Source organism: Arsukibacterium sp. UBA3155, assembly GCA_002364615.1.
Taxonomy (GTDB): domain Bacteria; phylum Pseudomonadota; class Gammaproteobacteria; order Enterobacterales; family Alteromonadaceae; genus Alishewanella.
In genome coordinates, this window is record DEYP01000029.1 from 57672 (window position 1) to 111835 (window position 54164).

A 54164-nucleotide genomic window follows, 5' to 3' on the forward strand; every position below is an offset into this window, starting at 1 on the left:
TGACATCAGACTTGATAACATATTTCTCGGCTAACGGATTAAAAGTACTTGGTTTGTCTATTTGCTGCACGATTAAATCAACGGGAATTCTGGGCTTCAGTAGATCTTCAAATATTGCAGTGTTTGTAACACTAGCATCAAGCCAGGTATCAACGAGCTTTGGTTCTTTCGGTAGCATTAACGGTGAGGCTTTAGTGTGAATATTTAACAGTTTTGGGTGTGGGGGTAGTGTTATCACCGAGAATGACAACGCAAGCTCGCCGGTATCCTTGTTAAGCCACTCCCGGCACAGGCCACCCAATAACATGCCACCATCCTTCGCCACCATATCGTGATAGTGAACAGGCTTGCCGTTTACATACTCAGTTTCACCAAACCCTTTCACGGGTATTACGCAGCGGCTATGTCTGTATGCATGATAACCAGCTGAGCCTTTCATATTTAACTTGTCATAGCGGGTATTAAACGAGGTGTACCTGGATGGTTTAAAGCCGGTCTCTGTCGGCTGCAGCAGTAACCACCAGGTGGCATTATCCATCCTTCGCATACCCTCTTTCTGCCAAACAATACTGACTTGGTTAGTGGCCCGGATGAAACGGCTGAAAATCTGGCGCTCAGGGAACAGCTGGATCTGTAGCCCTTCGCACAGTTCTATAACGCCGGGATCATCGATAACGTTTAGTCTGCCGCACATACGGTTTTATCCAATTGTTGGTAATTTTTGTCGGTTTTAGCTTAGCTTATTTTTGCCAGGAGACATTGGGCAACGATTAAGTGCCGATTGGACCGTTAAGAAATTTTTAAAAAGCGGAGATGGCTTTAGACCGCATAAGACCTGCTAAGACCGAAAACCATTGCTAATGCTTGATATTGAAGGGTTTTTCAGGGTTTTCAGGCCGTATAAGACCGTGTTGAACTGTCTTATGGCTGCCCCAGCAGGAACCGACAATCCGCTATTTTAGCGGCCTGCGCGGGTTGATCATTCAGCTGTAGTATCATCTGTAGTATCAAAATATTTTGCTGCCCGATCACGACTGCAGTGCTGTCATATTTTTGGCGGCTGGCTGGCGCTTCCTGATCCACTCGTTGATCTGGTCTTCTGACCAGGCAACAGAACGGGGACCCAGTTTAAATGCTGCCGGTGCTTCGCCGCTTTTCACCATAGCATACCAGGTGGTTTTACTCACAGGTACTTTCTTTAATACTTCAGGTAGCTTTAATAACTGCATAATTTCCTCCTGTTACCGGCCTTGGTTCTGCCGGCCTGCTGGCTGGCGCTGGTTGTTCTGTGCTGGCTGCTGGTACCCGCCTTGCTGTGGTTTCTGATATCCACCGTTCTGTTGCTGCTGGCCAGCTGGTTGCTGTTGCAGGCCATCAAGCATTTGCAGTTCGTTGGCCACTATCTCAGTGGTGAAGCGCTCGATGCCGTCTTTGTCCTGCCACTTGCGGGTTTTAAGCTTACCCTCGATATAAACCTTGCTGCCTTTGCGCAAGTAGTCGGCGGCTATTTCTGCCAGGCGTTGGTATATAACAACACGGTGCCACTCGGTTTGCTCTTTTTTCTGATTGGTGGCTTTGTCTGTCCAGCTTTCACTGGTGGCAATAGTCATGTTGGCCACTGCGCCACCCTGGGGCATGTAACGCACTTCAGGATCCGCGCCCAGGTTGCCAATTAAAATTACTTTGTTGATGCCTCTGCTCATTGTGTTCGCCTTAAAAACTTATCAGTTAACTGATTTAACCCTAGCCCAGTCGAGTTCTTTTATCTTTTCGACTGTCTCGGCTACGTCATTCATTGCATTAAAAGCCCGGTTGAAATTACTCTGGCTAACACCGTTGATTGCTGACGCAACGGAGTCTGCCAGGCCGGTAACCAGATGATCTTTAAGCGCAGCTTTAATATTGTCGCTGCGTATATCAGTTCGGCTTAGCAGCAGTTCAAAACGCTGCTGGCACTGGCTGCCCTGGCTGATATATTTCATGCTGCAGCTCCTGCTTTGTATTCAACTTTAATTTTGCCAAGCTTGCCGAACACCTCTGCGAACCTAGCCACGTTCGGGCCGAAATAGGTGATAACGCTGCCTTTTGTTGAGCCCTGAACCTTTTTCCCATCACGGCCAATATAGTGAACCCGTGTTCTTGGGAAGCACTGTGGGTAATCCAGTAGCGGTGAAAACCAGATTTCAGACGAGTTGCAGAACGTTATGATCACCGCCTCGGTTACCCGGCCAGCCAGGTACTCGGTCAGCAGTTTGTTTATCCAGTCTGCATTGCCTGGTATATCTTCGGTAATGCAGTGGCCGCGGCGTTTACAGGTAAGCTTTTTGCACTTCGCTTTACAGGCGGTTTCGCCACGGTGGAATGGGTGATTCATCCATACACGGCCATGCCATTTTTTCTGCAGCCCGTCTGTGTCTTTGGTGAATATCTGTTTAGCGCCGATCCACTGATTAGCAAAATCGCAACTGGCAGGATCAAGGTCAATGCCGCCCATAACTTCAATGCCAGCATCTGTCCATTCGGGTGGGGTGTAGTATTCAAAACCGCTTTCAGCGCTGGTTTGATTAACTAAGTTGGCGTTATTTTTCATTAAGTGGCCTCACATGCTTTCGCAATAAGTTGAAACAACTTCAGCGATGCGCTTGGCGGCTTCTATCTGGCCTGCGGTTCCTGATGTCATATTGCCTTTTTCGTCTACCAGATTGCCCAGCCACATTTCGTCTGACTTAAGCCAGTTGATGTTTTTAAGTGCGTTGGCGTATTTGATAACTGAATACTTGCAGCCGTATTTGTCTCTTAGCTGGCGGTAAACACGGGCCAATGTCATAAGGCCAGCAGCGGTAAACGCTACGCTGTTTTCTGGCCCTACCTCTTGTTGCAACCTTACCTGCCATTTCCACGCTACCGCTTCGGATATGCAGTTCCACCACTTGCTGATATCTGTAACCAGCATTGGATCCGGTTCCTGTTTAGGGCCGATACCCAACACTATGCGGCTGGCCTGCACGACATGCCGATAAGAAAAAAGCTTGTCAGTGTTTTTACCTATGATGTTTTTTTCGTAGTCGATCTGGTTTTCCCATGCGCTTACCTTGGCAATTTCTGCTTTGATGGCATTTACCGTGTTATCACGTTTGTTATAAGTCATGTTCAGGCTGGCACTTACTGCCTTAGCGTTGCTGTTAATATCGCTAAACGCCTGTTGTCTGTCGGCAAGGCTCATATTTACAAACAGCTGAATGGTGACTTGCTGGCTTTTAAGCCCTCGCATTTGGCGAATTGCTTCTAAAATGCCGCTAGCTCGGTGCTGCCCGTCGAACAACTTTATGGTGGCATCCATGGACAGGTTAAGTTCGCCAACAGATGCGCCCTTACTGGCCGGTATAAACTCTAAGGTTTCATCCTCAATAACGCCGGTTAGGGCTGGCAGTACAAAGCTTTCTTCGTTTTCACAAATGTACTTGCTAATGGCATTGGCGCGCTTGGTGTCTACCTGGCGCTGGCTTCTGTCCATTACGTTGCCGGTGTCGATGGCCATTAACCGCGACAACATGCCAAACGGCACACAAGCGGTATAAAAGGTTCGGTTGCCCTGGGTTCCTGCAGCTGCAGGAAAGAAAAATCGCATATCGCTCATTATTCTGCCCCCAGCGTGTAATCTTTGGTGCTGCTGTATTCCATCCAGCGCTTACTAACCTTGGCGCGGCCCTTTTTGTCTTTGGTTTGCACCGGGGCTTTAATCATTACCTGCAGCTGGCTGGCGCCTTTCTCAGCAGCCATGGCTATAAACTGCTGGCACACGCTGGGCTGGCTAAACTCGCCTGATAAAATGACTGGCTTCATTTGCTGCATGTACTTTTCAGTAGCAGCGTTCAGGGCTTCATCGTATTCAGCCTGGGTAAGCTGGCGTAGTTCCTTGCCCTTACCGGTGGTTTTTTTGGTTAGCTTTATTGCTTTGGCCCGGGCCTTTTCGTAACTAATTCCGAATACTGCAAACATGGTTAAGCCCTCCGGTTCTGGTGCAGGCAAATAACAGCCAGATCAGCTGCCAGCTGGTCCAGCACGTTTACCAACTGTGGCGCATGGGGTTTGATGATTAGTGAAATGCCAGATAAGGCGCGTTGCTTATCTGCTATGTCGTCGATAACGGGGTATTGATCTGGCTGCAGCAGGCCAGCTAACGACTCCAATTCAGCATTGATATCAAAAGCTGAGCTATATTCAGCAAGAGGTTCAGCAGCTATATCCAGCTCGATAACTTCTTCATCCGGATTCGGTAAAGCAGTGGGCTGCTGCATTGCTTCTAATTGCTGCTGGGTATCAGTTGCTGCAGCTTCATTTTCACTGTCGGTAGCTTCGCAAGACTTTTCCCAATGGGTATTTAACTGCTGATCATAATTAGACAGGCTTTGTTCTTCGCTGGCCAGTGCACGTAAGCTGTTGTTAGTCTCTGGCTCATTGGCAGGAGTGTCTATAAATGAAATCTTATTGTTAAATGTCTTGTACATGCCGTTGCTTTGCCGCCACAGTAATTTTTGTTCTAATGCTTGTGCCAGAAAGTCGCGAACAACCGCTTCGGTAACAGCTAGATGGTGTCGCATAGCTTTAATGCTGCGCGCTTCGTCTTTGCAAAACACCATAAGCTTTTTGATTTGGCTGCACAGTTCGCCCGGGGCGGCCATTTTTAATGCTGCGTTAGTAGTTGCAGGCATGGTTAGCACTCCTCTTCGTTAATTGATAAAACCAGCTTCAGGCCAGCTGGGCTGAATTGATAGCGGCCCTCGTGGTGCTGCAGCAGTCCAAGCTGGCGCAGTTCGTTAGCCAGGGCAGTGCCTTTGTCTTTAGCTGCTACGCCGTATATTTCAAACTGCATTGGGTGCATCAAGGTGCAGCCGTCGCGGTTAAAGGCGCGGTGCCATTCGTACACCACAGCCAATCCCGCTTTTTGTGCCGGGCTTAGGGTTTCGTAGCGGCTTACCAGCTCGTAACCTTCGCGGCGGTTTTTAACCACCAGCGGTATGGCTGATGCCTGGCGTATTTGTGCGGCCTGGGTAAGTGTATTGGCGATCATCGTGTAGCCTCCTGCTGGTGCTGTAGGTAGTTAATGCGGCCTGCTACAGCACGCTGCAGGTATTCGTGAACGCTGGTTGCACCGCCGTGGCTGATCATCATGGCAATGTCTTGCTCGGTGATGCTTTCTGCCAAGCGTTGCAGTTCGTTAATGGCGATATCGGTATTCATGGGCGGCACCAGGTAAACGCAGCAACAAACAACAGGGTGGTGACGATGGCCAGAGCCCAGATAAAGCGGTTGCTGCTGGTGGCTGCAGTGCGCTGGTTGATGTAGTCGAATAGTGGTTTCATGACGTTTGCCTACGTTGCTTCGTAGGCAAAGAGTAGTTTAACCTACATTTAGTGTCAACATTATTTGGTAGGTTTACCTACAAAATATTTCGAGGCAATAAAAAACCCGCCGTAGCGGGTCTAACGAAAAATTTCAAAGATAACAAATTAATTATGGAGCACCTAAAAATATTGAAATATGTAGAATAAAGAAGCGCAAATAACTAAACCAAAGGCTAGGCCTTTCAGTTCGTCTATATGTTTTGCAATCCAAAGCTTTAGGTTAGAGTTGAAAAATATTTTCTGGTATTCTTGTTCTATTTCATCGCAGTAGTTCAGAATTTCAGAAGTTAATTGCTGGCAATATTGGTTATCTCTATTAATTATTTTGGATACATCTGCGGTTCTTAAAACCAAATCTACTTTACCAGCATCAACTAATTGTGATTTGGCAAGATTGTTCATCGCCTTTATTCTGAAAAATGCTTTTGTAGCGTAGTGCACTAAGTGGGATTCAATATGAATATCAGTTAAGTTTTCTTTCTCCGCTAAATCTAAAATCTTCTTAACTGCATCCTCTAAAACAGCGATGCAAGAATCTTTAACCCTGGCAATGTCAGCTCTTTTAAGTGCACGATTACTTAGATAGAGTACATAAATCCAACCTATAATAGTGATTAAGTAGCCAAACTGAAACTCCAATTAATTTTGGTTCCCAGCTTGTTCAGCAGCTGCAATTCTTTGCTTAATTAAAATTTCTACACTTTTGACTAAAGTGTGGTTGTAGCGAAGATGACTTTCTATTTCTTTAGGTGTAAAGCCACTTTCTCTAATAAGCCCCCCGAAAGCCTCATCCAGAAACGAAGGTCCATATCGATTGTATCCATCTAAATTAACTAGTAGTACTTCTTCGTTATCAATGGCCTCACGTAAACGAGGGGCCAATATCTTCTCTCTAAATGCTTGCCCATTATAATCGCCATCAGAAGGGTACCTTCCGTACGGGAACGGACCGAACTCTTTAACCAGTAATATTGATTTACTCATACAAGATTTATATTCCACTGAACGAGAGTTCCACTTATTGGCATTGGTAAATCCACTAAATCCTGTTCTGCACCTTGAGATTTAACATATAGTCCGGAGTTGCTGAAAATCCATAACTTACCGTCAACATTTTCCTCAACCAATCGTTTAATGCTCTTACTACCTTGCCCATGTTTAGATTTGGATGTGCGCGTAGAATCTGGAATCATTGACAAATTAATTGCTTCAGAATCAGACAATAAGCGTTTAGTACCACCAACGACACTGCTTAAAGCAGCAGCTCTTCCACTAGATCTTAACATTTTCACATACATACTATAGGCATTTGGATAATTACTTCTAAATCTACTAGAAAAAAAACCTCTTTGAACAATTGTCATAGGGATGCCAACGCCTTTGTCATATATAGCCAAGTAAAGCTGCTTATCAATAACCTGGCAGAGGATCCACCACTTCTTTTTACCAGAGTCATCAGCTGGGTAAGCATGTAGACCGACATTGTTAACTGCCTCTTGAATGGCAACACTTATTGTCCATTCCTTTTCAGGCTCCATATTTCCCTCATAAACACTCTGAATCAAATAGTCTACTATTGAGTCAACGTATTGATTGCTGCACCCGGTGATGACTGGCAAGGGCAACTTAGTCTTAAAATTATAGGTAATGTCACTCTTATTTGTCATTAATTTCTGTAAATAACTAACACGGAGTGTACTATTCACCTCAGGATTCATTTTAGATAAAGAAAACCTGATTTTGATGCTAGTTTGCTGCAATAAATCTTCAATTAGGGCATAAAGAGTGATTATCGCTGCAGCTTCTATTCTAGTAGTTTGTTCAAAACTTATAAGGATTTTGTGTTCATCTTGAGCTTGGGATAGCTTTTCGAAAAAAATCAGTGTGTCAAGAAAGGTCGAATTATCTTTGCCGTGAGCACTGTAAAGGCATATTTTTACAGGTGCTTCGATAATTTTATACCCTAGTACAGCCTTGGAAACACTTATAAAGCGATTATATGTTTTGCCTCGCCGTGCTAATCGTCTTTTAAATCTATCTTTTGCTACCTTGACATATATTTGGGGTTCAAGCTGTTTTTTCAAGCTGCCAATTCCTTTTGTAGTAATACTACCTTAACACCGAATACCAAAATACTCGGCCAAGCACTTTAATGGCGCTGGCTTGCTCTGTCTGGTAATCCTCGTCAGGGTACTCATCGGTATTAAAGCTGCGTATCCTAATGCCATTACCTGGCAAGCGGTAAAGGCGCTTAACCTTTAATAGGCCATCGTGGTCTATGGCGTACATATCGCCGTCTTTAATTTTTGTATTGCCAGTGTCTATGCCGACCGTTGCCTGATCCGGCAATACCGGTTCCATGCTATTACCATTGACTGTTACGCAGGCAGCTAAGTCTGGCTGAATGTTGTAACGGCGTAGGGTTGATTTGGCGAACCGCAGCTTAAAGCCGCTGTCTTGCAACTGTACTGCTGAACCAGTTCCTGCTGACAATTCAATTTCCTTATAAAAAGGCAGCTCTACTTCATCATCGTTAAGTGGGGTTTTGCTATCCCATAGATCAAAGCTGCCAACTGCATAACTGGGTAAGCTTTCAGACACACTGGAATTTTCCGGTTTCACTTCTCCAGTAAGTATCCATTCCGGTGTTACGCGCAGTAGCTCAGCCAGTGCTATCAGGTTCGCCCCTTTTGGTGAGGTGCCATTTTTGCCAATAGTTTCCCAGTTGCTTACAGACACGCGGTTAATGCCGCAGTAATCAGCAACCTTGTCTTGTGTGAGCTTTAGCTCTTTACGCCGCTTTCGGATGCGGCCTGCCATTGTTTCGTTCATGTAGGTAAGCCTACATGTAGTGGTTATTTTTGTCATTGCAGTTTTTGTTGACAAACCTACGTAGTTTAACCTACGCTTATGCGCATTATTTATTGCTAACTCCATGCCAGAGGGCTCCATGAAAAAAGTTGATGTGATCAACCACTTTGGTGGTGTTGTTGAAACAGCCAAAGCGCTTGGTATTAAAAGCCAGTCAGTTTCAGGTTGGCCAGGCGATGTGCCAGAGCTTCGCGCATTCCAAATTGAGAAGATCACAAACGGAAAGCTGAAAGCCAATTTTAAACCTGTGACTGATCTACAAGCCTCTTAATCAAAAATAAAGGATAACAGTCCCATGAGCAATAACACGTTAAAGCAAAATACCATTCCACAGTGCCCGCAGGATGCGGCTTACGTGCTGGGCAAACGGCATAACGTTAGCGACTTAGCCCGCAAGCTGGGTGTTAGCCCTAATGTGCTGGGCAATAAGCTGAACCCTGATCAGGAGTTTCACAAACTTACCCTTGGTGAAGCTGTGGCCATTACCGAACTGGCAAACGACAACGGCATTTTAGACGCCTGGGCCCATTTGCGCGGCGGGGTATTTGTAAAGCTGCCAGAGGCGGTGTGCTGCGACGAAGAACTAAGCGACCAGTTAATGAAGGTAAGCGAGGAACTGGGCAGCGCCATGGCTGAAATACGCGCCGCCCGTGAAGACGGGGTAATTGACCCATTAGAGTTTGATCGGATCCGCGCCCGGATAATGAACACGGTTACTGAATCTCTGGCGCTTAAAACGTTGGTACATGGTCAGGTTCGTGACTTACCTCGGCATACCACAACCGTTATCAGTAAGGCCTGAGCATGATTGAGCTTACTTACACCCAAGCCGGCTTACTGGCACTGGTTTGGGCGTTCTTTTTATCTGGGCGCTATACCGGCAGCCGCCGGCTGCAGCAGGGCTTTACCATGCGAGTGGTTAATACCATTACCAAAACCATCGTTATTTTCTTTTGTTGCTACTTCCCGTTTATAGCGTTGGCAGCCTTGTGCTGGTTTAACGGGTTTATTGATTTGATTTAATACGGCCGCTTCTGCGGCTGCAGTTTATTGGATTGGGGTTCTTTGGGATGTAACGCGAGAAGCGCCCGAAAGGGTATTGGGCTCGGTCAGTGTGATGTCGTGAACACCAATGCCAATGCGCTGCAGTAAAGCGCAGAAATGCAGCATGGGTGGCTGCAATGTGTCCCGGCCACTGGGTTAAGTGGCATGTATTCGCTTGCTGATTGTCTTTCGGAGTGCTGGGGGGAGCGCAACAGTCAGCAGCCGAATGCAGTGAAGCCTGTAGCCAGGCAGTGTGATAAGCGTGAAAGCGTGTCGTACCGGTTAAGGTGCGTTGGCCGGCATAAAGCTAGCCGGATGTTGAACTCTCAGCAGACGTGTAAGCGCACACCCGACGGGGCAGCCGGAGTTAGCGAACCGGCCGCTGCAGACTTATTAAAAAAGAAAAGCCCGCTGGTTCAGAGCGGGCCGGTCATTAACTTAAGAAAGGTAAGCCAATGACAGCCACAAATTTAATTGATTTTAACGCTAAGCGCAATGGGGGTAACCAGGTGATAGCTGATACTGATGATGGTTACACCAGAACGGCCAACGCCATTCAGGACCAATTGTGCAAAGCCGACCTTACCGGCGCCCAGTTCCGGGTGCTTAGTGCCATTATTCGTATTACATACGGTTACAACCAAAAAACCAACCGCATTACCAATACCTATTTGGCAGAGCTTACTGGTGTGTCTGAAAAGGGCGTTAGGTTATGCCTGGCTGAATTGCATAGCCGTAACATGATCACGCTGGAGAAAGCCGGCCTGATGAAACTGGTTGGCGTAAATAAGGTGATCAGCGAGTGGGTGGTTACCACCGGTAAAAGTGAAAAACAAAGCGCTAAAGGTAAGGCAAGCCGGAACAACAGTTCCGTACAAAGACGGAACAACGGTTCCTTTAAGGCGGTACAACAGTTACCACAAGACGGAAAAACAGTTCCGTACTCAGGGAACAGTAGTTCCAGCACTAAAGACAACCTTAAAGACAACTTACTAAAGACAACTAATAAAGATCTTGTGTCGCCGCCTGCGGCAGACGACCCAGACTTAAAACCTGATGCGGCCATTCAAAAGGGCAAAAATTGGGGTACAGCGGAAGACTTAGACACTGCCAACCAAATGGCGGCCATTCTGCAAACCACTCTGGGTGAACACTACCGGCCCCCGGCACTGGCAACATGGGCTAACGACATTCGGCTGATGCGAACGCAAGACAGGCGGGCAGCCAAGCACATTATCACCCTGTTTGCATTGGCCAGCACGGATAACTTCTGGAAAACGAACATTCAGAGCCCGGCAGCACTGCGCAAAAACTGGGGCCGCCTGGCTGTGATGCATTCTGAACGGAAAAGCGGCTTTGGCAATGGCCAGAGCGGAATAACCATTGGCGAAAACGGCCAACCCATGACCCAGCAAGACTGGGGTAAAAAGGGCCGTGAATTGGCGGTGAAAGTATGAATAAGCCTGTTTTGTTAACCGTACCCCGCAGCATGATGGCCAAAGTGCAGGCCCATGCTAAACGTAGCGCGTTTAAGCCAGAAGATTACCAGGCATTTCACGAACGTGAAGCTCAGGCCGATTACCAGCGGCAGCAAGCGCAGATTGCAGCAGAACGCCACCAGCGTGACGTTAAAAAACTGCTGGACCGCAGTGGTGTGCAGGATATTTACCTTTCAGCCACGCTGGAAAGCTACCAGATTTACCGGCCAGAACAGCAAGCGGCAATTACCAGCTGCCGTAAGTTTCTTCAGGGCTTTGGCCAGCATGGTGCTGTAAAAAACATGATTTTTTGCGGCAGCACCGGTACCGGCAAGAACCACATGGCCAGTGCTATATGCAACGCGCTTAACGCCAGCGGTAAAAGTGCCGTGGTTGCCACTGCGTTTGAAATACAAATGAAAGCCCGCGCGGGCCGGCGCCACGACAACCCCTTTACCGAAGAAAAGGTAATTGCCAGCTTTTCCGGTGTCGATTTGTTGGTGCTGGATGAAATAGAGCTTGGTAGCACGCAGGACCACGACGGCAAGATAGTTAACGCGATTATTGATCAGCGGGTAACTGCCGGCAAAAGCACAATTCTGCTAACCAATATGAGTTTTGAGGAAGCGGCCGGCTTTCTGGGTGAGCGGATAGCCGATCGGCTAGTAGGTAATTTCTACCTGGTGGAGTGTTTCTGGCCAAGTTACCGCACTAACAAACCGGTGGTGGCATGAGCTTGCCCGATTACAACCTTTGCAACCAGAGCAAGGAAGCTCAGGAACAGGCGGCTGACGATACGCTGGCCTGTTACTGGCTGCACTTAAAAGCCGCTGGCAAGTTAAAGCGGCACGAAATTAAAAAGCGCCTGGATGGAATGGCAGATGCACAGCGGGAACGGATGCGAGCTGCGCTTAACCGTAATTTACCTAAGTTTAAGGAAAGTAAGCATGCCGCTTAACAGTGAAGCCCAGTTTCATATTCAGGAAGCGATTAACCATTTACGCCAGGCTGGTGGCATTGTTCTGAAGCTGGCGCCGGCTGATCCTCAGTCAGTGTTCAGGCCCAGCGAGCTGGCCGGCAATGAATTACTGTTAATTGCGGATCACTTGAACAATGTTCGTGTAGTGGCAGCTAAGCAGGAAGTGCAGTAATTATGCAGAGTATGTCGCTGGTGATATCTGATGCAGCAATAAGCCGTAGCGCAGCGGATCCGGCTATTGGTGAACTGCGCGACCAGCGGCACCCTTTGTTATTGCGGTTTCACAAAGGCCGGGATAAAGCCACCTGGTACATGGTGCGCTATGAGCACAGCCAGAAGAAGTTGCACCGGTTAGGTTACTGGCCAGTGCTGAAAACCAAGGATGCTCAGAGCATGTTGCCGGAAATGATAAAGCAGCTGGTAACTGGTGCTGATGTGCAGAACAGTCAGTTCGCGACAGTGGGCCAGCTGCTGCAGTGGTATACCGGCCGGATTGACCGGGAAACGGTTAAAAGTACCAGCCGGCGGAATGGGGTTAAAAGCGCTATTGAAAAGCACTTATTGCCCCGGCTGGGTGGTGTGATGATCCGCGATTTATCTAAGCTAGTTATCGATGAACGGTTAATGCTGCCACTGCAGAACGCTGAGCTTAAACCCTCTACCATTCGCCAGTACTTTGCTGTGCTGAAACGGGCCTTTAAAAGCGCCAATGAGCTGGGGCTGGTGTCAGTTAACCCGATGGCCGCCATGCGCTTTGGTGATCACATACAACGACGCATTGAACCAAAGGCAGGTAAGTTGCTGGTGAGTGATACCGGGCGAACCATGGCGCTTATTATGGGCCTGCCGCAACCGGTTAAAACCCTGCTGCTATTTATGTTGATGTTTGCCACCCGCATTGGTGAAACCCGCAAGCTTAAGTGGGCCCACTTTGATTTTGAAGCCAGCCAGATAACCATACCGGCCGCCATTACCAAGACCAGCGCTAACCATATTCTGCCCATTACTGAACAGGCCTGCGCCATGCTGCAGGAACTAAGCCCGTTATGTGGGGGTGAATACCTGTTCAGCAGTGGCAAGACTGAGCTAAGCCACAACGAAGCACAGAAGCGGGTGAGGGCAGCAGCGGGTGGTAAGTTCAGCGCCCACGACTTACGCAAACTGGCCAGAAGTGCGTGGGCAAATATGGGTATTGATTACTGGGTATCAGAGCGCCTGCTTAACCATAAGCAAAAGGGCCTAGATGCCGTGTATATAAAAGCTGATGCACTGGACGTAAAACACGCAGCCCTTAGCCAGTACCATGAATGGCTATTTGACGCATTTCAGCGCGTGCACAATGCAGGCATTGAGAAAAGCGACAATGACGGCAAAGCGACATAAATAAAGGCTTGTACGGCTGTTTAGATTTTTACTATACGGAACATTTTAATAGGGGTGTTTAGTGTTAATTATTGGCATTGATCCGGACCTGACCGCCAGCGGTGTTGCTGTGATAACACTGGATAAGTGCATTGTTGAAATGCAACGGGTTAAGTTCTGCCAGCTGGTCGACTATATACAGCTGCAAGCCATGAAAGTGGACGGCCGGATCCTGATTAAAATGGAAGACCCAAATACTATTAAGCCGACATTCCCCAGGGCGATACACAAAGCCATGAACCGCCAGGCAGTAAACAACAGGATCAGCCAGAACGTGGGTCAAGTTAAAGCCGTGGCCACATTAATATTGGAAGTGCTTAAAGCAACTGGTTACAACGTTACACCATGCCGGCCATTAGTGGGTGGCCATAAATCCAGATGTAAAATGGATTATCGTTACTTTAATCAGCTAACTGGCTGGGACAAGCGCAGTAATGAAGATTGTCGGGATGCGGCACTTATAGCTTTGTTTGGTGGTTGAATGACTATACAGCAGCAGCCTGAAGTAATGACCGGCGGTTTTATCCTCAGAGCCAACCGCAAGCGCATTGGTTTTACGCAGGAGCAGGTTGCTGAAATGATGGATATGTCATTAAGAACATACCAAGGCTGGGAGCGCGACCGGTCGGATCCTTCGTTTGGTGATGTTATGGCTATCTGTGAGTGTGTTTTTAAAATTGATGTGTTGGATGCAATAGTAGTTGCCCAGGAGGCGAAAGATGAACATTAAAGAGTTGCACAAGCAGCTTATAAGCTGGGGTAAGTTCTGGGCTGCTAAAGAATCATTGCAGGGTTATGCTAGTACCAGTGTTACCGAACGCTGCTGCCAGGTGCTTAGAACAGGTATATGGGCCAGCTCTGATAAGCACTTGTTCAATCACCAGGCTGATAACTTATACGTGCCAGACTGGATTGCTTGTATCGACCACTGCCTTAATGAACTGCCGCCATCCCACCGCCGGGTGATTAACCGCCGATATATAAAACAGGTTAAGTTAAACAGTACCGAGCGCATCGCGCTTTGGCATGCACAAGCTGGTATTTTAGCTATATACTGAAAAAAAATAAAAAAGGTATATAACTGAGTGGAAGATAAAAAGTTTGCAACTTTAAAAGTTATAAAAGCAAGGCGGAGACTGCTTTTGAGAGGCCCTGTGCACATTTTCTTGGTGGTTTTCATATGCTGGTTAACTATATTTTCATTTAATTACTTCGAAAAATGCTGGGTAAAAACTGATTATTTTTGTCCAACAATTGAAGGTGGCAACCATATATTTAAATGGGTCATTGCTATTACGCAGTTTTTTGGTATCGGCCTACTGCTATGGGATTTAGATTCGAGAATGCAGACTCTTACTGGGGCAAAATTAAAAACATACTTTTTTGATAAATTGAAAGGTTGGTATTACCTTTGGTTTATACGGAACCACAATGTGGGGGCGCACTCAGAGATGCCAATGTTGGTAAGTGGCGTGGCTGCTACTTCGTATGAGGAGCAGAAAGCTACAATAGAAGCACAGCTTGCCTATCTACAAAAGAGAATATCTGAAACTGATTCAAGGCTTGCTTTAGAGAGCCAAGAGAGAAAGAAACTAGAAGGTAAACTAAAATCTGATATTAATAAGGTATATAAGGCTATAGATGAATCTAAAGATAAGGTGATGGAGACTGTAACTAAGGTTCATGTTGGCGGTTATACAAGGCAATTGTGGTCAATTTTTTTTATTGCCTACTCTGCTCTGTTAAGTGTTTACGTTTAAATATTATAAATTAATTTTAAACCCGCCATTTTTGGCGTGTTTTATGGCGTTGAAATAAGCTATTTTTCTCTAAGCTTGCAAGAGCTGTAACTTCCCTCGGTTACGCAAATCACATACAGAACCCCAGTCCTCAGCTGGGGTTTGCTTTTTTGAGGTTGCACCAGCCTTGACAGTTTCACTATATGAATTACATTTTAAATAAATGTTTCAAATAGGTGTCAGCATGGTAGCAGCATCAGAAGCAGAGTTATTGAATGAACTCAGGGAATGGAAAGCTCACGGCAATTCATTGAGCAAGTTATTAGTAGTAAAGCCGGTATCAGATGGCATCCAGTTGGCTGTACCGAGGTACAACAACGGCCAGCACATTGCATGCTGGCCAACAATGCCAAGTTACGCAGCTGCATATGCTGCATACGGTGAAATGCTTGATAAGGTATTGGGCTGCTGAAAGCTCATTCCAGCAAAAATTAAGTCGCCGGTTTCTTTTCTATTTCACAGTACCACTGATATTATATGTATATTTATACAGTATTGGTGGTGAATGCCCTGCATCAGACGGCGCTACAATTACGGCATTATTTATCTGCGGCCAGAGCCTATACGCAGTAAGTCTTTGGCTGGTCAAACATTAGATGTGGTGACGAGAGGCAATGACTTTAAGCGAATCGCTTTTCACGGGTTCATCGATATTGGCAAGGTTCCAGCGTGTACGCCCAGAGTTAAACTGATAAACATATCCGGCTTTAATGCCTCAGCCAGTGAAATGGGCGACTGGGTGGATTACGGAATGAATGCCGTAATGCTCGGGGCCTACTTCAACGCTGGGGTGTGGCTGGTTCTGGATCATGGCTTGCCAGTGGCTTGGTGTGATGCGGTTCGTATATTGCCAAAGTAATTAAACTGAATTTTTAAACAAACCCGGTTCGCCGGGTTTTTTATTGGGAAAATGAAATGGACTGGTCCAACTATCCGAACTTCAGCAAGGCTGAGTTTGATTGCAAGCACACTGGCAAGTGTGAAATGGAGCCAGCATTCATGGATCGACTACAGACCCTGCGCATTGCTTTTGGTAAGCCAATGCAGATAAGCAGCGGTTACCGCGCACCACAACACCCTATTGAAGCCGCTAAGGCTAAGCCTGGACCACACAGTACCGGCCGCGCCTGCGATGTGGTTGTTCGTGGATCTGATGCATTAAAGCTGGTCGAGTTAGCAATTAAGCACGGCTTTACCGGTATAGGCGTTAACCAGAAAGGTAACGCACGATTCATCCACCTGGACGACTTGAGCAGCATCGATGGCCGGCCAACTATCTGGAGTTACTAAAATGCCAGCATTTCTATTAAAGGTTGTTAAAGGCCTGGCCATTCACTTTGCTACTAAGTATGCAGCAGAGCTGTTGGTTAAGGCTGCCATCGAGGCGATGGAGAAAGCAGCTAAACGCACCAGCACTGTTATTGATGATGAGATAGTCGCTAAGGTTAAGGCTGATCGCGACACCATTATCAGTATCGTACGTGGTAAAGGTTAGCAGATGCCTGATCAGCATATGAATCCGGAAGTGCCTACTAAGTGGGGCCCAGACAAACGCAGCTGGCATCTGGATAAAACAATAAGCGTTGGCCACCTGGTTAGTACTCTGATCATTGCTGTGTCTGTGTTCGGCTGGGCAGTGACGCTAGATAAGCGAGTGGAACAAAATGCGCTGGCTATCATTTACTTAAAAGAGCAGCAGCATGCTGAGCAGAAGCGCGTTGAGCAGCTGCGCAGTGAGATTAAGCAAGACCTGCGTGATATCAATCATAAGCTGGACAGGCTGATTGAAAGCCAGGCTAAGCGCTGATGCCACGTACCAGCAAGCCATGCCGTAAGTGCAAGACTGTGCTCACCCGTGATGCATCTGGTTACTGCGAAGCATGCAAGCCTGCAGATGATAGCAATTGGTCAGGCTGGCAGCGTCAGCGCGGCAACCGACACGAGCGTGGATATGGTAGTAAGTGGCAGGTTTTACGTGCAGAAATTCTGGAACGTGATGAGCATCTGTGTCAGATCTGCATCAATAGCGGCGTGTTCACCAGAGCCACTCACGTTGACCACATTAAGCCAAAGGCACAAGGAGGCACCGACGATAGGGCGAACCTGCAAGGTCTCTGCAAACCGTGTCACGATGCCAAGACGGCCACAGAACGGACAGGGGGGGCGGGGTAAATCTCTACAGCCTGGCCCAGCTGTACCGCCCCTTAAGTCAGATTTTTACACCCGCGAAATTAAAAGTTTAACCCGGCGGGGTGGTTGAGGTTTTATGTCAGGTACACAAATCGTTGCCGGCCGGGGGCGCAAGCCAAAGCCTACGGCTCGTAAACGTGCTGCTGGTAACCCTGGCAAACGCAAACTGAATGATCAGGAGCCCGACTTTTCAATTATCCATTCGGTAGAGACGCCAGAGTGGCTATCTGAAAATGCTCGGGTCATGTTTAAGCTGGTAACCGATGAACTATGCCGCGAGCAGGTTCTGACCGCTACCGACTTACACAACGTTGAAGCGTTCTGCACCAGTTATTCAAACTGGCGGTTGGCTCAGTCTGAAATTGACCAGAACGGGATCACGGTTGAAGGGGCCATGGGTGGGTTGATCAAGAACCCTGCAGTAACCGTGGCCAATGAGTCACTGCGCCAGCTGGTCACTTTCGGGTCCTTGCTTGGTCTGGACCCATCCAGCCGCAGCCGGTTAATTGGCGCTGCCAAAAAGCCAGCTGGTAACCAGTTCTCAGAGTTTTAAATGGCTAAGGTAGAGCGGTACCCGCACGTTAACCGGGCCAGTAAGTATGCCCGTGATGTAGTGGCCGGCCGAATACCAGCCTGCAAGTATGTGCGCCTGGCATGCGAACGCTACCTGGTAGACCTTGAACAGCAGTCGAAAAAGGTATTTAAGTACCGTTTCGATAAAGACAAAGCCGAAAGGTCTTGCCGCTTTATCGAAAAGCTACCCCATACCAAAGGGGAATGGGCATTCCGGGGCGAGCGGTTAAAGCTGGAGCCGTGGCAAAGCTTTATTATTGCCAATGCTTTTGGCTGGGTTCGTAAGAAGGGCGGCAAGCGCCGGTTCCGTGAAGTGTACACCGAGGTACCACGTAAAAATGGTAAGTCGGCAGTCAGCTCCGGCGTGGCCGTTTACACCTTTGCTGCAGACGGTGAATTCGGCGCCGAAGTTTATTCAGGTGCCACCACTGAGAAACAAGCCTGGGAAGTTTTCAGGCCGGCAAAGCTTATGTGCTCCAGAACGCCGGATCTACTGGCGCACTTCGGCATTGAAGTTAATGCCAGCACTATCAGCAAACCGTCTGATGCTGCGCGTCTAGAGCCAGTAATTGGTAAACCCGGTGACGGCGCCAGCCCCAGCTGCGCCATCATCGATGAATACCACGAACACGACACCAGCGACTTATACGACACCATGCTAACCGGTATGGGCGCCCGGGCTCAGCCCTTACTGTGGATAATTACCACAGCTGGCGCCAACATCGAAGGGCCGTGTTACGACAAGCGCCGCGGTGTTATTGAAATGCTTGAGGGCATCACGCCTGATGACGAGCTATTCGGCATTATTTACACAGTCGACGCTGAAGACGATTGGACAGATCCGGCAGTACTGCGCAAGGCAAACCCGAATATGGGTGTGTCGGTGCACGAAGATTACCTGCTAAGTCAGCAGCAGCGGGCCATTAAAAACGCCCGGTTTACCAATACGTTCAAAACGAAGCATTTGAACATCTGGGTAAGTGCTAAAACCGCATTCTTTAACCTGGAATCGTGGAAAGCCTGCGAAGACAAAACGATGGAAGTCTCAGCTTTCGCCGGGCAGGAATGCATTATTGCCAACGACTTAGCCACAAAGCTCGACTTAACGGCCATGGTTCCGTTGTTCTGGCGAGACATATGCGGCAAGCGGCATTACTACTGCATAGGTAGCAAGTTCTTTATTCCATACGACACCGTTTATAACAGCGATGATCAGAAGCTGGCGCAGCGGTACCAGAAGTGGGCGAACACCGGCAGCATCATCGTTACCGACGGTGCCGAAATAAACTTTAAAGACGTGATGGAAGAAATACTTAACTTCCACCGTGAAGCCCCTGTGCGTGAGGTCCCACTGGATCCGCACGGTGCAACTGCACTGGCGCACGACTTAGAGGGCGAGGGTCTGCTGCCGGTAAACATACCGCAGAACTACACCCACATGAGCGAACCCATGAAAGAACTGGAAGCCGCAATACAAAGCGGCCGGTTCCACCATGACGGCCACCCGATACTTACCTGGTGTATTGGTAACGTGGTTGCTCAGGTAACGCCAGACGAAAAAATGATGCGCCCTGTTAAAGAGAAACGGGGCTCAGTAAACAAAATAGACGGCGCAGTCGCGCTGATCATGGCAATTTCACGAGCAATGGCGAATGAACCGCCAGAGCCTGAACCAAACATACGGACACTTTGATGGGTTTATTTAAACGATTCTTCGGCACTAAAAATACCGACATCATAGATAGCCCTGAAAAATTACTGGCCCTATTTTCATCATTTGGTATGTCTGCAGCCGGTATCAGCATTACCCCGGCTAATGCTATGCAAATTGCGTCGGTGTTTTCGTGCGTTCGGATCCTGGCTGAATCAGTCGGCATGCTGCCGCTTAACCTGATGAAACAGGACGGCCGCCAAAAAGTAAAAGATTCAAAGAACGATTTGTACTGGTTAATGCAGAACGGGCCAAACGACTACATGACTGCTCAGGAGTTTAAAGAGCTGATCATGGTCCACCTTGGCTTACGTGGTAACCACTACTCATACATTAACCGCTCATCCACAGGCAAAGTTTTAGAGCTTCTACCACTGGCACCGCACTGTGTAGAGCCAAAATTAAAAGACGACTGGACTGTTGAGTATAAAGTTACCTTTGCAAAAGGTGATCAACGCACACTGGATGCCAATGACATACTGCATATAAGGCTTTTTACCCTTGATGGCCTGAATGGTTTAAGCCCAATCAGTTATGGCCGGCACACAATGGGCCTGGCTAAAGCAACAGAAACTCATGGTAGCAAACTGTTTGCCAATGCTGCGCGGCCTTCTGGCGGTTTTAAAACAGAAAAAACGTTAACTGACCCGCAATTCAATCGTCTTAAAGACCAATTTAACGAGTACAGCGGCGAGAACGCCCTTAAAAATCTTATACTGGAAGGTGGCTTAGAGTGGTTTCAAACCACCATGAGCAGTGAAGATGCCCAGTTTCTGGAAACCAGAAAGTACCAGCGATCTGAAATATTCGGGTTGTTCCGGGTGCCGCCTCACATGGCAGCGGATCTGGAAAAAGCCACATTCAGCAACATTGAACACCAAAGCCTCGACTTTGTTCAGCACAGCCTGATGCCTTACTTAACCCGCATCGAGCAGCGCTGCGATAAGGACCTGCTGAAGTCAGATAAAACCCGTTACTTCAAATTCAACGCCAACGCCCTGCTGCGCGGCGCCATGAAAGATCGTGCAGAGTTCTACGGCAAGCTGGTTAACCTGGGCGCGCTTAGTCCAAATGACGTGCGTGAATACGAAGACATGAATCCGCGGGAAGATGGCGACATTTACCTAACACCAAGCAACATGCTTATTGATGGCAAGCTGCCGGAGAAACCACAATGAAATACAAACACGGCATACAAACCCGTAGTCGTTTAGACATGCCGCTAACTATTAAAGCGGTAAGTGAAACAGGCGAGTTTGAAGGGTACGGCAGCGTTTTCGGTGTTAAAGACACCTACGGCGATATCGTAACGCCAGGCGCATTTGCTGAAAGCCTCAAAGTTTGGGGCAGCAAAAAACGCTTACCCGCCATGCTGTGGCAGCACCGTATGGATGAACCTATCGGTATTTTTACTGATATGTACGAAGACGAAACAGGCTTGTTCGTTAAAGGCCGGTTATTAGTCGAAGACGACCCGATGGCCCGCCGAGCGCACGCCCACATGAAAGCCGGTTCCATTTCAGGCATGAGCATTGGTTACATTCTCAAAGATTGGGAATACGACAAAACCAAAGAAGCCTACATCCTAAAACATATTGAACTGTGGGAAGTGTCATTGGTGACATTCCCCGCAAATGACGAGGCCCGCGTGGCTGAAGTCAAATCAGCGTTAAGTTCTGGTGACGTTCCCGCTCCAAGCCTTGTTGAGCGGTGCCTGCGCGATGCCGGTTTTTCCAGAACTCAGGCCAAAACCATTGTTGGTGGCGGTTACAAGGCCCTGCGCGATGCAGGAGATACAAACAAGCTCGACTCATTAAATTCCCTGCTAAACGTATTCGGAGATTAACCATGCATAAGCAACATTTTCAACCTGGCATGATGATGCCAGCTTCTTCAGCATTCCATCATAAAGATGGCGGTGCCGATCCAGTAAAAGAAGTAGCCGACAAACTGGCTGCCAAATTCACCGAGTTTAAAGACACCAACGAAAAGCGCTTAAATGCCGTTGAGTCTGAAAAGGCCGCACTGGCCGGTAAGCTCGATACCTTAACCGAACAAATCACCGCACTGGAAGGTTTAAAAGCCACCATCGAAGCAATGGAAAAGAAAGCTAACCGGCCTGGTACAACTACTGGTACACCGGAAGCGGCTGAACACAAGGAAGCGTTCAATAAATTCCTGCGCAAAGGTCAGGATCAAGGCTTAGGTGCACTGCAAGCCAAGGCGCTTAATATCACTGATGATCCAGATGGCGGCTATGCCGTGCCAGAAGAATTGGACCGCAACATCATCAGTTTACTGCGTAACGCTACGCCAATGCGCCAACTGGCCAATGTTATTGCCATGGGGGGTGCAGAGTATAAAAAACTGGTAAGCGTTGGTGGCGCAGCGTCGGGTTGGGTAGGTGAGCAAGTCGCTCGTCCGGCAACCGGCACGCCAACGTTGGCGCAGGTAACCCCGTTTATGGGTGAGCTTTACGCTAACCCGCAATCCACTCAAACCATGCTGGATGATGCATTCTTTAATGCAGAAGCCTGGCTGTCTGATGAAGTGGCAACTGAGTTTGCAGAAAAAGAAAACTTAGCGTTTACCAGCGGTGACGGTACCTTAAAGCCTAAAGGCTTACTGGCTTATGCAACTGCTGCAACAATTGATGGCACCCGGCCATTCGGTACCTTCCAGCATATTGAATCAGCAGGTATTGGCGCTATTAGCGGTGATGATATCGTTAAGTTTGCTACTTACCTGAAAACCGGTTACCTGATGGGCAGCCGCTGGCAGTTCAGCCGTACCACATTAGCTGCACTGATGATCCTGAAAGACGGTGACGGCAATTACCTGTGGCGTCCGGGCCTGTCTGAGGGTGTTAGTTCAGTATTAGCGGGTTTTGGTTACACCATTAACGACGATATGCCAGCCATCGCCGCCGGTGCTAACTCAATCGCCTTTGGTGATCACAAGCGGGCTTATACCATTATCGACCGCATGGGCACCCGCGTTCTGCGCGACCCGTTCACCAATAAACCGTTTGTTGGCTTCTACACCACCAAACGTGTTGGCGGTATGGCGGTAGATACTCAGGCCGTGAAGTTCCTGAAAATCAGAACTTCATAATTAACCCTTAGTTTCCCTGGCAACAACTTAACCCCGGTTCGCCGGGGTTATTTTTTGGAGAAAATACCATGGCAAAAGCCAACCAAAGCGCTGCAGCTGCCAAAGCGGCCACCGCGCCAACCGCCGATAAAGCGGATGTTAATACTGGCGACACTGCGGATCAAACTGAAAAGCTTGACCCTAAAACAGCCATCACCATCTTAAAATCGTTCTCTGCCAGCGAAAACGGCTGCACGGTAGACGATTACGCGCCTGGACTTTGTGCCGGATTGCCGCCAGTAGCCAGCAAATTTGCCATTGCGATCGAGGCAGTAAGCGAAGAAGACGCGGCCAAACTGTTAAAGGCGTTGGAAGCTGAACCAAAGCAGGAAACCGCTGAATAATGCTTACCCTGATCAGCATAAAGCGCCAACTTCGGCTGGAAGATGAAGATCTCGACGACAATCAACAGGGCTATTTGTTAGAACTGGAAGCGGCCGCCGTCGATATGCTGGAACAGCACCTTAACCGCAAACTTTATGCCGATCAGCAAGCTATTGACGATGATCCTGCAGCAACAGTAACCGCCCTGGTTATCCCGCCATCAGTAAAACGGGCAGGGCTAATGCTGGTATCAGATATGTACGAAAACCGTGGCGTAACCAGCATATTGTCGCTGAACGACAACCCGGTGTTTAAAGCAGCGCTCAATCCATACCGGATATACCCCAATGGCTATTGAGGCAGGCAAACTGCGCCACCGCTGCGAGTTATACAGCGTAAACCGCGATAACCGCGACGCATCTGGCCAAAAAGTACCGGCATACGTGTTGGTTCGCCCGTTCTGGGCCGAAATATTAACCGCAAAGCAGGTGCAGCAGCGCATAGCCAACGGCATGGAATACCCCAATGCCACCACATTTCATTGCCGGTACATGCCCGGCACTGACGTAACGCCTGATATGGCCGTGCTGTGCAAGGGCAAATATTACGATATAGAGCAGGTAGAAAACCCCAAGGGTCTTAACGTAGAGCTGTATTTCATGGCAGAGCAAAAAACCAATGAGCGATAACAAAGCTGAATTTGCAATAGTGCAAATACTTAATACTAACTCCACGCTCAACAATGAGGTTCAAGGCAGAATTACGCCACTGGTTCGGGATGAAGGAGGTTTGCTCCCAGCTATCGTTTATACCGGTTCAGAGCCCATATTTCAGCGTTACCTGGATGGTAGTTTTATGGATATCGCAAATGTTGATATGGGCTTTGAAGTTTGGGCAACAAGTTACGTACAGGCAAAGCGCTTGGCTAGTAATGTAATTGGTGCACTAAACAACTTTACTGGCAGCATAGCTGGTGTTTCTGTGCTTACCATCGATTGTGATCCGGGTGATGAATCAGGCGCATGGGATGGCAACGAAATAGTTATCGAACTCAACGCAACCATAACAGCAAAAGGTTTATAGGCATGTCTGGTCCACTATTCAAAATTACCGGGTTAAATGATGCCCTTAAACGAATGGCGAACACCAGCCCTAAACAACAAGGCAAGGCCTACCGGTCAGCCGCTCGCAGTTCAATGCTGCCAGTTCGCAACGCTGTTCGTAATGGCGCCCGTCGGGTCGACAACCCGGCAACTAACCGCAGCATTGCCGCAAACGTTGCAGTGCGAAGCATGCCTCGTCGTAAGTTGCGCAGCGCTGGCGGCAGGGTTGGTGACATTGGTATCAGCGTTGGTATTTTAGGCGGTGCCCGCCAATATGCTGAAACTAAAGAAAATCGCCGAAAAGGCCGGGCCGGTCAAACCTATAAAACGGGTGGCAGTAGAACTAACCCGGGTGGTGATACCTGGTACTGGCGCCTGATTGAGTTTGGCCGCTCCGCATTTAAAACCGGGACCAATTCAGTAACCGGCAAACGCGTAAACCTATTTAATCCGGTTACCGGCAGCAACTTTGGCTTTAGGGTTAAAGGCGTTCCTGCCAAGGCCTTTATGCAACCCGCTTTACCAAAAAACATAAACTCGGTCATGGATCGTTTGGCAAAACGCTTAACGGCCATTATCAATAAATCCGCTAATGGGCGGCCTCAGTAGGAGACATTAAAATGTCAGTTTTAACCCAAGGTACACATATATTCTTTATCGATCCTGCCGGCGCCGGCACAGTTGTACAGGTAAAGCGTGCAACCCAGTTTAACCCAGGTGGCAATCCTGCAAGCCAAATTGATGAGTCTGCGCTGGAAGACTTAGATGCTCAGTTCAGAAAAGGATTCCGCACTCCTGGCCAGGCATCTATGACTATTAACGCCGACCCTGCAGAACCTTCACATATTCGTCTGCATGAACTGTCAGAATCAAACGATCAGACTCAAGAGAAATTAAAATGGGTTGTTGGTTGGTCTGACGGTACTGATCTGCCAACGGTTACAGATGGTGAGTTTGTACTACCAACCACTCGCACCTGGTTTAAGTTTACCGGCTATGTATCAGACTTTCCGTTCGATTTCGCTTTAAATACTATTGTTACAACCGCGGTAAGCATCCAGCGCAGTGGCGGCAGCCAGTGGGTTAAGAAAGTGCCAACACCTTAAGGACACAACATGGAATTAAGCATTGCAACGCTGGAAGAGCTTGGGGCCTTTGCCCCGGCTCGTCCTGAAAAGCGCGAAATTGTGTGGCACACCAAGAAAGATGGTGAAACCGTAAAACATACAGCAAATGTGTATGTGCGAAAGTTGTCTTTTGCCACCTTATCAACCGAGAGCGTAAGCCCTAATTACCGGGATAATGTTCTTGCTGCCCGCATAGCCGCCAGTATAGTCGACAGCAATGGCAAGCCAGTTTTTACCGCTGCAGACTTGGTTGGCAATGAAACCCGGGGCCCTATTTGCGAAAGTCTGGGCATGGCCTTGCTGGCTGTGGTGGCTGAAGTAAATAACTTTGCTGGTGAAGTAAAAAACTCACCGCCGCCGAATCCATCTGGCACGAGCTCGTCCTCGCAGGAATCGGCGGCAAAACAGTCGCAGAAGCCAAAGAACGAGTAAGCTACCAAGAGTACCTGAGCTGGCTGTCGTTCCGTCGCCAGCATGGGCCACTGGCAATGCAGCTGCGCCAGGAGCGCATAGCAGCCGCGCAAATGTTCCAGCTTAGCAAACTTCATGGCGGCAAAGGTCAGGTAGATGATTTTATGATCTGGACCAAACCAGACGAACAGGAAATTTCACTGGAACAAGCGCTGGAAAAATGGGTATAGTGATTTATCTAATTAAGGAAAAGGAATTATTATGGCTGATGACGGTAAAATTCTTGGTTACCCTAAAGCTGAATGGATAATCGCCCTGATTATTGGTGTTGTTTTTTTAATTGGTTTCAAAGCGTGCTCTGGCAGTGAGCCGAGTAAAGATGCTACTGCCAAGCGGTGCACAGATTCCGGCATGGCATTTGTTATGTCACAAAATTTTGTTAAAAGGCAATTGAAAAGCCCGAGCTCAGCTAAGTTTCCAAGTAGGCCAATTAGCGCCACTCAGGTAAATGAGTGCTCAATGCAAATTATGGCCAGCTTCGATGCTCAAAACTCGTTTGGCGCCCAACTTCGCGGTCATTATCAAGTTACCATGCATTATGACAGTAACGACAAAACTTGGTCAGCAACCGGTTTAATAATCGAATAGATAAAATTTGAAACAAACTTTAACCCGCTTCGGCGGGTTTTTTATTGCCCGGAGTTTAGCATGTCAACAAAATCCCTTGGCCAGTTGACTCTGGACATGATCCTGAAAACCGGTAGTTATACCGAGCCGCTGGATAAAGCGACCCGGCAAACTAAAGCCCAGATGAAGGAAATTGAAAAGAGCTCGGCAGACACTACGCAGTTTATTCAGCGTTCGTTTGCCGCCTTGGGTTTGGGCGTATCGTTAAACGAGATCCGAAAGTACAGCGATAGCTGGACAGATTTAAATGGTAGGGTTCGTCTGGCTGTTGGCCCCATGGGTGACGCCAACAAGGTAATGGGTGAGTTAGAAGTTATTGCCCGGAAAACCTATTCATCATTGGAAGGATCAGCCGAAGGTTACTTACTGAATGCCTCGGCGTTAACTGAACTTGGTTACAGCACTCAGCAGCAGCTGCAATTTACCAATGCGTTGGCTGCTGGCTTAGTGGCCAGTGGTGCCAAGCAAGAGCGCGCAATGGCCGTAACCAATGCGCTTAGTAAAGCCATTGCTGAGGGTGTGTTACGCGGTGACAACTGGAACACGGTATTCCAAACTGGTGGTGAAGTAGCAGACGCACTGGCTCGTGGTTTAGGCGTTAGCCGTATTGAATTAGACAAGCTTGCCCGTTCGGGTCAGTTAACCACTGATAAAGTGGTACCAGCTTTAATTGGCCAGCTGGGAGATTTGCAAGCAAAAGCCGATAGTATGGCCACAACTGTGGGCGATGCGTTCCTGCAACTGGATAACGCTGCACTTCGTGTGTTCGGCACCTTTGCTGAAGGTTCAAATGCAAGTGGACTGGTTGCTGCTTCAATTCTTGGCCTGGCTGACAATCTGGAAACAGTGATAGACATTGCAGCTATTGCTGCTGCTGTTATGGCCGGAAGGCTGGCTGGAGCAGCGACTGCCAATGCTATCCAGTTTGTTATTGCTACTCGTGAGGCGATGCGCTACCAGCTATCGCTTGCGGCTATGTCTGGCGTTAGTGCTAACACAGCAAAAAATCTGCTGTTCATGGATGCGGTTACCAAAAATCTTAACCGTTCGCTGGCATTCCTTGGTGGTCCGGTAGGTTTGCTTTTTGCAGCGGGTGCTGCCGCCTCATACTTCGCATTGACTAGCAAGGATGGTGCTGACGATGCTAACACCTTGCGACAAAACGTTGACTACCTCAATGATTCGCTTGAAAAGTTAAACGTGGCTCAGGCTGGCCGTGGTTTAGTAGAAATTCAACCTCTTTTAAAATCCGCTCAGGATGATGCCAGAACGCTGGGCGCCCGAGTTGAGTATCTGAACAAGCAGCTTAAAGAATTTCCAAGCAACCAACAGGCTCAGGAGTGGCGCGACGAATTAGCGGTAGTTAATGGCAAATGGTCAGATGCCAACGATCTGGTTACTCAGTATCGCAAGCAATTGCAGATTCTGCAGCAAATTGCTACCCAGGGTGATGGCAGTAATGGTGCGCCACCATCTGCTGAGTTTGAAAAACAAGCCGCCGCCCTGGAAAAGCAGATATCACTTTTTGGTGCTAATACCGAAGCGGCGAAACTGCTTTATGAAATACAGAGTGGAAATCTTGCTGGAAAGGTTTCAGGAGATGAACAAAAGCGATTGCTCGCTTTAGCGCAGCAGTATGATCTGCTAAAAAGCAATGCTGACGCGGCCAAAAAATTAGCTGACGAGCAGAAAAAAGCAGCCGATACCGTCGCTGGATTTATTGAAAACGCCCGGGAAACTAGCCGCTTATTGCAGGCGCAGGTAGATGGCACCGACGAATTGGGTCGCGCCCAGCAGGAATTAATTAAATTTGAGGCTAAGCTGGCCGAGATCCGCGGTAAAGATACCTTAACCGCAATTGAGCAAGAAATGGTGGCGCAGGAAGAAGCCACCCGGGCCCAATTAGAAAAAAACGTAGCGCTGGAAGCAGAGGTAAAACAACGGCAGACCGCGCTAAGGCTTGCCGAATACACCGCAAACCTGCAGCTTGAGACCGGCAGCTACCAGGAGCAATACCAAATACAGCTAGGCCTGCTGGGTCTGAGCGAAAAGCAACGCCAAATTGAAAGCGAACGGCTGGAAATTAACCGCGATATCACCCGCCAAAAGCAAGATGCATTCCGTCAAATGCAGGATGGAGATATTGATCCTGCTGAATACGATGCACAGTTAGACGCACTAGACGAACATCTAACGATGCGGCTTGAGCTATTCGATGAATACTATGAACAGTTAGCCGAGCGTGAAGGTGATTGGACAGTTGGCGCTATCACTGCCATGCAAGACTATATCGACAATGCCAAAGACATCGCTGGACAGACAGAAGAAATATTCGGCATGCTGTTTAGTGGTTTAGAAGACTCAGTACTCGAGTTCGTAAAAACCGGTGAATTTAGTATGCGCGATTTAATGTCTGCCATAGCTGAAGACGTTATACGTATGCTAATTCGCATCGGTATTCAAAAGGCTGCCAACTATGCAATGGACAAGCTGTTTGGTGCAGCTGCAGCGACAGGTTATGTCGCCTCTATTACTGGCCAGGCTACGGCACAGAACTTTATGGCTGGTTTAAATGCCTTTACCTCAACTGCGGCAATACCAATTGTTGGCCCGGCATTAGCGCCAGGCGCTATGGCTGCGGCCTTGGCTATCAGTTCCCCATTGGCAGTGGGTGCAATTACTGCAGCTTCAAGCAGCTTGGCGGGTATGGCTCACAACGGTTTAGATTACATACCAAACGAAGGTACCTGGTTGCTGGATAAAGGCGAGCGGGTATTAAGCCCGCGCCAGAATGAAGACTTAACCCGGTTCCTTTCAGCGGTGGATCAAGATAGTGGCCGCGCCGGTACTGGTGGCATGAACCCAGCCAGCGGCAAGGTAGAGCTGCAGTTTAACTTTGCCGGCCTACAGAACGAGCAACTAATGGAAATGCTAATGGAAAACCGTGGCGCCATAGCCGGTATGGTAAGTGGTGCATTTGAGGATCAGGGCATTCGCCTTGCTTAACTGTTAATTTGCACAGTTATTGAAAACCTTCAGTCAATGAGTTACGTTTAAACGCTATTTAAATGGATTTAACCCATTAATCGTTTTTGGATTGCTTAATAAGTGCGAACACTTATAATTCGCCTGATTTAATCTTCTGAAATAGTTTAAGGACATTGCCTTAATGGTTGCGTTAGTACCAAAGACTAAATACGCAGAGCTAATAGACGAACTGTCAAGAGTTGAGCGCTTGCCCAGAGTGCAGGCTTTATCTCGGTTGGCTTTCTTGGAAAGGCGCATAGATACCGAAATTGGAAAACAGAATATTGCTGCTGGAGAGCGCCTTTTGTTAAAGGCGAAACTTGCGGCGTTTAGAGGTAACGCTGACCAGGTAAAAAGTTATTCTCAAGGAATATGCTCTTTTTTTGGAAGCGAGGGTCGTTGGGATCAATTTAACAATTTCATAATGTTGGGTTTTGTTAAAGATGCCTACGAACTAGTTTGTGAAATGCCAGTTGAGGGGTCTGAGCTATCCACAGCAACATGGCTTTGCGTTTCGCACGCTCTTGCTGGTAACACAGCGAAAGTCGATGAGTGTGTCAATTACATTGAGCGTGCATATCCAAAGCGTGAGGCAAATCAGCGTGCTCAGCGAGAAATGATATATACAGCACAAAAGCTTTCTGAATTCTTAACAACGATTGATCAGCATGTAGATGTAAACGCTGCTATTCAAGCTGCCATTTCAGTTTCTGTTCCATCTACTATGCTTTCATTGCCTGGTGTTGCGTACAAGAGCTCTTCAATTGAGAGCTGCACTGAAGGTGGCCTGTTAATTGATATTGAGCTTACGCCAGATAACGAAAGCGCTGACGAACTTGCACAAATCAGTATTAATTTTTCGCGGAAGTTACAAGAACTGTTACCCGCAGAGGTTTCAGAAGAATTGTTAATTTGCCTACATTTTAACGACGAATCTGTTTGATTATGGAATCAGTTAAATTCCTAGATTCAGCGAAAGATATTTTAGCATCATTCAACGATGAGGTATCTAGGCGTAATTGTGTTAGCCGGGCTTACTATGGTGCATATCACACGTGTCTGGCAGCGTGCTCTAATCTAGGCCTTGAATTACCAGCTATCAATTCAGGTTCTCATTTACGGTTAATTACTGCGCTCAAAGATAACAGCGAAACGTACTATATTGGATCGGATCTCGCGGAACTTAAAAAATATCGAACAAAAGCAGACTACCACTTGAAAGCTAATATTAGTCGGCGTGATGCTCAAATAGTTATAAGTAGAGCAGAGGCGTTAATAGCCGATGTTCATAGACTCTTTGATAGTGATGCAGAAACATGTGATTAACCAGTAAGCCTGCGCAAGCGGGTTCTTCAATACCACAAACCCACTTCGGTGGGTTTTTTGTTGCCTGAATTCGGGGAATTATGAGCCAACTACCAGCAGTATTTAAAGTGCAAGAGGCCCGGTTCGCCAGCATCGATGCCAACATAAGCACCGAAAGCAAAACCTATATTGAGCACGTTCGCGCGATCCCAGGGCACAAGTGGGAAATAACGCTGATCAGCACCCCGCTAAATGCTAATGACTTGAGCCGTGCCTTTGGCTGGGCCTGCAGCTTAAAGGGCCGGTTCACTGCCTTTACTGCAGTAATACCCCGTTACAGTGATACCAAAGGTGTTGGCTCTGGTTCACCAGTTGTTCGCACAGCAACCACCCAGGGCGCCACTGCAGTACCAATGGAAGGGTTCAGCGGCCCGGTTAATGGTCAGCTGCTGGCCGGCGACTTTATTAAGTTTGCTAACCATAGCAAGGTGTACATTGTAACCGAGGATGCCAACAGCAACGTAAATGGTCAGGTCACGGTAAACATCCACCCGCAGTTAATGAAAGCCGTACCGCTTAACACCGCTATGGTTATCCGCGATGTGCCGTTTTTATTGCGCAAGGTACGTGATGCGCAGGAATTTAAAGTCGACGGCCGCGACGGCTGTATTGCCAAGTTAGAACTCGATTGCCGCGAGGCGCTATAAGTAAATGATAACCCTAACGCCACAAGTCGCTGCTGCAGTAGCCGGCGAGCATAACTATTGCCATTTAATCCGGATGGAGCTGGCAAACAACACCGTGCTGCGCTTTACCGAGGCCGGTTTTGACATTGACTGGAACGGTGAAACGTTCGGTGCCAATGGCCTGTTGCTGGGTGTAGATGCGCCCAGCTTTAACACTGAGCTGCGCATAGGCGAAATAGGCCTTAGCTTTACGGCCGCTGATCAAAGCATAGTTGCCCTGATGCTCAACGTGCCACAAATTAATCGAGTGGTATATATCTACCGCGCCTACTTAACACCATTTGGCCAGGTAATACCCGATCCCATACTGCTGCATTCCTGGGTAATTAATGCTGATCCAGACGTAACCGACGACACCGACAGCGCCACCTGTACTGTTCGCATGGCCAGTGAATGGGCAGACTTTGAAGCACCCCGCGGCCGCCGCACTACCCAGAACAGCCAGGCCCGTTATTTTCCGCAAGACAAAGGGTTGGAGTTCGCCACCCAGGTTAAAAAAGACATTAAGTGGGGCGGCGCATGATCCTTAAGGTATTCAAAAAAGCATTTAAGTTTATAACAGCGCCATTACGTAAAGTGTTGGGCTGGTTATTCAAAATACCAGACCCACAAGATCCGGCCGCAGTATTAGTTGAAAAGCAGGGCAGCGATCACCCCATTCCGGTAATTTACGGCACGCGTAAAATAGGCGTTATTAAAGTACATAAGTACGTCACTGACTTAAGCGGTGGCGCTGATAACGAACTGCTGCATTTAATATGCGTGCTGTGTGAAGGCGAAATAGACGCCATTGAGGAGGTGTTCTTCGATGGTAAAAGCGAAAACGATCCCCAGTGGCGCAAAGACAAGAACAACCCGGCGAGCCCTAAGTGGTTTACTGTTCACCGCTATTTGGGTGCTGCAAATCAAGCGGTATCCTTTCCGGCCGTTTCTGCAATACCTAATTGGGGGTTTGACCACAAGCTAAGTGGCCTGGCCTACTTATACGTTGTGCTGCAAATGGACAAAGACCAAAGCATCTGGCGCGGCGAACCTGAAATTACTGCCCGGGTGCGGGGCCGCAAAATTTACGACCCACGTTCAAACACCACAGAATACAGCGAGAACCCTGCTATTCAGCTGCTGGATTATCTGCAAAATACTGTTTACGGTAAGGCCATTGGTGCTGGCCGCTTAGTGTTACCCAGCTTTATTGCTGCGGCTAACTTGGCTGATGAAACTGTAAACAGCACTGTAATTCAGAATGGCACGCCAACGGCCTATAGCCACAAGCGCTTTAGCAGCAATACGTATGTAGATACGGGTACTTCAGTATTTAACAACGTTCAGCAAATGCTGTCGTCAATGCGTGGCAGCCTGCCAATTGGCAGCGGTTCTCTGCGCCTGCAAATTGAAACCGAAGCCAGCCCGGTGTTTTACTTTAGCCATGGCCGCAGCGAGCAACTTAACCATGCCACCATAACCGGAAAGATTAAAAGCAACGGCGGCGGCAAGAAAGACCGGTTTAACCGGGTAGTGGTGCGATTCCCGAATGCTGCGCTTGATTTCGAACGCGACGAAGTATTCTATCCGGACAGCGAGGATCCGCTTTTTGCTGAATGGTTGGCCGAAGATAACGGCGTATTGCTTGAACAAAATTTCGAGTTCAACACCATTACCAACAAAGCCGAAGCGCTGCAAATGGCACGGATCATAGCCATGCGTAGCCGATTTCAGCTGCAGTGCGGTTTTGTTGCCAGCCCGGCTGCTATTGTGGTTGAGCCCGGCGACGTAGTAGGCATAACCGACGATACCCGGGGCTGGGACGCTAAACCATTCAGGGTAGAGCAGGTAAAATTAAAAGACGATGGCGATGTAGAGCTGGAGTTTATTGAACACCAGAACGCCATTTATCCATGGAACGGTACCACCTATGAAGAACGCATTGGCGGCACTAACCTGGGCGACCCAACCAACATACCCGCGCCAACCGGTTTAAGCATTGCGCCGGATCTAACATTAACCAGCGGCGGCCGGTTAACCTGGTCAATGGCTAACAATGCCTTTGTGCGCCGTTTCCGGGTAAAAATATCAAACGCAGAGGGCGAGTTTTTTAGCGAAGAAACTATCGCCCGGGCAATGGTGCTGCCGCTGCTCGATGCCGGCGAATACACCATATCGGTATTTGCGCTAAGCACCCTTAATACATTATCGCCACCGGCAGTTATTGCTTTTAACTTAGTGCAGCCGCAACCGCCAACTGACATACAGTTCACCCTGGGCAACTTTGAAATTGAAGCCCGCCCGGTGCTGGCCGGCGCCGGCCTGGGTACCCAGTTCGAGTTTGCTATTGGTGATACCACTACAGTTCGCGGCCGTGGTATTAGTCTTATATTCACCGGGTTGGCACACAGCACTGAATACATCATATTTGCCCGAACAGTTAATGCGCTTGGCATATCAGCATGGATAAGCCGAACAGTAAGCACCACAGCCAATGGCGCCAATATTGTCGATCTTATCGGTGAAGATGTAGGCGCATCAATATTTGATGATGTTGTAACCGCCGTAAACAGCAACCTGCAGCAGACGGTTGAAGATGCATTAATTGACGTTCCGACCGATGTAGAAGTGCAGCAGCTTATCAACGACAGCATTGCTACCGTTAACGCCGCCGATACCGAAGATCCACGGGTGCAGGTGCTTTACGATGTCATGGCCGTTATTGGTGAGCAGGAAAACCGGGCTGAAATAAAGCGCACCGACTTTTTAATTGCGCAAGAGAACCAGGTAAGGGCCGCTGCAATAACCGAGCTAAGCGCCGCAGATACCGCCATACTGCAGCAGGTGCAACAGGTAACTACTGACTTGCAAGGCAACAGTGATGCATTAGCGTTGCTGCAGGGCGTTGTTACTAACCCTGTTACCGGCCTTAGCGCATCGTTTAGCCTGGCGCAACAGGCGAAAACTACTGCCGATGGTAATAGCAGCAGCATTAGCCAGATACAAAATGATGTTAGTGATCTGGATTTAGGCTTAACTGCTAACGCTAACTTTATACAGCAAGTTGATATTAAAGCCGCTGCCGCTCAGCAAGCCGCTGACAGTGCGCAGTCAACTGCGAACAGTGCAGTATCATCCGTTAACAGCCTGACGGCCACAGTCAACAATGCCACCACTGGCTTAAGTGCGACTAACCAGTTGGCGCAGCAGGCCAAAACCACAGCTGATGGCGCAGTATCATCTGTTAACAGTCTAACGGCCACAGTTAACAATGCTACCACTGGTTTAAGTGCCACTAACCAGCTGGCGCAACAGGCCAAAACCACAGCTGATGGTGCAACATCATCAGTAAACAGCCTGACTGCCACGGTTAACAATGCTACCACTGGTTTAAGTGCGACTAACCAGCTGGCGCAGCAGGCTAAAACCACAGCTGATGGCGCAACATCATCAGTAAACAGCCTGACTGCTACGGTTAACAATGCTACCACCGGCTTAAGTGCCACTAACACCCTTGCGCAGCAAGCCAAAAGTACTGCCGATGGCGCCGTATCATCGTTAACAACGCTGCAATCGACAGTTAGCGGTATTGATGATGAACTGGGCAGCGCCCAGCTATCACTGCAGGCCACCATAAACGAACTTGGTGAAGTTAGCGCCCGGGCTTTTTTTGGGGTTACCAGCGTAGCCGGCGGCGTTGCCCGGGTAAACGGCATTGTTATAGATGGCGCTACCAATACCCTGGAGTTCAGGGCCGACACCATGCGGCTAACCAACACCGCTGGCGTAGTGCAAATGTATTACGACACCGGCACGGCGCGCTGGGTATACAACGGTGATTTAATTGCGGCCAACTTTAAAACGGCCAATAGCGGTTACCGGGCCGAAATGGGCACCGGCACTTACCCGTTTTGGTACGGTACCGGCACCAAGAACCTGACCAATGCGCTGTTTGCGGTAGACACTGCCGGCAACGTTACTATGCAAAATGCTCAGTTTAACGGCGGCACTATCCGTATGATTGGCGCCACTGCAATGAGCATTGAAAGCCAAACGCCTTTTGGTCCGCACAACTTGCTGGAGTGGAAAGGTAAAAAGGTTAACGGCGTTAACTGGGATACCGGCACTAACCAGCCAATTCTGAGCGGCCTGTTAAAAGGCAATGCCAGCTACTACTACAGCGCAAATGATGAAGTATATTTTGCCGGCTCAATTCTGGCCGGCACGCTTCGCAATGCGCAGCAGTCTACGCAGCTTGCCTCAAGCGCTGATGTTGAAACCGGTTTTTATACCAGCAACGGAGGTACCATAACCATTAAATGCAGCTTTAGCGCCAGTAAAGGGCAATCCGGCGCGGGTTCCTGCCCGGTTAGTTCTAACCCAACCGGCACAATGTATTTAGACCGCTGGAATGGCAGCGCCTGGCAACAGGTTGCATCCCAGGCAATGGTGGGCGTTTATCAATGCTCTGCTGAATCCGGAGAATACATTGCCAGCTGGCTGTTAAATGGCAGCTTTACCTATACCGATAACCTGCTTACTACAGCTAACCGCCGTTACCGCTTGCGGGTAACACATAACACGCCAGTGCTGCCAAACGGCTCGCAAAATTTAAGTTTAATAAGTGAGGAATAAATGGCATTAAGCCCAATAAAACCGCTGTACAGCGCCAGCGCTACGGCCACCAATGGCAGTGATATTATCACCGTTACTGGCGGCATTGATTGCAGCTGGTTAAAGTCCGGATCTATTATCGCCCTGGGTACCCGGCAATTAGTAGATGCAATAAGCGGTACCGCGCCAGATGGCAGCGGCGTTAGCGCTATTAAGCTACGCCGCAACTGGACCGACCCAACCACCACCGCCGCCTTGCTGGCCTTTATGAGCTGGGAGGGTTTAGCCGATGCAGTGGTTAAGCTTAGAAACTTAGCCGAAGCCAACGAAAGCGCCTTACAGGGCGCTTTTTCATTTATGGGCAACTGGTCTGCTGCAGCCGGCAACTTACCACCCACGCCGGCAGAGGGAACCGGCTCGCAAATGTACCGCATAAGCTCCGCCGGCACGATGGCCGGCCGGGCCTACCGTGTAGGCGAGCATATTTTTTATGACCAGTTTACCAGCCAGTGGCGGTCAACCGTGGAGCTTGCCAGTCCCTTTAGCACCAGTTTGCTTGCTAATAGCGATATAGCCTCATGGAAAGCTGCATTGGAAATAGAGGGCGCGTTGCCAGCGCCAGACAACATAGATACTTTAGTCACACCGGGGCGGTATTTTGGGCCCGGTGCATCTGGAGTTGGCTACCCAGGCTCAACCACTTACGGATTTGTTCGGGTTACAGGTAAGCGGAACGCCGTAGTTGAGCAAGAAGCATCGTTTATAAATTCTGAACTTAATGAAAGCTATACCAGAAGCGGAACTGATGACGGATTGAATTGGACGCCCTTTATTAAAAACATTAACGCAAAGGATGTCACCGCAAGCAACACAGACAACACCAGAGGCAGGATGCTGAAAGTTGGCGATGGTGGTTTAATGGCGTCATTAGAGCTACGCGGTTCTATTTATAGCACTGGCACTCCTGCTGATATGTATTCAAGAGGAACTGCTTTTGGTTTTGCAGCAGGCGGCGAGCTTCAGATACCCGGCTTGGGCTTAGGGGATTATGGTGTATTGGAAGCGGGCGGACAGTGGACAGACGGTTCAGGCGGATACGCGTCAGCGTACAGAAAGTTCACTATTAACAATACAATTTACATTCAACAAAGGGCAAGCGATACAACTTGGACAACCTGGACCCGGCTGCTAAAAGTCGGTGACGGCGGATTAATGCGAAATGATGGGTTAATGCTTTCAGAACCGACTCCGCCTGAAAATTGGATCACTGGCCTATACGGAACAAATGCTTCTTGGGCAAGCTCGCCTTATCCGGGCGTAGACGGAAATAACCAAGGATATATGATTACCCTGAAACACCCGGATCCTACTTATGGAATGCAGATATGGGGTTCTCTTGGTTTAGATGATTTAAGAATCCGCCGGATGGCAGCAAATACTGTTGAAAACTGGAAAAGCGTAACCCTTGTGGAAAAAGGTTCTAACGCGAATGGAATTTATTCTAAATACTCAGATGGCTTATTAATTTGTTCTAAGAATTACAATGAAACCACTAACGTTAATGTAGCGGAAGGGGCGCTTTACAGAAACGCTGATGGCATAGTCTGGACCTTTCCTCACCCTTTTTTAGTTGGTTATCCAGTAACATTAACTGGGCAGTTCCCCACAACAGGGGCATGGCTTAGCCAGCGAGTTCAAGGGGCTGTCAACCAAGCAATATATTACTGGCAAGCTGCATTACCTTTAACTGGTGACGGAGTGGCTGATATATGCGCTGTTGGCAGATGGAAAGTTTAAGGAAAGCTTATGAAAATCATACTATCACCAACTGCATCAGCTGTTGCTGACCAACTACCGTTTGTTACCGGCGACACCGTTACTTACCGTGGCGAAACTTACGACCTGGCACCGTTGCCTGATGGTGCCACCGTTGAAGCGGACAGCCCGTTTATTGGCGTTATAAGCCGTATAAACGGCGAGCTGCAATTCAAACTCGAATACCAGTACAACTCTGCATTAGCTGAGCCTATTCAGTCAGCAAATTGGGACAGCTATACCTTTACTGTAATAGATGGCCAGTGCCCGGATCCTATTGTTTATAAGCCGGTTGAAACCGAACCTGAACCTGAACCAGAGCAAGAGGTAACAAATGCCGATTAAATGGAATACACTAAAAACGGCTGAGCAAAAGGCTGCTGAGCAGCTGGAAGTATTGGCTCAACAAGCCCGCGAAAAGCGTGATCAGCTATTAAAAGAAACTGATTTTTACATGCTGCAAGATGCGCCACCGGCGCCAGCGGGTGTCACCGAATACCGGCAGGCCTTGCGAGATATTACAGATCAGCCTGGCTGGCCAGACAATATCGAATGGCCTAATTTATGATTAGCGAGTAAAAGAACCATATTCGCGCAGCACAAAGTTAATTTTTGAAATGAAGCCTTGGGCTGCCTTGGTGTTTTCAAGTCTATTAAACTGTAGATATGACAATATTTTCACAAGATCATCGCGCTGATGAATATTACTGTCCAGTGTTAAAGAAGCGATGAAACGTTCAGCCAGCATTAGGCCAGCACTGCTGCTATCTAAATCATCGACTGCAACATTCCACTCTATTTCTGATCTATAAGTCATTGTAGTTACCCCAAATTCAATTTACTGAGGCAACTTTAATAACTATAATTCAGCAAAGCAAAGATCTGCGTCAGCGATAATGAATTTTGAGCGCTATTTTCTTTCTAAAAAATAGAAATGAAATATTCTATTGAATATACAATAAGATAAATAGTCATTTCTTGACGCGGCCGGCTGGGGGAAACTCATTTTGAGTTTTTCCAATGTAATAAGTGTTTTTGAATTTAATGTTCGATATTTTAAAAATCTATTGGTGAAAAAAATCGAACTGGAAAAATTTCTTAAAATTTGTCACTTTCAAACAGCTTTCAGTGCTTTTTTACCGCCCATAGCCATCTTACCAGTGGCAGCTTCCTCAGTATGGTTTGTCGTGGGACAAAATTGGGGCAGTACAAAGACCGCTTCAGTCCGCAACTGTCCAACAGCTACCGTTGAAACCCCTGCCAGTAAAGGACAGGGGCGGACAGCAAAACAAAGGCAGAGGGTTCGAATCCATCTCTGATATTGGGCGGTTTATCTTATACAGTGTACTACTGTATTTTTATAAAATTTTGATAATATTTTTATACAAGAAATGCCTAAACAAAAACAGCGCCCATAAAGCGCTGCTTTTATTGTAATTTTTGGTGCGTCCTAGTGGACTCGAACCACCGACCCCTACCATGTCAAGGTAGTGGGTTAGCTATTCACCTTGCACTATGGTTATATTTTTAGAGTTAAGGATTGTGGATGCTTTGTGATATTTTTCTAAAGCGTCAATAATGAAGTACTCTTTTGACATAACTTGCTCCATGCATTCCCCTGCCTCTGATTGACTAATTACTAACTCATAAAATGCACCTGGCTGAAGAACAGGAAAACTACCTTTCTGTGGTTCTAAATAAACTTGTAGCAGCCTCTTACTATAAACCCCAAACTTATCTCTTATAGATAGAGCTTCCAATGTTATTGGTCTTGTGCCGGTGTTAACTACTCGTAGAGTAACTTTTGGGATGTTGCTGACCTCTGTACGTCCTTTAAAACCATCCATCGTAAAATATTTTGGCTTCTCCACAATTGTTGCTGAAACCTTTAATTTGTATGTGTCACGTCGATGATTTTCATTTACCGCCCACATTGCAGCAATCACTGCCCCAATTGTTCCAAATGACGTTAGCCAGTCAGTAAGCTTTACTTCAATTAGTATTCCAGCAGACATGCCAAAAATATACCCTACAGCCAGCAATAATAAGCAGGTCAAAACGATTACCGGGTCAGTTATGAATTTCATCTAATTCCCTATCATTGCCTTAAACAATTTTTAATCCTTTCTTACCAGCCATAGCCATCTTACCGGTGGCCGCTTCCTCTATGTGATCACTCCACCATTCCATTAGCTTACGCCGGCGTTCCAGATAGGTGGCTCGGTTATATGCTGACCTAACCTGGTCTTTACCCTTGTGTGCTAACGAGGACTCAATTAGGTCATCATCAAAACCGATTTCATTCATCGTGGTGCTGGCTAAAGATCGCAAGCCGTGTGATACAAGAACGCCCTTATAACCCATGCGCTGAAGTGCCCGGTTGGCTGTTTCTGAATGGGTTGGCCGGCCTTGGTTACGTTCGCTCGGGAATAAGTATTCTGACCGGCCGCTTATAGGTTTTATAAAATGTAGCAGCGCTAATGTTTGCGGGGTCAAAGGCACAACATGGGCACGCTTTTTTTTCATTCTTTCGGGCGGAATTGTCCATAGCATCTTGTTGGTGTCAATTTCATCCCATCTTGCCCCGGCTGCTTCTGCTGGCCGAACCATAGTATGCAATTGCCACTCTATTAAGCAGCGTGTCATAACGCGAATTTGCGCGTAGCTTAATGATCGCATTAAATCCGGCAGCTGCTCTGGCCTAATGGTCGGCATGTTAGTTGTTTCCGCTCTTGCAAAGGCTGCCTTTATTCCGGCCAGCGGATTGTGCTGCAAAATGCCGGTATTAACACACCATGTCATCATTTCATTAAGTCTTTGACATACCCGTGTAATGGTTTCGCGTTTATCCGCTGCTTCTAAAGGTTGTAACGCATCGATAACTAATGGTGCTGTCAATTCACTGACGGGATAATTGCCAAGGGTAGGGTATACATGATGATCAAACGAACTGCGAATATTTGATGCATGCCGCTCGCTAACCTCAGAAAATTTGACAGCAAACCATTTCTCAGCAACGTTTTTAAGTGTGGTGCTAACTTCCCGCCGGCGCCGGCCGGCTCGATCATCAATCCACTTTTGTGGGTCAACGTCTTTTTCTAACAGTTCACGGTATTCAGAACGCAGCTTTCTGGCCTGAGCCAATGAGGTTTCAGGATAGGATCCAATCTTAATGTAATTTGTTTTACCGATGTGCGGGCGCTTGTATCGGAATAGCCAGCTTTTGCTGCCAGCCTTTGTGATCCGCAGCTCTAAACCGTCGCCATCATACAGCGAATAAAGCTTTTCTTTTGGCTTCGCTGAGCGAACTTCCGTGTCACTTAACGGGTTTGTTTTTATTGCCATTTTTAGCCTTATGATACTACAGCTTTGCACTACAAGGGGCTGTAGTATCATCCGTAGTATCAAAATTCGTTGTCCCAGTTGAACCATATTGAACTAACTCGAACCACAAGATCAACTACAAGCCTTATTTTTATTGGCTTTGCCGAACCTTATCAAACCTTGCTTAACCACGCTGAACGACTTATTGGCTGCCCCAGCAGGAATCGAACCTGCAACTGCCCCTTAGGAGGGGGCCGTTATATCCATTTAACTATAGGGCAATTGTGCGGGAATTAACGCGCGAAAGTTTAACAGAATAAACGGGTCAAGTGAACGACAAAACGGGTCGCTATTACTCGTTTAATGCTGGCGTTTTTTATAAACCGGAACTGTTGATGCTTATCAGGTCACCGATTTGCAAGTGGCTTACCAGGGTAGGGGTGCTGGCACTTGCCCAGGCATTGTCGCTGCTGATGTCGGTAATTCTCAGGGTTACCGGGCTTTTATGCAGCTTTTCCAGGCCATCTTTACCGGCAAAGCGCTGGATTTGCATCACTGTAACATTGTCACCCAGCTGTAAACCCTGGCGGGAGCCTTTATTAATAGCAACCTGGTGTTGATCAATATGACTTACCTGAGCCAAAAGGCCCTGACACTGGGTGTGTTGCTGGATGTCTTTAGCGACGGCTTTTAGCACCGTATCAATTTTCTGGCCGTACGGCTGCAACCAAAACTGCTGACTGTGGCTGCCTGCTACCTTCAGTTCGCTGTTCCACTCTGCCTGAGTACGATATTGTTGCTGGTATACCAACTGGTTGTCGAAAAGGTCATACAAGGCAACATCAAGCGCAAAAAAACGCTCGAAGCTATCGTCCTGCCAAAACCGGTTAGTGCGCTTACCTAAGGACAAATCAGTGATATTGGTTACCAGTACAAACTGTTGGCCGTCGGTGAAAAGCTGGCGGTTGATGCTGTCGGTCATCAGCTCAGGTTTCAGACTATAGTCAACGGCAGTGACCAGCAGTGCAGGAGAATAATCCTGTAAGTGGCGTGACAATTGGGCAGTAGCGTTTTTATCCAGCTCAAATAGTTGACCATAAATGGCGTCGCGTCGCGCACCAAGCTCAACCTGGGTCAGTAAAAGTGGTTTTTTCTGATGGCTGCCTTTGCACAGTTGTTGTTGCGGCAATATTTCGGCCTGCAGGGTAACGGTAACAAATTCGCTGCCATAGTTTTCACTGAGCAGCCTGATTTCTCTTATCTCTGAATTGCTGTCCAGCGTAAGCTGATGTTGTTGCATTACACCGGCAACCAATTGCTGCTGGCTCGATACCCTGACACCGGCAAACAAAGCCGCCCGTTCCAGGGCATCACTGATAGCGGCCTGCTTGGCCTTAGCGACATCACCGTGTTCTATGGCAGCCTGGCCAGTCATTTCAAACCAGTTGGCAGACAGTGGGCTGCTTAAGAGCAGAGTACAGCAGGCGCTGACTAATAATGGTAATTTCATAACCCGCCAAAAATACGTTGATAAAAGCGTCATGTGGTAATTAAAGCAAAAACTATGCCTTACTTTGCTTACACCGCATGGTTGTGTTGACCTTTGACTGAAATTTAAGAAGATGGCGCAAATTTTGCTTATTGATGATGGTCAAGAATTTATTTTTAAGTACTTGCTGCTAAATGCCCGGGCGCATTGCGCCACTAAACCCTGATGACGGATGCTAAATGATGAAATTAACGGTTTTTACTTTTTCTGCACTGTTATGTGCCTTATTACTTGTTGGCTGCAGTCAGCTTTTCGACAAGCATATCGAGTATGTGCCGGTTAAGCCTGATGCATTTCCACTGTTGCAGGCCGTAGGTATGGCACCAATCTCATTGCAGCCGGGGGAGTCTGACAGTCAGAAAATATTGCTGGCCATGAGGGCGTCAAAGCTGGAAGCTTATCGTGAATTAGCTGAACAGGTGTATGGCCAAAGAATTGACAGCACTAACAGTGTTAAGTCGATGGTAGCGGGCAATGACCAGTTCGGTACATCAGTACAAGGGGTTATTCGTGGCGCCAGAGTGGTGAAAACCTATGCAGTGGATGATGCCTATATTACTGAGCTTGAGCTTGATTTTGAGCAGGTGTATCACTTATACCAAAATGTGTATCCGCGTCAGACGATAAAAAGCATTCACTATTACTGAAGTTTTACAGAATTATTGAAGTTACACAGAAAAAGCAGGTGGTTAAGCAGCGCAGTTTAGCAGGGGGATCAGGCCTTAATGCCTTTGCCAATGTTATCAACCGTTGGCTTGCCTTTATTGGTGTAGGTTAAACCCGATTTTCCTCTGGCTGATAACAACTCCGTTTTCAGCCGCTGCAGGGTAAGCTGACTTTGCTCCAACGTGATCTGATTAACGTCATTTTGTTGTTTACAGCTTGCCAGACTGTCTTCCAATTTACCGATTTGCTGTTTAAACCAGGGCTCAGCGCGTGCGGCTTGTAACTGTTCGCTTGCAGCAATGCTGGCGTCCGTAGTTTGAATTTCAGTTAAGGTTTGTTGTTTCTCAGTAGTAAGCGTGTTGAGTGCTTCTATATCGCGGGAGGCAAGGGCGGCAAGTTCTTGCCGCAATAGCAAAAGCAGCGCGTCCAGTTGCGCTTGCTGTTGCTGTAACAAGGTGTTCAGAGGTTCAAATTGGCTGTTCATTATTTATTAAACAAGTCACCTTCAAATTGCATAATTCGCCGGGCAAGTTGCTCAACATTTACTTTGTATTTGCCTTCGGCAATAGCCTGCTTAATTTTATCAACCTTTTCCTGATCGACTCCGCTTGCCGCGTTGGCTTTTTCCTGCAATTTAGTAAATTGCTTGGCCTGAGGCGTAATAGAAACCGAGTCCTGACGCTGGGCAGCACCTTGCTGGGTTGCCTGTTGTGTCGCATTTTGTTGCACAGTGGCTTGCTGACGCTGAGCCCCCTGATCAACCTTGTCGTTTTTAACCTGAGTAGTATTCTGCAGGTTATTGATATTTATAGCCATGATAGAACCTCTTTACCTTAAACCAGTTCCCTATGTTCAGGTTAACGGCTGAGCTTTAAAAAACTTTAATTTATTTTTCTAAAATTTTACTCTGACCTGATTAACAGCAACCACCTCGGTCTGGATCTTCCTGCCAGACTGCTGATTTTGTACTGCTATGGTATCACCCAGTGTACCATCCTGCTCGGCGATACCACTTGCGGAGACACTAAGACCGCTGTTGTCAATCAGTATTGTAACAACATCTCCACGACAGACAAGGCAAAGATCCTGCATTGTAATCAGTTGTCCGTTATTAAGCGCTCGCTTACTGCGCGCGCCAATTATCTGACGCGGATCGGTAACCAGATTGCCTCTGACGAAACGTCTTTCTTTATCTTCGACCTGTAGCATATCGGCAGTGATGACGGTTCCTGTAGCGATATTTTGGCGCACCGTAACCGCCTCGACGATTTCAATGATTTTTACTGGCACATACAGTTGCCAGGGGCCGGGCTGAGTACAACTGATATTAACGGTAATTTGCCTGGAAGAATGGTGTTGTGGGCGACTGAACTGTGGCGTTTCTGCGCAAACTTTATCACCAATGCGATTATCCAGTGGTACCACAGTCAGTTCGACCCCACTGTCAGGCGCAAGGTTAAGTTCTTGCGAAAGCCATTTTCCGGTCATTTCTGTTAATTGCTCTGGGCTGTATTGCAATAATTCTGGTTGCTTTGCAAAGCTCAGATTACTGATTAAAAATAATGAGATAAAGAATATCAGATAAAAATTTTCGTACTTGTTCATATGGTTTCAGCTATGCTTTACAGGCTAACCGCTATACCATTGCTGGTATAACAACGTTTAATTTCTGCCAGACACCGAATTAGTAACTGATTTAGTGTGATCGGCACTCTACTATGGCTGCTGCTTTGTTATTGCGATAGAGGTTGCTGCAATAATAACGCCATAATGTAGAAGACAGGAGTGGTACATGGCCAGTATTTTAGATTCGGTGAACCAGCGAACGCAACTCGTCGGACAGAACCGGCTTGAGCTGTTGCTTTTTAAACTTGAGGGCCGGCAACGCTTTGGCATAAACGTGTTTAAAGTTCGTGAAGTGTTGCAGTGTCCGCCATTAACCGCTATTCCGAAGCGTAACAAGCTGGTTAGAGGCATAGCCCATGTAAGGGGCCAGACTATTTCAGTGATTGACCTTAGCCTGGCAACCGGGGGCAAGCCGGTTAGTAATCTAAGCACCGCTTTTATTATTATCGCCGAGTTTAATCGTTCCGTGCAGGGGTTTCTGGTCAGTTCGGTAGAGCGCATTATTAATATTAACTGGGATTCCATTATGCCGCCGCCAAAAGGCACCGGTGGCAAGCAAAGTTATCTGACTGCAATAACCGAAATTGATAAAGAATTGGTAGAAATTCTTGATGTAGAGAAAATTTTAGAGGAGATTTCGCCGTCACCAACATCCGTTAGTAGTTCGTCGGTAGACACCGCAACCATTAATAAGGATTTGGGAGACCGGTTAATTTTAATTGCAGATGATTCCACCGTAGCCCGCAACCAGGTGAAAAGGGCACTGGAAGGACTCGGCGTTAAGATGCACCTGGTACACAACGGTCGTGAAGCCTTAACTTACTTGCAGCAGGTGGCAAAAGAGTGTGAGGTGTCAGTGACTGAAAAAGTAGGTTTACTGATTTCAGATATTGAAATGCCAGACATGGATGGTTACACCCTGACAGCAGAGATAAGGCTTGATCCGAAACTGAAAAACCTGCATGTTATTTTGCATACGTCATTGAGTGGAGTTTTTAATCAGCAAATGGTTAAAAAAGTGGGCGCGAACGACTTTATTGCAAAATTTAATCCGGATGAGCTGGCAGAATCGGTGCAAAAATGGTTGCATGCAGAATAAGCATTAAGGGCAAGTAGTGACCAACAAAGAGCTACAGGAAGGCGAATACAAGCTGTTCAGGGATTTTCTCGAACAGCAGTGTGGCATTGTGTTGGGCGACAACAAACAATACCTGGTAAAAAGCCGGCTTGGCCCCCTGATGCAACGGTTTAACATCGCTACGTTATCGGAGTTAGTTGCCAAAACGTTGAGTCCTTTTGAGCGTCAGCTGCGCTCTGCCGTTATAGATGCTATGACCACTAACGAAACATTGTGGTTTCGTGATAGTTATCCTTATGAGTTATTAAAGAAACAAATTTTGCCGGAACTGGAAAAAAGCTGCCGCACCCTGAAGATTTGGTCTGCCGCCAGCTCTTCCGGACAGGAGCCTTATTCCATTGCCATGACGGGGCTGGAATATCAGCAAAGCCGGCCTGGATCATTTAGCCTGGGTTTAAATATTCTGGGTACTGACATTTCCAATACCATGCTCGAGCATTGTCAGCGGGCAGAATATGATGGTTTAGCGCTATCCCGTGGCTTGTCGCCAGAGCGACGCAGCCGTTTTTTCGAAGACAGTGGCAACGGTATGATGCGGGTTAAGGATTTCGCCCGCAAGAATGTCAGTTTTCGCCATTTAAACTTACTTGATAGCTATAGCTTATTAGGTAAGTTTGATATTATTTTTTGTCGCAATGTGCTTATTTATTTCTCTCCTGATTTAAAAGCTAAAATTATCAAACAGTTCGCCCAGTCACTGAATTCAAGAGGCTATTTGTTTCTTGGCGCGTCTGAATCTATCTCCAGCGTTAATAATGATTTTGAAATGATACGCTGCAACCCCGGAATTATTTACCGCAAAAAAGTTTAGTTACAACTGCTGAAAAACTGGCCTGTGTTTTGCATTTGATTTGCCATAGTTCGACAGAAGGTGGCAAAAAAATGGCAATCAGTTTTGAAAAAGCATTTGGAATGCATCCTCATGCCTTAATGATCCGCGAAAAACGCTCTGAAGTGCTGGCTGAAAACATTGCTAATGCCGACACGCCAGGTTACAAAGCGAAAGATGTCGATTTTCAGCAGGCACTGCAACTCGCCCAGTCCCGCCGCGGACAAAGCGCCAGCCGCACTCACGAACAGCATTTTCATATTGCCTCTACTATGGCAAAGGATACGTTATTCCGCCAGCCAGACCAAGCCGATACCGGTGATGGTAATAGCGTTGACATTCATCGCGAGCGTAACGCCGTTATGCAAAATAACCTGGAATATCAAACCAGTTTAACCTTCCTTAATAGCCGCATTTCAGGATTGAAAAAGGCGCTAACCGGTTCGGGACAATAATTATGAGTCTTTCAAAAGTATTTGATATCGCTGGCAGTGGCATGACCGCGCAGTCAGTAAGAATGAATACCACCGCCAGTAATATTGCTAATGCCAATAGCGTTAGCAGCAGTGCTGGCGAAACGTACCGCGGTAGGCACCCGGTATTCCAGACCCAGTTGACGGAAGCCAGACGACAGCAGGGCGATAGCGCCGGCGTTAAGGTGATGGGCATTGTCGAGTCTGATGCGCCGCTAAATGTAGAGTATGCGCCTAATCATCCGCTGGCCGATGAAAACGGTTACATCTATAAACCTAACGTCAATATTATGGAAGAGATGGCGAATATGATTTCAGCTTCTCGCTCTTACGAAACTAACGTGCAAACAGCAGATGCGGCAAAGCAAATGATTATGCGCACGTTGCGAATGGGTCAGAGTTAATAAGGAATAGCAGATGAGTACTATTAACAATAACCCGGCATTAGATGGCATGTACTGGGATGGCGGCAATAAAGTGCCGGAAAAAAACGACGGTGCTTTGACCCAGTCAGATTTTTTTGCTCTGTTGACCCAGCAACTGGCTTATCAGGATCCGACCAAGCCGGTAGAAAACGATCAGATGATTGCGCAGATGACTAACTTTACCATGGCAGATGGTATTGGCTCGTTGAATGAGAGCTTTAAGGGTTTTGCCGAAAGCATGACTTCAAATCAGGCACTGCAGGCATCTTCGTTGGTTGGGCGCAGCGTGCTAACTCAGTCTGACGAAATAGTCTTCACCGGCGAAACGCTGTCCCGTGGCCATATTAACCTCGATAAGCCGGCAGATAATATGCGGGTGCGGATAGAGAAAGCGAATGGTGAGCTGGTTACTAATTTTGACGTCAGTAATCCGGCAGTAGGTAAAAACGAATTTGTCTGGGACGGCACTGACGCCAACGGAGAGCCGATGCCTCCTGGTGTTTATAAAATTAAAGTAGAAGCCAGTTTTTCCGGTGAAAACCAATCAATACCGGTCAATGTGTTTACGCCGGTATCCAGCGTGAGCCTGGCAGGCAATGGCAAAGGAATTACTCTTAACCTGGTTGGGTTAGGGGCAGTAAAATTAACTGATGTTCTTGAAGTTTCTTACGGTTAAGCAACCGTTTAAGGTGAGGTGATTTATGAGTTTTCAAATAGCATTAAGCGGCCTGGCTGCAGCCCAGAAAGATCTGGATACCACGGCAAACAATATCGCGAACGTTAACACGACGGGCTTTAAAGAGTCACGGGCCGAGTTTGCCGATGTGTATGCTACGTCTATTTTTTCATCCGGGCGCACTAAAGTCGGTGACGGTGTGTCTACCTCCACGGTTGCCCAGCAGTTTAATCAGGGATCATTACAATTTACCAATAACTCGCTGGATTTAGCGATTACCGGTGAAGGTTTTTTTGCCACCACGCCTGATTTACAGTCACAGGACCTGACCTACACCCGGGCCGGCGCCTTTAAGCTGAATAAGGATAACTTTATTGTCGATAACCGCGGCAACTTTCTGCAGGGCTTTAACGTTGATCCGGTAACCGGTGAAAACAGCTCAGTCAGTTTAAGTACCTCTTCACCTATCGCCATACCGACTTCAGCGGGGGCGCCACGTGAAACCAACAATGTGTTTCTGAGCATGAACGTGGATTCCCGGGCTTTGCCAACAGCGGCAGTGCCGTTTAGTCCAACAGACCGGGCAACATACAATCATTCCACCTCGGTAACGGTTTATGACAGTCTGGGCGAGTCGCATATTCTAACCACGTATTTCAGAAAAACCGATACGACAGCACCGGCACCATCAGAATGGGAAACCTTTGCAGTTTGGGATGACCAAACCGCTCCGGGCGAGCCAATTCAGGGTAATAATATTCGCTTTGATTCCAGCGGTAATTTCATCACTCCACCAATCCCGGAAATAAGGCTACCTGCTGCGGTGTTAAACGATCCGCTAAATGGCTATTTAGATAACGGTGCGCAGTATGTTAATGATGTGGTGGTTAACTTTCGCGATGCTTCTGGCACCCGCACGCCCACACAATATGCATCTGGCTTTGATGTCAATAATTTAAGCCAGGATGGCACCACGGTTGGCAGCCTGACCGGGGTTGATATTGACTCTTTTGGCCGGGTGCTGGCAACTTACAGTAACGGCGACTCATCTTACCTGGCTCAGGTTACGCTGGTTCGTTTTGCCAATGTGCAAGGCTTAAAGCAGGTAGGCAATACGTCCTGGAAACAAAGCTTAACCTCGGGCGAGCCTATAGGTGGCCAGGGTAATACCGGTACCTTTGGCTCAGTAAACGCCTCGGCGCTGGAGCAGTCCAACGTTAACCTGACGACCGAATTGGTGGATTTGATCAGCGCCCAGCGAAATTTCCAGGCCAACTCACGCGCCCTGGAAGTGAACAGTACCTTACAACAGACCGTGCTGCAGATCCGTTAATATCTAGCTGCTTAATTGAGCTGAAACACCACCTCCGGGTGGTGTTTTTTTATCCGCTGTTTGCTATCAGGCCTAACTGGCATCAAAGTTGCTTTAAAGATATAGAGATGACTATCGGAGCGCATTATGGACCATTTGCTATATATCGCCATGAGTGGTGCCAAAGAAAACATGCACGGCATCAGCGTTCGGGCTAATAACCTGGCAAACAGCAATACCGTTGGTTTTAAAACAGATTTTGAACAGGCCAGAGCCATGCAGGCATACGGGGCTGGCTTGCCCAGCAGAGTATTCGCCATGACCGAGCAGCCAGGTCAAAACTTTGACGCCGGACCCATGATTATATCGGAACGCGAGCTGGATATTGCCATACAAGGCGATGGCTGGTTTGCGGTGCAGGATGCGGATGGCAATGAAGCCTACACCCGTGCCGGAAATTTGCAGTTAAGCCCCACCGGCATGCTGGAAACCGCTAACGGCCGGGCGGTAATAGGGGATGGCGGGCCAATACAACTGCCGGTACCGCTGGCCAAGTTAGAAATAGGGCAGGACGGTACTATTAGTGCGCTGCCACAGGGCGCGCCGGCCAATGCGCTGGAAGAAGTCGGCAGAATTAAGCTGGTTAACCCGATACACGCTGACCTTACTAAGGGCACTGACGGTTTGTTCCGGCGCAAAGATGGCCAGCTTGCCGCCGCCGATATTAATGTCAGCTTATTGCATGGTGCCTATGAGGGCAGCAACGTCAATGCCGTGGGCGAAATGACCTATATGATAAGCCTGCAACGGCAATTTGAGCTACAGGTAAAAATGATGAAAAGTGCCGAAGAAATGGACCAACAGCAAAACGCCTTGCTGCGGATCATGGGCTAGTTAACTGATTAATGGGCTTAGGCCCGGGAGGTAACAGATGCATCCAGCTCTGTGGATAAGTAAAACCGGTTTAGACGCAAAACAGCGTGATATTTCGGTTATTTCGAATAACCTGGCTAACGCCAGCACAGTCGGCTTTAAAAAAAGCAGGGCGGTGTTTGAAGACTTACTGTACCAGAATGTTAACCAACCCGGTGGACGTTCTTCTCAAAACTCTGAACTGCCAAATGGCTTGATGATTGGTGCAGGTACTAAGGTTGTTGCCACTCAGAAAAACTTTACTCAGGGCAATATGATAACCACTGAGAATAGTTTGGACATGATGATCCAGGGCCATGGTTTTTTTGAGGTATTAATGCCAGATGGCACCACTTCTTATACCCGCAATGGTCAGTTCACTGTTGATGGCGACGGCAATCTTGTGACTTCCGGTGCTGGCTTTCAGGTGCAACCCAATATTGTTATCCCCCCTGATGCCACCAGTATTACGGTATCGCAGGATGGTGAAGTATCGGTTCGGTTAGCCGGTCAGGTAGATAATGCGGTGCTGGGTCAGCTCACTGTGACTAACTTTATTAATCCGGCAGGTTTAGAGCCAACGGGACAAAACCTGTTTAAAGAAACGGCCGTTAGCGGCGATCCGGTGCAGGGTATTCCTGGTCTGGAAGGACTGGGCATAATTGTGCAGGGCTCGCTGGAAACCTCTAACGTTAACGTGACTGAAGAGCTGGTTAGCCTGATTGAATCACAGCGGGTTTATGAAATGAATTCGAAAGTGATTTCTTCCGTTGATCAGATGCTGGGTTTTGCTATTCAGCAATTATAAGTGGAGGCATTATGCGTGCTTTTATGCTGGTATTGTCCGCGCTATCTGCGGTCTTATTATTAACGGCTTGTGCCTCAACACAGCAGCCGTTCGCTGATGATCCGTATTACTCGCCGATACCGCCAGAACCAGCACCGCGTCAGGTTTTAAAAACCGGCTCGTTGTTTGCGCAGCATCAGTCTAATAGTCTGTATACCGACAATAAGGCCCGAAATGAGGGCGATATTATTACCGTGGTGCTGCGTGAGCGCACCCAGGCTTCCAAACAGGCGAAGCACGAAACGGGCAAAGACAGTAGCGTAACAGTCGACCCAATGGTGGGTCTTAGTGGTCGGGCGGTGTCTGTAGCAGGCAATGTATTACAGTTTGGCGCTAATTCTACTGCTGAATTTAAAGGTGATGCCAAAGCGGATCAGAGTAACAGCCTGGTGGGCGATATTTCAGTTAACGTGCTGCAGGTCATGGCCAATGGTAATTTGGTGATCCGGGGCGAGAAGTGGTTAACCTTAAATACCGGCAAAGAATATATTCGCTTAACCGGCATTATCCGGCCGCAGGATGTGGATGTGAATAACACCGTGGAATCAAATAAAATTGCCAACGCCCGGATTGAATACAGCGGCACCGGCGCACACCATTATGGTCAGTCGCCGGGTTGGTTAAGCCGGTTTTTCAACGGACCCTTATGGCCTTTTTAATAACGTGGCCTTTTTAAGAATGTGGCCTTTTTAAAAATGGCCATGTTTTGCGTCACAGTATGAGTATTTTAAAATGAACACTGCAGGCTACTTAGGAGTAAAAACCATGTTCCGGAATAAACTGGCTGGGTATCTGGTATTGCTGCTGACTCTGTCGCTGACAACTGGACCGGCAGATGCGGCGCGGATTAAAGATGTGGCCGATATCGAAGGCGTACGGTCAAACCAGTTGGTGGGCTATGGTCTGGTGGTTGGTTTACCTGGCACTGGCGAGCAAAGCCCGTTTACCGAACAAAGCTTTCGCACCATGCTGGCCAATTTTGGTATTAATTTACCGGCAGGTCAGCGCAGCCAGATTAAAAACGTGGCTGCGGTAGCGGTGCATGCGGAACTGCCTGCCTTTGCCAAGCCTGGCCAGACTATCGACATCACGGTATCGTCGGTAGGCAGCGCCAAAAGCTTACGCGGTGGTACCTTATTGCAAACGTTTTTAACCGGTTTAGATGGCAATGTGTATGCCATTGCCCAGGGCAGTTTAATTGTCAGCGGTTTAGGTGCAGAAGGTCTGGATGGTTCACGGATCCTGGTTAACACGCCAACCGTCGGCAGCATTCCAAATGGGGCCATGGTAGAGCGCGAAGTTATCTCGCCCTTTGGCAACGGTGATTTTATTACGTTTAACTTAAAAGAAGCGGATTTTACCACGTCAAAAAGGTTAACCGATGTCATTAATCAGTTTATCGGGCCTGACACCGCTTATGCAAAGGATGCCAGCTCGGTTCAGGTCAGGGCGCCGCGCGATTTATCCCAACGGGTGTCGTATCTGTCAACATTAGAGAATTTAGAGTTTGCCCCGGCTGATCATTCAGCCAAGATTATTATTAACTCCCGTACCGGCACTATTGTCATTGGCAAAGACGTCAGGTTATTTCCGGCGGCAGTCACGCACGGTGGTTTAACGGTTACCATTGCTGAAAACCCAGAAGTGGTGCAGCCTAATGCATTTGCCGAAGGGGTTACCGCCATTGAAGAAAATTCCATTATTGATGTTAACCGGGAAAACTCGCGCATGTTTAAATTTGATCCGGGCGTAACGCTGGACGATTTAGTGCGCACCGTTAACGCGGTTGGCGCGGCACCCGGAGATTTAATGGCCATTTTAGAAGCATTAAAAGAAGCTGGCGCCATTCATGGCGAGCTGGTGGTGATTTAAGATGAGCCTGACGAAAACTCAAGTCTCTTATCATGATGTAAATAGCCTGCAGAATATTAAAACTGCGGCTAAAACCGATGAAAAAGCAGGCTTGAGACAGGCTGCAGAACAGTTTGAATCCATTTTTATGAGTATGCTGCTAAGCAGTATGCGAAAAGCCAATGCGGCCTTTGAAGCCGAAGGCATGATGAATAGCCAGACCACTGAGTTTTACCGCGATATGCATGACAGTCAACTAGCGACTGATTTAGCCCAGAAAGGCGCGCTTGGTCTGGCCGATTTACTGGTTGCTCAACTTGACCCGACCGCGGCAATTAAACCCGCTAACAAGGATACAGAGCTGAAAATGCCCGGGGCGGCCAGTTTTAACCCGCTACCAGCGCGACCAGATAACAGTAGAGTACTGAGCAACAGCGAACTTAGCAGCAACGTCAAACACACGCTAAACGCTATTGCTGATTTACCTAAAGCATCTGCACCTGCAAATACGGTGATGCCCGCCTCTGTGTCCAAGGCAGCGGCGATCACGAAGCCTGACTGGCAAATTGGCTCGCCTGAGGAATTTGTCCGTAAATTATTACCGGCGGCAAAACAGGCAGCTAAAGCGCTTGGCTTAGATCCGATGGCAATGATTGCGCAGGCTGCCCTGGAAACAGGCTGGGGCCAGCGCATGATTAAGACGGCCCAGGGCGATAACAGTTTTAATTTGTTTGGAATAAAAGCCCAGCGCAATTGGCAGGGTGATAGTG

75 protein-coding genes and 1 tRNA gene (2 of these 76 cut by a window edge) are annotated in these 54164 nt (G+C 47.8%); 53 read left to right on the plus strand and 23 right to left on the minus strand.

Features of this window, described 5'->3' with window-relative positions; translation table 11 throughout:
* The 15 genes from B2X65_RS16925 to B2X65_RS16995 all read right to left on the minus strand — a co-directional run.
* Positions 1–694 carry the 5' portion of an SOS response-associated peptidase family protein gene (locus tag B2X65_RS16925; RefSeq protein ID WP_290614666.1) on the minus strand. It extends 5 nt beyond the left edge of the window, so the window shows 694 of its 699 coding nt (coding positions 1–694); it begins with the start codon at positions 692–694; its stop codon lies off the left edge, out of view.
* A gap of 334 nt (positions 695–1028) precedes the next feature.
* A complete protein-coding gene (locus B2X65_RS16930) occupies positions 1029–1229 on the minus strand; it encodes a helix-turn-helix transcriptional regulator (RefSeq protein WP_290614668.1) in 201 nt (66 codons plus the stop codon).
* A 12-nt stretch (positions 1230–1241) separates the two neighbouring features.
* Complete coding sequence (gene ssb, locus B2X65_RS16935) at positions 1242–1703, minus strand: single-stranded DNA-binding protein (RefSeq protein ID WP_290614670.1); 462 nt, start codon at positions 1701–1703, stop codon at positions 1242–1244.
* A 21-nt stretch (positions 1704–1724) separates the two neighbouring features.
* Positions 1725–1982 (minus strand): PapB/FocB family fimbrial expression transcriptional regulator, encoded by a 258-nt coding sequence (locus tag B2X65_RS16940; protein WP_290614672.1) that lies wholly within the window; start codon positions 1980–1982, stop codon positions 1725–1727.
* Complete coding sequence (locus B2X65_RS16945; protein ID WP_290614674.1) at positions 1979–2590, minus strand: hypothetical protein; 612 nt, start codon at positions 2588–2590, stop codon at positions 1979–1981. Before B2X65_RS16945 ends, B2X65_RS16940 begins: the two co-directional genes overlap by 4 nt.
* 9 nt (positions 2591–2599) lie before the next feature.
* Positions 2600–3637, minus strand: a complete 1038-nt coding sequence (locus B2X65_RS16950; RefSeq protein ID WP_290614676.1) for a DNA sulfur modification protein DndB — start codon at positions 3635–3637, stop codon at positions 2600–2602.
* Positions 3637–3999: a hypothetical protein gene (locus B2X65_RS16955; RefSeq protein WP_290614678.1), complete on the minus strand. Its 363-nt coding sequence runs from the start codon at positions 3997–3999 to the stop codon at positions 3637–3639. The genes B2X65_RS16950 and B2X65_RS16955 overlap by 1 nt, the downstream gene beginning before the upstream one ends.
* A 2-nt stretch (positions 4000–4001) precedes the next feature.
* On the minus strand, positions 4002–4712 hold the full coding sequence (locus B2X65_RS16960) for a hypothetical protein (protein WP_290614680.1): 711 nt from the start codon (positions 4710–4712) through the stop codon (positions 4002–4004).
* A 2-nt stretch (positions 4713–4714) separates the two neighbouring features.
* Positions 4715–5071, minus strand: coding sequence for a hypothetical protein (locus tag B2X65_RS16965; RefSeq protein ID WP_290614681.1), 357 nt, complete (start codon positions 5069–5071; stop codon positions 4715–4717).
* The gene (locus B2X65_RS16970; protein ID WP_290614684.1) at positions 5068–5241 is read right to left on the minus strand and encodes a hypothetical protein; all 174 of its coding nucleotides are present in this window, start codon (positions 5239–5241) and stop codon (positions 5068–5070) included. The genes B2X65_RS16965 and B2X65_RS16970 overlap by 4 nt, the downstream gene beginning before the upstream one ends.
* Positions 5238–5363, minus strand: a complete 126-nt coding sequence (locus B2X65_RS16975) for a hypothetical protein (RefSeq protein ID WP_290614686.1) — start codon at positions 5361–5363, stop codon at positions 5238–5240. Before B2X65_RS16975 ends, B2X65_RS16970 begins: the two co-directional genes overlap by 4 nt.
* 162 nt (positions 5364–5525) lie before the next feature.
* On the minus strand, positions 5526–6044 hold the full coding sequence (locus B2X65_RS16980) for a hypothetical protein (RefSeq protein WP_290614688.1): 519 nt from the start codon (positions 6042–6044) through the stop codon (positions 5526–5528).
* Entirely contained in the window at positions 6045–6389 is a 345-nt protein-coding gene (locus B2X65_RS16985; protein ID WP_290614690.1) for an STAS-like domain-containing protein, read from the minus strand.
* A complete protein-coding gene (locus B2X65_RS16990; RefSeq protein ID WP_290614692.1) occupies positions 6386–7489 on the minus strand; it encodes a hypothetical protein in 1104 nt (367 codons plus the stop codon). The genes B2X65_RS16985 and B2X65_RS16990 overlap by 4 nt, the downstream gene beginning before the upstream one ends.
* A gap of 25 nt (positions 7490–7514) precedes the next feature.
* Positions 7515–8237: a helix-turn-helix transcriptional regulator gene (locus B2X65_RS16995; protein ID WP_290614694.1), complete on the minus strand. Its 723-nt coding sequence runs from the start codon at positions 8235–8237 to the stop codon at positions 7515–7517.
* Between the two features lie 118 nt (positions 8238–8355).
* Here B2X65_RS16995 and B2X65_RS17000 point away from each other — a divergent pair, with 118 nt between their 5' ends.
* From B2X65_RS17000 to B2X65_RS17190, 40 genes are all read left to right on the plus strand, one after another.
* Positions 8356–8547: a Cro/CI family transcriptional regulator gene (locus tag B2X65_RS17000; protein WP_290614696.1), complete on the plus strand. Its 192-nt coding sequence runs from the start codon at positions 8356–8358 to the stop codon at positions 8545–8547.
* 24 nt (positions 8548–8571) lie between these two features.
* On the plus strand, positions 8572–9078 hold the full coding sequence (locus B2X65_RS17005; RefSeq protein ID WP_290614698.1) for a phage regulatory CII family protein: 507 nt from the start codon (positions 8572–8574) through the stop codon (positions 9076–9078).
* Between the two features lie 2 nt (positions 9079–9080).
* The gene (locus B2X65_RS17010) at positions 9081–9299 is read left to right on the plus strand and encodes a hypothetical protein (protein WP_290614700.1); all 219 of its coding nucleotides are present in this window, start codon (positions 9081–9083) and stop codon (positions 9297–9299) included.
* A 476-nt stretch (positions 9300–9775) separates the two neighbouring features.
* On the plus strand, positions 9776–10777 hold the full coding sequence (locus B2X65_RS17015) for a replication protein (RefSeq protein ID WP_290614702.1): 1002 nt from the start codon (positions 9776–9778) through the stop codon (positions 10775–10777).
* Entirely contained in the window at positions 10774–11532 is a 759-nt protein-coding gene (locus B2X65_RS17020; RefSeq protein WP_290614704.1) for an ATP-binding protein, read from the plus strand. The genes B2X65_RS17015 and B2X65_RS17020 overlap by 4 nt, the downstream gene beginning before the upstream one ends.
* Entirely contained in the window at positions 11529–11756 is a 228-nt protein-coding gene (locus B2X65_RS17025) for a hypothetical protein (RefSeq protein ID WP_290614706.1), read from the plus strand. The genes B2X65_RS17020 and B2X65_RS17025 overlap by 4 nt, the downstream gene beginning before the upstream one ends.
* Positions 11746–11949 carry a hypothetical protein gene (locus B2X65_RS17030; RefSeq protein WP_290614708.1) on the plus strand — a complete coding sequence of 68 codons (204 nt, stop codon included), beginning with the start codon at positions 11746–11748 and terminating at the stop codon, positions 11947–11949. The genes B2X65_RS17025 and B2X65_RS17030 overlap by 11 nt, the downstream gene beginning before the upstream one ends.
* Before the next feature lie 2 nt (positions 11950–11951).
* Positions 11952–13160 (plus strand): tyrosine-type recombinase/integrase, encoded by a 1209-nt coding sequence (locus B2X65_RS17035; RefSeq protein ID WP_290614710.1) that lies wholly within the window; start codon positions 11952–11954, stop codon positions 13158–13160.
* Between the two features lie 61 nt (positions 13161–13221).
* Positions 13222–13680: a hypothetical protein gene (locus tag B2X65_RS17040; RefSeq protein WP_290614712.1), complete on the plus strand. Its 459-nt coding sequence runs from the start codon at positions 13222–13224 to the stop codon at positions 13678–13680.
* Positions 13681–13929 (plus strand): helix-turn-helix domain-containing protein, encoded by a 249-nt coding sequence (locus B2X65_RS17045; protein WP_290614714.1) that lies wholly within the window; start codon positions 13681–13683, stop codon positions 13927–13929.
* A gap of 355 nt (positions 13930–14284) precedes the next feature.
* The gene (locus B2X65_RS17050) at positions 14285–14959 is read left to right on the plus strand and encodes a hypothetical protein (protein WP_290614716.1); all 675 of its coding nucleotides are present in this window, start codon (positions 14285–14287) and stop codon (positions 14957–14959) included.
* A gap of 223 nt (positions 14960–15182) precedes the next feature.
* Positions 15183–15410, plus strand: a complete 228-nt coding sequence (locus B2X65_RS17055) for a hypothetical protein (protein ID WP_290614718.1) — start codon at positions 15183–15185, stop codon at positions 15408–15410.
* Positions 15411–15503: 93 nt separating this feature from the next.
* Positions 15504–15857: a hypothetical protein gene (locus B2X65_RS17060; RefSeq protein WP_290614720.1), complete on the plus strand. Its 354-nt coding sequence runs from the start codon at positions 15504–15506 to the stop codon at positions 15855–15857.
* A 56-nt stretch (positions 15858–15913) separates the two neighbouring features.
* Positions 15914–16288, plus strand: a complete 375-nt coding sequence (locus tag B2X65_RS17065) for a D-Ala-D-Ala carboxypeptidase family metallohydrolase (protein WP_290614721.1) — start codon at positions 15914–15916, stop codon at positions 16286–16288.
* A gap of 1 nt (position 16289) precedes the next feature.
* On the plus strand, positions 16290–16493 hold the full coding sequence (locus B2X65_RS17070; protein WP_290614723.1) for a hypothetical protein: 204 nt from the start codon (positions 16290–16292) through the stop codon (positions 16491–16493).
* A gap of 3 nt (positions 16494–16496) precedes the next feature.
* Positions 16497–16805: a hypothetical protein gene (locus B2X65_RS17075; protein ID WP_290614725.1), complete on the plus strand. Its 309-nt coding sequence runs from the start codon at positions 16497–16499 to the stop codon at positions 16803–16805.
* Positions 16805–17170: an HNH endonuclease gene (locus tag B2X65_RS17080; protein ID WP_290614727.1), complete on the plus strand. Its 366-nt coding sequence runs from the start codon at positions 16805–16807 to the stop codon at positions 17168–17170. Before B2X65_RS17075 ends, B2X65_RS17080 begins: the two co-directional genes overlap by 1 nt.
* A gap of 94 nt (positions 17171–17264) precedes the next feature.
* Positions 17265–17741, plus strand: coding sequence for a phage terminase small subunit P27 family (locus tag B2X65_RS17085; RefSeq protein WP_290614729.1), 477 nt, complete (start codon positions 17265–17267; stop codon positions 17739–17741).
* Positions 17742–19454: a terminase large subunit gene (locus tag B2X65_RS17090; RefSeq protein ID WP_290614731.1), complete on the plus strand. Its 1713-nt coding sequence runs from the start codon at positions 17742–17744 to the stop codon at positions 19452–19454.
* A complete protein-coding gene (locus tag B2X65_RS17095) occupies positions 19454–20650 on the plus strand; it encodes a phage portal protein (RefSeq protein ID WP_290614732.1) in 1197 nt (398 codons plus the stop codon). The genes B2X65_RS17090 and B2X65_RS17095 overlap by 1 nt, the downstream gene beginning before the upstream one ends.
* Complete coding sequence (locus tag B2X65_RS17100) at positions 20647–21318, plus strand: HK97 family phage prohead protease (RefSeq protein WP_290614734.1); 672 nt, start codon at positions 20647–20649, stop codon at positions 21316–21318. The genes B2X65_RS17095 and B2X65_RS17100 overlap by 4 nt, the downstream gene beginning before the upstream one ends.
* A gap of 2 nt (positions 21319–21320) precedes the next feature.
* On the plus strand, positions 21321–22586 hold the full coding sequence (locus tag B2X65_RS17105) for a phage major capsid protein (RefSeq protein ID WP_290614736.1): 1266 nt from the start codon (positions 21321–21323) through the stop codon (positions 22584–22586).
* A 68-nt stretch (positions 22587–22654) separates the two neighbouring features.
* The gene (locus B2X65_RS17110; protein ID WP_290614738.1) at positions 22655–22969 is read left to right on the plus strand and encodes a hypothetical protein; all 315 of its coding nucleotides are present in this window, start codon (positions 22655–22657) and stop codon (positions 22967–22969) included.
* The gene (locus tag B2X65_RS17115; RefSeq protein ID WP_290614740.1) at positions 22969–23307 is read left to right on the plus strand and encodes a head-tail connector protein; all 339 of its coding nucleotides are present in this window, start codon (positions 22969–22971) and stop codon (positions 23305–23307) included. The genes B2X65_RS17110 and B2X65_RS17115 overlap by 1 nt, the downstream gene beginning before the upstream one ends.
* Entirely contained in the window at positions 23297–23638 is a 342-nt protein-coding gene (locus tag B2X65_RS17120) for a phage head closure protein (protein WP_290614742.1), read from the plus strand. Before B2X65_RS17115 ends, B2X65_RS17120 begins: the two co-directional genes overlap by 11 nt.
* Positions 23628–24032, plus strand: coding sequence for a DUF3168 domain-containing protein (locus B2X65_RS17125; RefSeq protein WP_290614744.1), 405 nt, complete (start codon positions 23628–23630; stop codon positions 24030–24032). Before B2X65_RS17120 ends, B2X65_RS17125 begins: the two co-directional genes overlap by 11 nt.
* A gap of 2 nt (positions 24033–24034) precedes the next feature.
* Positions 24035–24661 carry an HK97-gp10 family putative phage morphogenesis protein gene (locus B2X65_RS17130; RefSeq protein WP_290614746.1) on the plus strand — a complete coding sequence of 209 codons (627 nt, stop codon included), beginning with the start codon at positions 24035–24037 and terminating at the stop codon, positions 24659–24661.
* A gap of 11 nt (positions 24662–24672) precedes the next feature.
* Complete coding sequence (locus B2X65_RS17135; protein WP_290614748.1) at positions 24673–25158, plus strand: phage tail tube protein; 486 nt, start codon at positions 24673–24675, stop codon at positions 25156–25158.
* A 9-nt stretch (positions 25159–25167) separates the two neighbouring features.
* Complete coding sequence (locus B2X65_RS17140) at positions 25168–25611, plus strand: phage tail assembly chaperone family protein, TAC (RefSeq protein WP_290614750.1); 444 nt, start codon at positions 25168–25170, stop codon at positions 25609–25611.
* The gene (locus B2X65_RS17890; protein WP_422652877.1) at positions 25572–25820 is read left to right on the plus strand and encodes a phage tail assembly protein T; all 249 of its coding nucleotides are present in this window, start codon (positions 25572–25574) and stop codon (positions 25818–25820) included. Before B2X65_RS17140 ends, B2X65_RS17890 begins: the two co-directional genes overlap by 40 nt.
* Positions 25821–25851: 31 nt before the next feature.
* Positions 25852–26238, plus strand: a complete 387-nt coding sequence (locus tag B2X65_RS17150; RefSeq protein WP_290614754.1) for a hypothetical protein — start codon at positions 25852–25854, stop codon at positions 26236–26238.
* A 60-nt stretch (positions 26239–26298) separates the two neighbouring features.
* Positions 26299–29283: a phage tail tape measure protein gene (locus B2X65_RS17155; protein WP_290614756.1), complete on the plus strand. Its 2985-nt coding sequence runs from the start codon at positions 26299–26301 to the stop codon at positions 29281–29283.
* A gap of 163 nt (positions 29284–29446) precedes the next feature.
* Positions 29447–30247: a hypothetical protein gene (locus B2X65_RS17160; RefSeq protein WP_290614758.1), complete on the plus strand. Its 801-nt coding sequence runs from the start codon at positions 29447–29449 to the stop codon at positions 30245–30247.
* A gap of 2 nt (positions 30248–30249) precedes the next feature.
* Complete coding sequence (locus tag B2X65_RS17880) at positions 30250–30630, plus strand: HEPN domain-containing protein (protein ID WP_414631432.1); 381 nt, start codon at positions 30250–30252, stop codon at positions 30628–30630.
* 80 nt (positions 30631–30710) lie between these two features.
* On the plus strand, positions 30711–31316 hold the full coding sequence (locus B2X65_RS17165) for a hypothetical protein (RefSeq protein WP_290614760.1): 606 nt from the start codon (positions 30711–30713) through the stop codon (positions 31314–31316).
* Positions 31317–31320: 4 nt separating this feature from the next.
* Positions 31321–31878, plus strand: coding sequence for a hypothetical protein (locus tag B2X65_RS17170; protein ID WP_290614762.1), 558 nt, complete (start codon positions 31321–31323; stop codon positions 31876–31878).
* Positions 31875–35972 carry a phage tail tip protein J-related protein gene (locus B2X65_RS17175; RefSeq protein ID WP_290614764.1) on the plus strand — a complete coding sequence of 1366 codons (4098 nt, stop codon included), beginning with the start codon at positions 31875–31877 and terminating at the stop codon, positions 35970–35972. Before B2X65_RS17170 ends, B2X65_RS17175 begins: the two co-directional genes overlap by 4 nt.
* 246 nt (positions 35973–36218) lie before the next feature.
* A complete protein-coding gene (locus B2X65_RS17180; RefSeq protein WP_290614766.1) occupies positions 36219–37748 on the plus strand; it encodes a hypothetical protein in 1530 nt (509 codons plus the stop codon).
* 9 nt (positions 37749–37757) lie between these two features.
* Entirely contained in the window at positions 37758–38111 is a 354-nt protein-coding gene (locus B2X65_RS17185; RefSeq protein ID WP_290614768.1) for a hypothetical protein, read from the plus strand.
* Complete coding sequence (locus B2X65_RS17190; protein WP_290614770.1) at positions 38101–38334, plus strand: phage tail assembly chaperone; 234 nt, start codon at positions 38101–38103, stop codon at positions 38332–38334. The genes B2X65_RS17185 and B2X65_RS17190 overlap by 11 nt, the downstream gene beginning before the upstream one ends.
* Here B2X65_RS17190 and B2X65_RS17195 read toward each other — a convergent pair whose 3' ends face one another.
* Positions 38335–38583 carry a hypothetical protein gene (locus B2X65_RS17195; protein ID WP_290614772.1) on the minus strand — a complete coding sequence of 83 codons (249 nt, stop codon included), beginning with the start codon at positions 38581–38583 and terminating at the stop codon, positions 38335–38337. It lies immediately after the preceding gene.
* A 190-nt stretch (positions 38584–38773) separates the two neighbouring features.
* Between B2X65_RS17195 and B2X65_RS17200 the strand changes: the two genes are divergently transcribed.
* Complete coding sequence (locus B2X65_RS17200) at positions 38774–39085, plus strand: hypothetical protein (RefSeq protein ID WP_290614774.1); 312 nt, start codon at positions 38774–38776, stop codon at positions 39083–39085.
* 180 nt (positions 39086–39265) lie between these two features.
* Here B2X65_RS17200 and B2X65_RS17205 read toward each other — a convergent pair whose 3' ends face one another.
* The 4 genes from B2X65_RS17205 to B2X65_RS17220 form a co-directional block, all read right to left on the minus strand.
* Positions 39266–39853 carry a hypothetical protein gene (locus B2X65_RS17205; RefSeq protein ID WP_290614776.1) on the minus strand — a complete coding sequence of 196 codons (588 nt, stop codon included), beginning with the start codon at positions 39851–39853 and terminating at the stop codon, positions 39266–39268.
* A 19-nt stretch (positions 39854–39872) separates the two neighbouring features.
* Entirely contained in the window at positions 39873–41111 is a 1239-nt protein-coding gene (locus B2X65_RS17210) for an integrase domain-containing protein (protein ID WP_290614778.1), read from the minus strand.
* A 185-nt stretch (positions 41112–41296) separates the two neighbouring features.
* Positions 41297–41371, minus strand: a tRNA-Arg gene (locus B2X65_RS17215).
* A 95-nt stretch (positions 41372–41466) separates the two neighbouring features.
* A complete protein-coding gene (locus tag B2X65_RS17220) occupies positions 41467–42600 on the minus strand; it encodes a flagellar assembly protein T N-terminal domain-containing protein (RefSeq protein ID WP_290614780.1) in 1134 nt (377 codons plus the stop codon).
* A gap of 218 nt (positions 42601–42818) precedes the next feature.
* Between B2X65_RS17220 and B2X65_RS17225 the strand changes: the two genes are divergently transcribed.
* On the plus strand, positions 42819–43286 hold the full coding sequence (locus tag B2X65_RS17225) for an LPP20 family lipoprotein (RefSeq protein ID WP_290614782.1): 468 nt from the start codon (positions 42819–42821) through the stop codon (positions 43284–43286).
* A gap of 68 nt (positions 43287–43354) precedes the next feature.
* On the opposite strand, the gene flgN is transcribed toward B2X65_RS17225, so the two are convergent.
* From flgN to flgA, 3 genes are all read right to left on the minus strand, one after another.
* Positions 43355–43789: a flagellar export chaperone FlgN gene (flgN, locus tag B2X65_RS17230; RefSeq protein ID WP_290614784.1), complete on the minus strand. Its 435-nt coding sequence runs from the start codon at positions 43787–43789 to the stop codon at positions 43355–43357.
* The gene (flgM, locus tag B2X65_RS17235; RefSeq protein ID WP_290614786.1) at positions 43789–44121 is read right to left on the minus strand and encodes a flagellar biosynthesis anti-sigma factor FlgM; all 333 of its coding nucleotides are present in this window, start codon (positions 44119–44121) and stop codon (positions 43789–43791) included. The genes flgN and flgM overlap by 1 nt, the downstream gene beginning before the upstream one ends.
* A gap of 78 nt (positions 44122–44199) precedes the next feature.
* On the minus strand, positions 44200–44910 hold the full coding sequence (flgA, locus tag B2X65_RS17240) for a flagellar basal body P-ring formation chaperone FlgA (protein ID WP_290614787.1): 711 nt from the start codon (positions 44908–44910) through the stop codon (positions 44200–44202).
* A gap of 187 nt (positions 44911–45097) precedes the next feature.
* Here flgA and B2X65_RS17245 point away from each other — a divergent pair, with 187 nt between their 5' ends.
* The 11 genes from B2X65_RS17245 to flgJ all read left to right on the plus strand — a co-directional run.
* Positions 45098–46030, plus strand: coding sequence for a chemotaxis protein CheV (locus B2X65_RS17245; RefSeq protein ID WP_290614788.1), 933 nt, complete (start codon positions 45098–45100; stop codon positions 46028–46030).
* A 16-nt stretch (positions 46031–46046) separates the two neighbouring features.
* Positions 46047–46880: a CheR family methyltransferase gene (locus B2X65_RS17250; RefSeq protein WP_290614790.1), complete on the plus strand. Its 834-nt coding sequence runs from the start codon at positions 46047–46049 to the stop codon at positions 46878–46880.
* A gap of 71 nt (positions 46881–46951) precedes the next feature.
* Positions 46952–47353, plus strand: coding sequence for a flagellar basal body rod protein FlgB (gene flgB / locus B2X65_RS17255; protein ID WP_290614792.1), 402 nt, complete (start codon positions 46952–46954; stop codon positions 47351–47353).
* Between the two features lie 2 nt (positions 47354–47355).
* On the plus strand, positions 47356–47775 hold the full coding sequence (flgC, locus tag B2X65_RS17260) for a flagellar basal body rod protein FlgC (RefSeq protein WP_290614794.1): 420 nt from the start codon (positions 47356–47358) through the stop codon (positions 47773–47775).
* 13 nt (positions 47776–47788) lie between these two features.
* Positions 47789–48472, plus strand: a complete 684-nt coding sequence (locus tag B2X65_RS17265) for a flagellar hook assembly protein FlgD (RefSeq protein WP_290614796.1) — start codon at positions 47789–47791, stop codon at positions 48470–48472.
* Between the two features lie 25 nt (positions 48473–48497).
* On the plus strand, positions 48498–49805 hold the full coding sequence (gene flgE / locus B2X65_RS17270; protein WP_290614798.1) for a flagellar hook protein FlgE: 1308 nt from the start codon (positions 48498–48500) through the stop codon (positions 49803–49805).
* A 126-nt stretch (positions 49806–49931) separates the two neighbouring features.
* Positions 49932–50678, plus strand: coding sequence for a flagellar basal-body rod protein FlgF (gene flgF, locus B2X65_RS17275; protein ID WP_290614800.1), 747 nt, complete (start codon positions 49932–49934; stop codon positions 50676–50678).
* Positions 50679–50715: 37 nt separating this feature from the next.
* The gene (gene flgG, locus B2X65_RS17280; protein WP_097112206.1) at positions 50716–51504 is read left to right on the plus strand and encodes a flagellar basal-body rod protein FlgG; all 789 of its coding nucleotides are present in this window, start codon (positions 50716–50718) and stop codon (positions 51502–51504) included.
* Between the two features lie 11 nt (positions 51505–51515).
* On the plus strand, positions 51516–52202 hold the full coding sequence (gene flgH, locus B2X65_RS17285) for a flagellar basal body L-ring protein FlgH (protein WP_290614803.1): 687 nt from the start codon (positions 51516–51518) through the stop codon (positions 52200–52202).
* A 106-nt stretch (positions 52203–52308) separates the two neighbouring features.
* Entirely contained in the window at positions 52309–53415 is a 1107-nt protein-coding gene (locus tag B2X65_RS17290; RefSeq protein ID WP_290614804.1) for a flagellar basal body P-ring protein FlgI, read from the plus strand.
* Position 53416: 1 nt separating this feature from the next.
* Positions 53417–54164, plus strand: partial view of a flagellar assembly peptidoglycan hydrolase FlgJ gene (gene flgJ / locus B2X65_RS17295; RefSeq protein ID WP_290614806.1) — the 5' portion only. The gene runs 311 nt beyond the window's last position; the window shows 748 of its 1059 coding nt (coding positions 1–748); it begins with the start codon at positions 53417–53419; its stop codon lies beyond the right edge, outside the window.

Bases quoted from the DNA above. Each gene is read 5' to 3' on its own strand.
- B2X65_RS16930 (WP_290614668.1), bottom strand. From the start codon at position 1,229: ATGCAGTTATTAAAGCTACCTGAAGTATTAAAGAAAGTACCTGTGAGT.
- ssb (WP_290614670.1), bottom strand. From the start codon at position 1,703: ATGAGCAGAGGCATCAACAAAGTAATTTTAATTGGCAACCTGGGCGCG.
- B2X65_RS16940 (WP_290614672.1), bottom strand. From the start codon at position 1,982: ATGAAATATATCAGCCAGGGCAGCCAGTGCCAGCAGCGTTTTGAACTG.
- B2X65_RS16945 (WP_290614674.1), bottom strand. From the start codon at position 2,590: ATGAAAAATAACGCCAACTTAGTTAATCAAACCAGCGCTGAAAGCGGT.
- B2X65_RS16950 (WP_290614676.1), bottom strand. From the start codon at position 3,637: ATGAGCGATATGCGATTTTTCTTTCCTGCAGCTGCAGGAACCCAGGGC.
- B2X65_RS16955 (WP_290614678.1), bottom strand. From the start codon at position 3,999: ATGTTTGCAGTATTCGGAATTAGTTACGAAAAGGCCCGGGCCAAAGCA.
- B2X65_RS16960 (WP_290614680.1), bottom strand. From the start codon at position 4,712: ATGCCTGCAACTACTAACGCAGCATTAAAAATGGCCGCCCCGGGCGAA.
- B2X65_RS16965 (WP_290614681.1), bottom strand. From the start codon at position 5,071: ATGATCGCCAATACACTTACCCAGGCCGCACAAATACGCCAGGCATCA.
- B2X65_RS16970 (WP_290614684.1), bottom strand. From the start codon at position 5,241: ATGAATACCGATATCGCCATTAACGAACTGCAACGCTTGGCAGAAAGC.
- B2X65_RS16975 (WP_290614686.1), bottom strand. From the start codon at position 5,363: ATGAAACCACTATTCGACTACATCAACCAGCGCACTGCAGCCACCAGC.
- B2X65_RS16985 (WP_290614690.1), bottom strand. From the start codon at position 6,389: ATGAGTAAATCAATATTACTGGTTAAAGAGTTCGGTCCGTTCCCGTAC.
- B2X65_RS16995 (WP_290614694.1), bottom strand. From the start codon at position 8,237: ATGAACGAAACAATGGCAGGCCGCATCCGAAAGCGGCGTAAAGAGCTA.
- B2X65_RS17000 (WP_290614696.1), top strand. From the start codon at position 8,356: ATGAAAAAAGTTGATGTGATCAACCACTTTGGTGGTGTTGTTGAAACA.
- B2X65_RS17005 (WP_290614698.1), top strand. From the start codon at position 8,572: ATGAGCAATAACACGTTAAAGCAAAATACCATTCCACAGTGCCCGCAG.
- B2X65_RS17010 (WP_290614700.1), top strand. From the start codon at position 9,081: ATGATTGAGCTTACTTACACCCAAGCCGGCTTACTGGCACTGGTTTGG.
- B2X65_RS17015 (WP_290614702.1), top strand. From the start codon at position 9,776: ATGACAGCCACAAATTTAATTGATTTTAACGCTAAGCGCAATGGGGGT.
- B2X65_RS17020 (WP_290614704.1), top strand. From the start codon at position 10,774: ATGAATAAGCCTGTTTTGTTAACCGTACCCCGCAGCATGATGGCCAAA.
- B2X65_RS17025 (WP_290614706.1), top strand. From the start codon at position 11,529: ATGAGCTTGCCCGATTACAACCTTTGCAACCAGAGCAAGGAAGCTCAG.
- B2X65_RS17030 (WP_290614708.1), top strand. From the start codon at position 11,746: ATGCCGCTTAACAGTGAAGCCCAGTTTCATATTCAGGAAGCGATTAAC.
- B2X65_RS17035 (WP_290614710.1), top strand. From the start codon at position 11,952: ATGCAGAGTATGTCGCTGGTGATATCTGATGCAGCAATAAGCCGTAGC.
- B2X65_RS17045 (WP_290614714.1), top strand. From the start codon at position 13,681: ATGACTATACAGCAGCAGCCTGAAGTAATGACCGGCGGTTTTATCCTC.
- B2X65_RS17055 (WP_290614718.1), top strand. From the start codon at position 15,183: ATGGTAGCAGCATCAGAAGCAGAGTTATTGAATGAACTCAGGGAATGG.
- B2X65_RS17060 (WP_290614720.1), top strand. From the start codon at position 15,504: ATGCCCTGCATCAGACGGCGCTACAATTACGGCATTATTTATCTGCGG.
- B2X65_RS17065 (WP_290614721.1), top strand. From the start codon at position 15,914: ATGGACTGGTCCAACTATCCGAACTTCAGCAAGGCTGAGTTTGATTGC.
- B2X65_RS17070 (WP_290614723.1), top strand. From the start codon at position 16,290: ATGCCAGCATTTCTATTAAAGGTTGTTAAAGGCCTGGCCATTCACTTT.
- B2X65_RS17075 (WP_290614725.1), top strand. From the start codon at position 16,497: ATGCCTGATCAGCATATGAATCCGGAAGTGCCTACTAAGTGGGGCCCA.
- B2X65_RS17080 (WP_290614727.1), top strand. From the start codon at position 16,805: ATGCCACGTACCAGCAAGCCATGCCGTAAGTGCAAGACTGTGCTCACC.
- B2X65_RS17085 (WP_290614729.1), top strand. From the start codon at position 17,265: ATGTCAGGTACACAAATCGTTGCCGGCCGGGGGCGCAAGCCAAAGCCT.
- B2X65_RS17090 (WP_290614731.1), top strand. From the start codon at position 17,742: ATGGCTAAGGTAGAGCGGTACCCGCACGTTAACCGGGCCAGTAAGTAT.
- B2X65_RS17095 (WP_290614732.1), top strand. From the start codon at position 19,454: ATGGGTTTATTTAAACGATTCTTCGGCACTAAAAATACCGACATCATA.
- B2X65_RS17100 (WP_290614734.1), top strand. From the start codon at position 20,647: ATGAAATACAAACACGGCATACAAACCCGTAGTCGTTTAGACATGCCG.
- B2X65_RS17105 (WP_290614736.1), top strand. From the start codon at position 21,321: ATGCATAAGCAACATTTTCAACCTGGCATGATGATGCCAGCTTCTTCA.
- B2X65_RS17110 (WP_290614738.1), top strand. From the start codon at position 22,655: ATGGCAAAAGCCAACCAAAGCGCTGCAGCTGCCAAAGCGGCCACCGCG.
- B2X65_RS17115 (WP_290614740.1), top strand. From the start codon at position 22,969: ATGCTTACCCTGATCAGCATAAAGCGCCAACTTCGGCTGGAAGATGAA.
- B2X65_RS17120 (WP_290614742.1), top strand. From the start codon at position 23,297: ATGGCTATTGAGGCAGGCAAACTGCGCCACCGCTGCGAGTTATACAGC.
- B2X65_RS17125 (WP_290614744.1), top strand. From the start codon at position 23,628: ATGAGCGATAACAAAGCTGAATTTGCAATAGTGCAAATACTTAATACT.
- B2X65_RS17130 (WP_290614746.1), top strand. From the start codon at position 24,035: ATGTCTGGTCCACTATTCAAAATTACCGGGTTAAATGATGCCCTTAAA.
- B2X65_RS17135 (WP_290614748.1), top strand. From the start codon at position 24,673: ATGTCAGTTTTAACCCAAGGTACACATATATTCTTTATCGATCCTGCC.
- B2X65_RS17140 (WP_290614750.1), top strand. From the start codon at position 25,168: ATGGAATTAAGCATTGCAACGCTGGAAGAGCTTGGGGCCTTTGCCCCG.
- B2X65_RS17150 (WP_290614754.1), top strand. From the start codon at position 25,852: ATGGCTGATGACGGTAAAATTCTTGGTTACCCTAAAGCTGAATGGATA.
- B2X65_RS17155 (WP_290614756.1), top strand. From the start codon at position 26,299: ATGTCAACAAAATCCCTTGGCCAGTTGACTCTGGACATGATCCTGAAA.
- B2X65_RS17160 (WP_290614758.1), top strand. From the start codon at position 29,447: ATGGTTGCGTTAGTACCAAAGACTAAATACGCAGAGCTAATAGACGAA.
- B2X65_RS17880 (WP_414631432.1), top strand. From the start codon at position 30,250: ATGGAATCAGTTAAATTCCTAGATTCAGCGAAAGATATTTTAGCATCA.
- B2X65_RS17165 (WP_290614760.1), top strand. From the start codon at position 30,711: ATGAGCCAACTACCAGCAGTATTTAAAGTGCAAGAGGCCCGGTTCGCC.
- B2X65_RS17170 (WP_290614762.1), top strand. From the start codon at position 31,321: ATGATAACCCTAACGCCACAAGTCGCTGCTGCAGTAGCCGGCGAGCAT.
- B2X65_RS17175 (WP_290614764.1), top strand. From the start codon at position 31,875: ATGATCCTTAAGGTATTCAAAAAAGCATTTAAGTTTATAACAGCGCCA.
- B2X65_RS17180 (WP_290614766.1), top strand. From the start codon at position 36,219: ATGAGCTGGGAGGGTTTAGCCGATGCAGTGGTTAAGCTTAGAAACTTA.
- B2X65_RS17185 (WP_290614768.1), top strand. From the start codon at position 37,758: ATGAAAATCATACTATCACCAACTGCATCAGCTGTTGCTGACCAACTA.
- B2X65_RS17190 (WP_290614770.1), top strand. From the start codon at position 38,101: ATGCCGATTAAATGGAATACACTAAAAACGGCTGAGCAAAAGGCTGCT.
- B2X65_RS17195 (WP_290614772.1), bottom strand. From the start codon at position 38,583: ATGACTTATAGATCAGAAATAGAGTGGAATGTTGCAGTCGATGATTTA.
- B2X65_RS17205 (WP_290614776.1), bottom strand. From the start codon at position 39,853: ATGAAATTCATAACTGACCCGGTAATCGTTTTGACCTGCTTATTATTG.
- B2X65_RS17210 (WP_290614778.1), bottom strand. From the start codon at position 41,111: ATGGCAATAAAAACAAACCCGTTAAGTGACACGGAAGTTCGCTCAGCG.
- B2X65_RS17220 (WP_290614780.1), bottom strand. From the start codon at position 42,600: ATGAAATTACCATTATTAGTCAGCGCCTGCTGTACTCTGCTCTTAAGC.
- B2X65_RS17225 (WP_290614782.1), top strand. From the start codon at position 42,819: ATGATGAAATTAACGGTTTTTACTTTTTCTGCACTGTTATGTGCCTTA.
- flgN (WP_290614784.1), bottom strand. From the start codon at position 43,789: ATGAACAGCCAATTTGAACCTCTGAACACCTTGTTACAGCAACAGCAA.
- flgM (WP_290614786.1), bottom strand. From the start codon at position 44,121: ATGGCTATAAATATCAATAACCTGCAGAATACTACTCAGGTTAAAAAC.
- flgA (WP_290614787.1), bottom strand. From the start codon at position 44,910: ATGAACAAGTACGAAAATTTTTATCTGATATTCTTTATCTCATTATTT.
- B2X65_RS17245 (WP_290614788.1), top strand. From the start codon at position 45,098: ATGGCCAGTATTTTAGATTCGGTGAACCAGCGAACGCAACTCGTCGGA.
- flgB (WP_290614792.1), top strand. From the start codon at position 46,952: ATGGCAATCAGTTTTGAAAAAGCATTTGGAATGCATCCTCATGCCTTA.
- flgC (WP_290614794.1), top strand. From the start codon at position 47,356: ATGAGTCTTTCAAAAGTATTTGATATCGCTGGCAGTGGCATGACCGCG.
- B2X65_RS17265 (WP_290614796.1), top strand. From the start codon at position 47,789: ATGAGTACTATTAACAATAACCCGGCATTAGATGGCATGTACTGGGAT.
- flgE (WP_290614798.1), top strand. From the start codon at position 48,498: ATGAGTTTTCAAATAGCATTAAGCGGCCTGGCTGCAGCCCAGAAAGAT.
- flgF (WP_290614800.1), top strand. From the start codon at position 49,932: ATGGACCATTTGCTATATATCGCCATGAGTGGTGCCAAAGAAAACATG.
- flgG (WP_097112206.1), top strand. From the start codon at position 50,716: ATGCATCCAGCTCTGTGGATAAGTAAAACCGGTTTAGACGCAAAACAG.
- flgH (WP_290614803.1), top strand. From the start codon at position 51,516: ATGCGTGCTTTTATGCTGGTATTGTCCGCGCTATCTGCGGTCTTATTA.
- B2X65_RS17290 (WP_290614804.1), top strand. From the start codon at position 52,309: ATGTTCCGGAATAAACTGGCTGGGTATCTGGTATTGCTGCTGACTCTG.